This window comes from Microvirga terrestris (assembly GCF_015694425.1).
GTDB lineage: Bacteria > Pseudomonadota > Alphaproteobacteria > Rhizobiales > Beijerinckiaceae > Microvirga > Microvirga terrestris.
Map to the genome: position 1 here is coordinate 56,722 of NZ_JADQDN010000010.1, position 48,295 is coordinate 105,016.

Consider the following 48,295-nt stretch of genomic DNA (forward strand, 5'->3'; position numbering starts at 1 on the left):
TCTCGACGCGGGTGACTTTGGCGCCCCAGGGTGAGGCGGCGGCATCCATGACCCGCAGCAGGCGCTCGTTGATCTCGTCACGATGGGAGAGCAACTGGTCGAGGTCCATGGAGCCGACGACCGTGCGGATGTTGGTCATCGTCAGAACCAGCAGGGCCTGGTTCATGTCCGACACTTCGTAGGAGGCGCGGGCGGGGTCGAGGATCTGATAGAAGGCGGCGGCATCGATGGTGACGCCTGCATTGTCCCGGGTGAAGGCCTCCTGGCTCGGAATGTCGAGCACCTGCTCCATGACATTCACCTTTTTGCCGATCTGGTCGATATACGGCACGATCAACCCGAGACCTGGGGTGAGCGTGCGCGAATAGCGTCCGAACCGCTCCACCGTATAGGCATAGCCCTGCGGGACCGTCCGGATGCCCATGGCGATCGTCACGATGACGACCAGCACCAGAACGATGACGAAGATGTCGAAACCACCCACCAGCATGAGTCCCCCGGGCAACGTCGTTGCAGAGGGCTCACGCTAGCGCAAAGAGGCTTGGAGTCCTAGAGCCAGCCTTGAAGCTCGCGCTCCACGATGTGGTTGATGACCCTCATGCCGTCGTCGCTGTCGTTCAGGCAGGGCAGATAGGCGAATTGCTCGCCGCCGTTATGCATGAAGATCTCGCGGTTCTCGACGTCGAGCTCCTCCAGGGTCTCCAGGCAGTCCGCCGAGAAACCGGGCGCCACAATGGCCATGCGCTTCACGCCGCTTTTCGCGAGCGCCTCCACGGTCTTGTCGGTGTAGGGCTGCAGCCATTCGTCCGGACCGAACCGGGACTGGAAGCTCATGCGGAACTTGTCCGGCGCCCAGCCGAAAGTCTCACGCATCAGGCGCCAGGTCTTCACGCATTGGCAGTGATAGGGATCGCCTTTGAGTAGGTATTCCTTCGGCACGCCGTGGAAGGAGACGAGGATCACCTCCGGCTCGAAGGGGAGTTTCGCCAATTCCTTCTTCATCGAGGAGACCAGGGAGTCGATATAGACCGGATCGTCATGGTAGGGCGGCGAGACGCGCACACTCGGCTGCCAGCGCATGTCCATCAGAGCGCGGAAAGCCTGATCGCAGGCTGTGGCCGATGTGGCGGCGGCATATTGCGGGTAGAGCGGAACGAGAAGGATGCGGTCGCAGCCCTGATCGAGCAGCGCCTGGATGCGTTCGCGGACCTCGGGCTTGCCGTATCGCATGGCCCATTCGACGGTGATCCTGTCGCCCGCGATGCTCTTCAGATGCTGCGTGACCTTCTCCGCCTGATTGCGCGTGATGGTCTTGAGCGGGCCCTCGTCACGCTCGTTGTTCCAGATGGACGCGTAATCGCGGCCCTTGGGCCCGGGGCGTTTGGTCAGGATGATCAGGTTGAGGATCGGCCACCACAGGAGGCGCGGGGTCTCGATCACGCGCCGATCGGAGAGGAACTCCTTCAGGTAGCGGCGCATGGGCCAGTAGCTCGTGCCTTCGGGGGTGCCTAGGTTCATCAGAAGCACGCCGATCCGACCGGTCCTCGCGGGCGGATGGTCCACCGGGCGGACGCCCTGGCGCAGATCTTTCAGATTGACGGTCTCGTTCATAAGAAAAGCCCCTTGGCGGCGGGTTTCGTCCCGAACTCCACTCCCGATGCCGCCTAGATAAGAGGTTCAGGCCAATCCGCCAACCGAAACCGCCATCACATTGGCGCGCTCGGCCGCAAGCCGCGTTTGCAGGAAACGGGCGCCCCTCAGAGGGACGGACCCTTGTTGGGTTCTTGCCTGAGAACGGTATCGAGAGCCACCTTGAGGCCTTCTGGTCGGAAATCCATGTCTACCTTGGCATTCAGTTGCGTCGCCAGCACCCGGTGCAGCAGGCGCGAACCGAAGCCCTGCCTGGTCGGTGCCGAAACCTCGGGTCCTCCGCTTTCCTCCCAGACCAGCTTGAGCCTCGTGCCCTCGTCAGCTGCTTCCGCCTCCCAGGAAACGGACACCTTGCCGCGGGACGCCGACAAGGCACCGTACTTGGCGGCATTGGTGGTCAGCTCGTGGATCGCCATGCCGATCGGCACCGCAGCATCCGAGGGCAACTCGACCGCAGGCCCGTTCAGGGTGATCCGCTGACCTCTCATATCGTTATAGGGGCGCAGCTCCTTCTCCATGATGTCGCGCAGGGACGCGGTTTGCCAGACGGCCTCGGTCAGCAGGGAATGGGTGTTGGCGAGCGAGATAATGCGCCCCACGAAGGCCTGGTAGAAATCGTCGATGTTCAGGGCTGAGCGCGCAGTCGCGCCCACCACGGCCTGAACGGTGGCCAGGGTGTTCTTGACCCGATGATGAAGTTCGCGGATCAGCAGGGATTGCTGGGTCTGGGCCTGCTTGCGCTCATCGATCTCGTTCTGGGCATTGCGGTACAGGCGGCTGTTCTCGAGAGCGATGGCGGCCTGGGACGTCAGGCCTGCGAGGAGGCGCTCGGACCGCGCATTGAACATTCCTGACCGTTCATGGCCAAAAACCAGAACGCCGTGGGTCCCACCGTTGCGCAGCTGGATGGGAACCGCCATGAGGCTGCGGATCACCGGGCGGTCCGGCGTGGCATCCGCCGTGAACGGCGTGCCGTCATAACCCTGCTCGACGGGGATGTTGTTCAGACGGACCGTATTGCCTTCCGTGAACGCTGGCGCACAGATGGCCCAGACGTCGAGGGCTGCGAAGGCCTCATCGAACCCCTGGGAGGAGAACTTGCCATAATGCGCCTTCCCGCCCTGAGCGGTCCCGTAGAAGAAGGCTCCTGCCTGCGCCTCGGTCAACTCGACGCCGGCATCGACGACACTTTCGATGATGCTGTCCAAGTCGAGTTCCGCCGCAAGGACGCTGCCCGTCCGGTTGAGAACCTCCAAGGCTGCGGTCTCGGTGCGCAGCTCACTGGTGCGAAGGGAAACCTGCCTTTCCAGGAGAGCGGCATTTGCCGCCTGCTCATGGAACTGCTGCGAGGCAAGAGTGGTGAGAGCCAGAAGGGCCAAAAGAGCCACAAGGGCGAAGGCGCCATAGAGCCGGGTCTGGACGAACCAGGGCCTCCAATAGGCATCCTGCGGCATGCTGACATTGATGTAGAGCGGCATCGCACCAACCTGCCGGTAGGCTCCCACACGCTCGCGGCCCATGCTGATGAAGGAATAGAGGCCGGCCTGGGAGGTGGTCCGCAAAGCCGCGTCGAAAGCGGACTTGTCGATGGGCGCGAACGACAGCCCGTCGGACGGGGGTGGATATTGGGCGATGACCTCCGCGTCCGAGCCGCGCATGAGCACCACCCGGCTGCCCCGGGGCAACCGCAGCTTGGACCAGTAATCGTAGAAGTAAGAGAGGTTTACGGTAACCGATGCAATGCCCCCGAATGCGCCATCGCTGCCTTGCAGGCGGCGGCTGATCATGAAGGTCGGAGCCTTCGTGACACGCCCGAGGATCGGCTCGCCCACGAATAGGCCCTGATCCCTGTTTACTTGCGCGGTGAAGGCATCGCGCCCCGAGACGTTCGATTCCGGGGCCGGAAACTGAGCGGATGTCAGGCGCAGACGACCGCTGGGATCGTTGAGCCAGACATCGTCGATATAAGGCAGCGCTTCCTCGACCGCTTGGATCTGTTGCCAGAGGGGCTGCGATGCTTCGACCTGATCCCAGCTCTGCCCCTGCATCAACGCCCTGGCCTGCTTCAAGGTCAGATCCGTGACCTCCAGGAGCCTTTCGGTGTGATCGGCCAGGAAAAAGGCCGCGTTCCGGAGATCGTCCTCATTGCGCTGGATGAGGCGGTTGCGCTGCTCCCAGGCGATATAGCCGAATGTCAGAAGAATGAAGGCAACGCCGAACAGGCCCATGCCGAGGGTCAGCCGGCCGCGCGCAAGGGAACGCCGGCGGCGCTTCTGCGACAGGTTGGCCGATTCTGAGGGCGAGTGAAACTGCAAGAGAAAGCCGCTTTGATACCTGAGATTCAGCGTTGCGTGCGCAGGATGGCACACCAACCATCATTGATGGAGAGGGAATTTACGTCCCGACATCCCGTTGACCAGGGGAGTGCGACGTATCTTGCCTTAGGCAGAAGCGGGATGCGCCCGGACGTCGCGCCGGCTTCGCCCGCACATGAAAAACGCCGGGATCCATGCAGATCCCGGCGCCCAGATGAAAAAGTCCTTCTGGATCAGCGCAGGACGACGCGGCCCTCGACCTTCGGGGCCACCTTGCCGGCCTTCGCCACGTAGTCGATCACCTGGCTCGCCATCAGCTGGCTGGCAGAAACGTCGATGAGCGACTTGGCGCCGATGAACGAGCGATAGCCGTCGCCGCCACGGCCCACGAAATCGTTGGTGGCAAGCTTGTAGGTCCTGGCGGGATCGAGCGGCTGGCCGTTGATCTTGACCGACTTCACGCGGCTGCCAACCGGTTCCTTCACGTCGACCTCGGCCACGATGCCGGAGACCTGCGGGAAGCGGCCGCCGAGTTCGCGCACCTGGCTGACGCCGTTCTCAAGCGCATCCTTGATCTGCGCGCCGGTGACTTCGAGCAGCACGGTGGTGTTGCCGAAAGGCATTTCCGAGAGGATGTCGCGGCGGGTCAGCTTCTGGCCGGCCTGGTATTGCTTGTCGGCCCGGATGCCGCCCCCATTGGTAAGCGCCGCATCGGCGCCCACGGCAGCCTTGAGCGCATCGGCGATCAGGTTGCCCATGGCGGCCTCGCCGCCGCGCACGGTGGCGCGGCGGCTGTCGAGAGCCGTCTCCGTCACGCCGATCTCCACATCGAGCTCCTTGGAGAGCTTGTCCTCATAGCCCTTCACTACGGCCTCGATATCGGGATCGGGCTTGACGGCCGCGCTGTCGACAATGCGGAAGTTCGGTGTCCAGGTGACGGTGGTCTTGCCGTCCTTTGTGGCTTTCGTGACCGCCAGTTCCGTGACCACGACGTAGTTTGCCTGAGACTCCGACTCCGTCAGGGTGACCTTGCCATCGTAGAAGGCGAGCAGGTGCTCGTCGTGACCGCCAATGATCACGTCAACGCCAGCGGAGCGGGCGATGATCATGTCCACCTCCAAGGGCGTGTGCGCAATCGCAACCACGATGTCGGCACCCTTCTCGCGCAGCTCCTTGGACTTCGCGCGGGCGGTGTCGATGGTGGAGGAGAACTTGATGGTGCCCGGGCTCGACGCAATCGGCGTGTCCTCGGTGGTAAGGCCGAAGAAGCCGATCTTCACACCCTGCACCTCGACCGTCTTGTCGGGCTTGGTGTTGGCCGGCAGGCCGTTGCCGTCGACGATGTTGGTGGCCAGCACGTCGAACTTGGCCTCGGCCATGCGGGCGCGGAAGGCTGCGTCGCCGAGATCGAACTCGTGGTTGCCCGGCGCCATCGCATCGACGCCCATGCGGTTCAGGATATCGATGACGTGGGCGCCCTTGTCGAAGCCTGACAGGAGCGAGGGGGAGATCGTGTCACCCGCATGGATGAAAAAGGCATTGCCCTTGGCCTTCTCCTCCTTGATCACCGTCGCCAGACGGGCGAAACCGCCGCGGCCCTTCTCGGCGCTCATGCGATCGATATCGTTGGTCTGGACGAAGCGGATCGTCACGGCCTCCTGCGCCAGGGCCGTGCCCGACAGCAGCAGGGATAGTCCAAGAAAGCCGGCGCGCAGGGCGGCGGAGGGGCGGCTCTGAAGCATCATGCAAGGTCCTCGTAGCAGGTTGGATCCAACGGTTGAGGCGTGGAACCTAGACCGGCAACGTGTCACATTAGTAACATCCTGTCGACATTCTCACCGCTCCAATCGGCGGCATTCCTGATGTCTTTTTCATCGGCTTCCACCGAATCCCTTAGCCGGCGCACGAACAAGGCTTGCGCCATGCCGAAAGGTTGCCTCATGACCGGCCCCATCAGCCAAGCTCTCGCCGCGTTCCGTGCCAAACCCAGGACCGGCGGGTGGCTCAGGCTGCCTTTCTTCCAGGATGGGAGCGCCGAGGCCGTGGCGGCCAAGGTCGATGCGGTGATCGCCTCGGGAGCCCTGGTGCTGCCCCCGCCGGAGGCCGTGTTCACCAGCATCAGCCTGACGCCCCTGGAGAAGGTCAAGGTTGTCATCCTCGGCCAGGACCCCTACCCGAGCCCGGGCGATTCCCACGGGCTTGCCTTCTCCTATCGTGGGTCGCGGCGGTTGCCCGCCTCCCTACGCACGATCCTGCGCGAGATGGCCGAGGATCTGGACGCGCCGATGCCGACTACAGGCGACCTCTCGAAATGGGCCAGGCAGGGCGTGCTGCTCATCAACACGGCCCTGACGGTCGAGGCCGGCAAATCGGGAGCCCACATGAAATTCGGCTGGTCGGCCCTCGTCGACCAGGCCATTACCGCCATCTCGCAGCAGCAGCCTGCCGTCGTGTTCCAGCTCTGGGGCGGCCCTGCCCGCAAGCGCGCGGCGCTCGTGGACCGGACGAAGCACCTCGTGATCGAGGCTGGGCACCCTTCACCACTCAACCGACTCAACGACTTCCGTGGGACGAAGCCTTTCAGCCGTGCCAATGCTTGGCTCGTAGAGAAAGGGCTCGAGCCGATTGATTGGCGACTAGATACCTGAGAACCGACGAAGCACCTTGCCGAGGGGCCTTCTCAGAGGCTAGGTCTCGCGGCACCGACGATGCGTCGCAGGCAGGCTGCCGCGACAGGCTTGGAGATCAGCATGACGGAATCCCTGTTCGGACAGGTCGAAGCCTTCGCGGGCGACCCGATCCTTTCGCTCAACGACAGTTTCAAGACCGATCCGCGCCCCGAGAAGGTGAATCTCAGCATCGGCGTCTACACCGACGAGCAAGGACGCCTTCCGGTGCTGGACTCGGTTCGGGCCGCCTATGAGCGCAACGGCTTCGCGGAGCGGCCTTATCTCCCGATGGAGGGCCATCCGGCCTACCGCGAGGGCGTGCAGAAGCTGATCTTCGGCGCGGCTCATCCGGCTCTCACTGAGAAGCGGATTGCAACGATCCAGACCATCGGCGGCACGGGCGCGGTGGGTATCGCGGCCGATTTCCTTGCCAAGCACTGCCCCGGCCGGACGGTTCTGGTCAGCGACCCGACCTGGGACAACCATCACGGCCTGTTCCAGCGTGCCGGCTTCAAGACGACGACCTATTCCTATTGGAACCGAGCCAATCGGTCAGTCGACTTCGACGGCATGGTGAAGGCGCTGGAAGCCGCGGAGCCCGGCTCCATCGTGGTGATCCAGCCCGTCTGCCACAACCCCACCGGCGTCGACCTCGACGAGCGGCAGCAGGCGAGTGTGACCGACGTGCTGGTTGCCAAGGGCCATATCGTGGTGTTCGACATGGCCTATCAGGGCTTCGGCACCGGCCTCGATGAGGACGCCGCCTTCGTGCGCCGCTATGCGGAGCGCGCCAGTTGCCTCGTCGCTAACTCCTTCTCCAAAAACTTCTCGCTCTATGGCGAGCGCTGCGGGGGCCTGAGCATCGTCTGCCGCGACAGCGACGAGTCCGAGCGCGTGCTCGGGCAGCTCAAGCTCGCCGTGCGCCGCAGCTATTCGAGCCCGCCGATGACCGCCGGGCTGCTTGTCGCCACGGTGCTTGGCAATGACGATCTACGCGCCCAATGGACCCGGGAGGTCGAGACCATGCGCACCCGCATGGTTTCCATGCGCAAGCTTCTCGCGGAGCAGATCCGTTCGCTGTCGAACGAGATCGATGTCGGCTTCCTCACGAACCAGCGCGGCATGTTCAGCTACACTGGGCTGAACGAGCAGCAGGTCACCACCCTCCGCGAGCGGGACGGGGTCTATCTCGTGGGCTCTGGCCGAATGTGCGTAGCCGGCCTCAACGAGGCGAACGTGCCCAAGGTCGCGAAGAGCTTCGTGGAAGTCAGTCAGGCGCGGGCTTGAGACCCACATTCATAGCATCGTCATCCCGGGGCTGCGCAGCAGAACCCGGGATCGTTGGACGAGAATGCCTCCCCTTCACCGCTCCCCGAGGGATAGGGAGTATAATGCCACATCCTGCATTCGATCCTGGATCGCCTGCGGCATCCGGGATGACGCTTTAGATTACTCCGCCGCAATCGGCATCGGCTGCGGGTCCGCGCGGAACTTGGCCAGGAGATCGGCTTCTTCCGCCTTGGCGGCTTTCAAGTTCCGTTCCTTGATGTGGCCGAAGCCGCGGATTTTCTGCGGGATGCCAGCAAGCCCGATGGCTGTTGCATGGTTCCCGGCATTCAGCTTCGCCACGATCTCCTCGATCCGCTCCTCGAATTCGCGGACAAGTTGGCGCTCGGTGCGGCGCTCGTGAGTGTAGCCGAACACGTCGAGCGGGGTGCCGCGCAAGACCTTGAACTTCGCCAGAACGCCCATGGCTTTCAGCATCCACGGCCCGAAGCTCATCTTGCGCGGCAGGCCGGTGACCGGATCCTTCCTGGCAAGCACAGGCGGCGCCATGTGGAACTCGTAACGCAGGTTCTCGCCCTCAAAAGCTGATGCCACCTGTTTCTCGAAATGACCGTTCGTGTAGAGACGGGCCACCTCGTACTCGTCCTTGTAGGCCATCAGCTTGAACAGCGAGCGCGCCACCGCGTCGGTGAGCGCGGTCGAGCCCGAAACAGCCTTGTCCTCCGCTGCGCGCACGCGCTCGACCAAGGTGCTGTAACGCCGAGCATAACGCCGGCTCTGATAGCCGGACAGGAAACCGACGCGACGCTCGATCACCTCGTCGAGGGTCTCAGAGAGCTTGCGCGATTCCGTCGGAGCCTTCATCTCGCTGATGACCGAAGCGATAAGCTCCGGCTCGGCCGCCGCACGGCGGCCCCAGGCGAAGGCGGAAAGGTTCATCTTCACCGCTTCGCCGTTGAGTTCGATGGCCTTCTCGATGGCAGCGCCCGAGAGCGGAACGCGGCCGGTCTGGTAGGCGTAGCCCAGCATGAACATGTTGGCCGCAATGGCATTGCCGAGAAGCGCCGTGGCAATTACCGTCGCATCCACAAAGGATACGCCCTCGGCACCCGCCGCCGCCTTGATCGCACGCTTCAGGCGCTCTGTCGGCAGGGAGAAATCGGCGTTGCGGGTGAACTCGCCCGGCATCACCTCGGCGGTGTTGACCACGAGCGCGGTCTGACCCTCCTTCACGGCGGCCAGCACCTTCTTGGTGCCGGTCACCACGAGATCGCAGCCGAGCACGAGATGCGCGGATTCCGCGCTCACGCGGATGGCGTGAATGTCGTCCTGATTGTTGGCGAGGCGCACATGGCTGTAGACCGCGCCGCCCTTCTGGGCGAGGCCGGCCATGTCTATCATGCCGAGGCCCTTGCCTTCCAGATGCGCCGCCATGCCGAGGATCGCCCCGATGGTCACGACGCCGGTGCCGCCGACACCTGTCACGATGACGTTGAAGGTGCGGTCGATGGCGGGGATCACCGGATCGGATAGCGACTTGAAGGCCATTCCCTCCGTCGAGACGGTCTCCGGCACCGCCTTCTTCACCTTGGCGCCATGCACCGTCACGAAGGACGGGCAGAAGCCGTTGACGCAGGAGAAGTCCTTGTTGCAGTTCGACTGATCGATCTGGCGCTTGCGGCCGAACTCGGTCTCCACCGGCTGCACGGCCACGCAGTTGGACTGCACCGAGCAGTCGCCACAAGCCTCGCAGACGAGATCGTTGATGATGACGCGCTTGTTCGGATCCGGAAACTCGCCACGCTTGCGGCGGCGGCGCTTCTCCGACGCGCAGGTCTGGTCGTAGATCATCACCGACACGCCAGGCACTTCCGCGAGCTGGCGCTGCACGGCCTCCAACTCGCTGCGATGGTGGATCGTCATGCCGGCCGGCCAGCGGATCTCCTTCAGATACTTGTGCGGCTCGTCAGTCACAAGCGCGATGCGCTCGACGCCTTCCTCGCGCACCTGGCGGGCGATCATGTCGACGGTAAGTCCGCCCTCATGCTTCTGCCCGCCCGTCATGGCGACTGCGTCGTTGAAGAGGATCTTGTAGGTGACGTTGGTCTTCGTGTGGATCGACCAGCGCAGCGCCAGCACGCCCGAATGGTTGTAGGTGCCGTCGCCAAGGTTCTGGAACACGTGGCCGCGCTTGGAGAACGGCGACTCGCCGATCCAGTTCGCGCCCTCGCCGCCCATCTGGGTGAAGCCCTCGGTGGAGCGGTCCATCCACTGCACCATGTAGTGGCAGCCGATGCCCGCATAGGCGCGCACGCCCTCGGGCACCTTCGTGGACGAGTTGTGCGGACAGCCGGCGCAGAAATGCGGCGTGCGGGTTGCCACGTCGCCCGTGGTCGCCAGCACGTCCTGCGCATGGCGAAGCCGCGCCACACGGCCGCGCAGGTCGTCGTTGTTGTGGTAGGCGAGCAGGCGCTCGCCGATGGCAATGGCGATGTCGTTGGGATCGAGCGCGCCCTTCACAGGGAAGAGCCAGCGACCCTCTTCGTCCTTCTTGCCGATGCAGACGGGCTGGTTGGCCGTGCCGTAGAGCTCCTCGCGCAGCTGCACCTCGATCAGCGAGCGCTTCTCCTCGACCACGATCACCTTGTCGAGACCGCGCGCGAAGTCCACCAGCTCGCGCTGTGACAACGGCCATGGGCAGGCAACCTTGTAGAGACGCAGGCCCATGTCGTTGGCCTTCACTTCGTCGAGGCCGAGCTCGTCGAGCGCCTGGCGCACGTCGAGATAGGACTTACCGACGGTGATGATGCCGATCTTGGGGTTGCGTCCGCCGGAGAGGACGATGCGGTTGAGGTTGTTGGCGCGCACGAACGCCAGCATGGCGTCGCGTTTGAAGTCCTGAAGCCGCGCCTCCTGATCGAGCACGCCGTCGCGGTTGCGGATGTTGAGGCCGCCTGGGGGCATCGTGAAATCGTCAGGGATGATGATCTTCACGCGGTCAAGCGATGCATCGACGGAGGATGTCGATTCGATGTTGTCCTTGACGCATTTGAAGGCGACCCAAGTGCCGGAAAAGCGGCTCATGGCATAGCCGTAAAGGCCGTAATCGAGAATCTCCTGAACGCCCGCCGGATTCAGGATTGGCATCATCACGTCGACGAAGTGGAACTCGGACTGGTGCGCGACGGTGGAGGATTCGGCCGTGTGGTCGTCGCCCATAAGAGCGAGAACGCCGCCATGCGTCGAGGAGCCAGCCATATTGGCGTGACGAAACACGTCGCCGGAGCGGTCGACGCCCGGACCCTTGCCGTACCAGAGGCCGAACACGCCGTCATACTTGCCTTCGCCGCGAACCTCTGCCTGCTGCGCCCCCCAGATGGCGGTGGCGGCGAGTTCCTCATTGAGGCCGGGCTGGAAGACGATGTTCGACTGGTCCAGCCACTTGCGGGCCCGCCACAGGTTCTGGTCGAGGCCACCGATCGGGGAGCCGCGATAGCCGGATACGAGGCCGGCCGTGTTCAGGCCCGCCAGACGGTCGCGCTCGCGCTGCATCAGCAGCATGCGGATGACGGCCTGCGTCCCGGTGATGAAGACGTTATCCTTGGACAGATCGAACTTGTCGTCGAGCGTCACCTGACGAAGCGCACCAGAACCTTCGGCCATGATCCGTTTTCCCTCCTGGGGCTTGGCCCCGCTGCCGGTGATCCGGTCTTGTTGTATGGAATATGTCAGTAATGCTGACATATATGCCGGAGCCCGTCAATCAAGCGCCTTTGTTTCGCCTCTGTTAACCATACAACGATCATATCGCCTCTCATGACCGGCTCTTGCCGGAAGCGTCGCTGTTCCAGGGTCACCATTATGACACGCCATCTCGGCCTGATATCCGCCTTGGCTGCCTTAAATTTCGGCTTGTCCTCGCCTGCCCTCGCGCACCCCCATGTATGGGTCACGGCCAAGGCCGAGATCGTCTTCGCGGCTGACGGGCGGGTGACAGGCGTTCGGCATCACTGGACCTTCGATGAAGCCTACACGGCTTATGTCACGCAAGGCCTCGACAAGAACGGCGACGGCAAGCTGACGCCGGAGGAGTTGCAGGAACTGGCCAGCGAGAACGCCGCCTCCCTCAACGAGTTCGATTACTTCACGGTGCTCAAAGCCCGGGGGAAGCCCCAGACCTTCGACGTGCCCCGGGAGGCCCGGATGGCCATGGAGAAGAGTCAGGTTTCCATGTCGTTCCTTCTTCCCCTCAAGGCCCCGGTGGCGCCTTCGGGCGCTGTGTCCGTAGAGATCGAGGACCCGACCTTCTTCGTCTATTTCAGCCTGACGGAAGGCCAGGCCGCCATTTCGCTGGCTAATGCGCCCCAGGGCTGCGTGACCAGCATCGCCAAGGCCAAGCCGCTGGATTCCACCATGCAGCAGATCCTCCAGGACGAGGGCGCCATCCAGCGGCAGGATATCGGCATCGAATATGCCAACAGGGCCATCATCGCATGTCCCTAACGGCCGACGCTCCCGCCCTTCCAAGCGATGGCCGGGCGCCACTGTGGCGGCGGCTCGGCATCATGCTCATCGCCATCGCCGTCGTGGCCGCCGTGATGGGGCTGATCGGCCTATGGCTTGGGCCTGTCGGCAAGCCTCCGCCGCGCAATCCATTCGGTATGGGCCTGCGCGAAGCAACGCCGTCTGGGAGTATCGGCGCCTGGATTCTGTCCGTTCAATCCGACTTCTACGCGAGCCTGAGAGGCAGCGTGCGTGAGCTGAAGGAAAGCGGCGCGGCCTTCTTCCCGCTTCTCCTCGTCGGTTTTGCCTATGGCATCTTTCATGCCGCCGGTCCGGGACACGGCAAAGGCGTGATCTCGGCCTATCTGGTGGCCGATGAAAAGGCGCTCCGCAAGGGCTTTCTCTTGAGCCTGGCAGCAGCCCTCGTGCAGGCGCTGGTCGCCATCGCCATCGTGTCCCTCGTCAGCCTCGTGCTGCGCGCCACCGCATCCACCATGAACAAGCTTGCCATGAACGTTGAAGTGGCGAGCTTCATCGCGGTCGCCCTCCTCGGCGGCGTCATCACGTGGCGCAAGGCCGGCAAGGTTCTGGGCATCATGGCGCTGGCCCGCAACCCATATGCCCCCGTTCAGGAGGATTGCGACCACGTTCATATGCCGCCGCCTGACGAGCTCAGCCGCCTCACGCGCTGGCGCGACATGGCGGGCGTGGCGATTGCTGCCGGTATCCGCCCCTGCGCGGGCGCCCTCATCGTCCTGGTATTCGCCCTGTCACAGGGCCTGTTTGCAGCCGGTGTCGCAGCCACCTTCGCCATGGCGCTCGGCACCGCGCTCACCACCAGCGCCATCGCGGCGCTCGCGGTCTTCTTCAAGGCCATGGCCCTCAAGCTTGCGGGCGGGCGCGGCGCATCCGGCGCCATTGCCATTGCAGGTCTCGAGCTTCTCGCCGCCGCCTTCGTACTGGTCCTGGGCGCGAGCCTCCTCTACGGCCTTTGGGCAGCCGGCTAAAGCCCGAGCGATCCGCCATCCGAGCGCGGATCGTGCACCGCCTCGACCCGTCCGTTGCGCGGGTGCTTCACCAGCATGCCGGCATGGCCAAAACGTCCGGAATAGGCCTCGTCCATCTCCTCGATTCGATGGCCGAGCCGTGACAGGCCGCGGATCAGGCCGGGATCGAAATGGCTCTCCACCTTCAGCACGGCCTCACGCTCGCGGGGTTTCGCATCGAGCAGCCAGCGAGGTGCCTCCACCGCATCCGCCAGCCCCATGCCGGCCTCTGCGTAGCGTGAAAAGATCTGGCTGAGGAATTGCGGTTGGGTTTCGCCGCCCATCGCCCCGAAGGACAAAACGCGCCCGTCGTCGAACACCGCCATGGCCGGATTAAGGGAATGGAGCGGCCGATGGCCGGGCTCGAGCCGGTTGCGGCTCGCAGGATCGAGCGAGAAGGCCGTGCCGCGATTGTGCCAGAGGACGCCCGTCGCCGGCAGCAGGCAACCGGAGCCATAGGCCCAGAACACGGACTGGATGTAGGACACGGCAAGCCCGTTTCGGTCGATGGCCCCCATCCAGATCGTGTCCCCGTCGATGGAACGCGGCAGGGGATAGGGGGCAGCCCGCTTCATGTCGATGAGGGCAGCCTCCTTGTCCAGCGCCTGGGGCGTCAGGAAGGAGGCCGGGTCGTGGACGAGGTTGCGCGGGTCCGCGACCACCCGGTCGCGGATGGAAAAGGCGCGCTTCGTGGCCTCGATGAGCGCGTGATGATGTTCCGGCGTCTCAGCCCGGAGCCCCTTGAGACGCTCGACCATGCCGAGGATCAGCAGGGTGGCCAGTCCCTGGCTCGGCGGCGGCAGGTTGTAGATTGTGGAACCCCTCAGCCGCAGGCTGAGGGGTTCCACGACACGGGCGCGATAGGTCTCGAGATCCTTGCGGGTGATCGGGCTGCCGATCCTTTCCAGGTCGAGGGCGATCTCCCGCCCCACATCGCCCCGATAGAAATCGGCCAAGCCCGCATGGGCGAGTCGCTCCAGGGTGTCGGCAAGGCGCGGTGTGCGCCTCTGCGTGCCCTCCGGTGCTCTCTTGCCCTCAACCAGGAAAGCCTCGGCAAAACCTGGAACCTCATAGAGGGCGGCTTCCTCGCCGGTCACGAACCGCTCCTCGGAGCGCGAAACCGGATATCCGTCGCGGGCATGGCGGATGGCGTCCCCCAGCAGCAGATCGAGCGGCAGCTGCCCGCCGAGTGACCGGGACAGTTCGAGCGCAAGGCCCCAACCGCTGACGGCACCGGCCACGGTCAATGCCGCATCCGGCCCGCGCGGCGGGATGGCGTCGTAGCCATTCTCCCGGTAGCGCTTGATCGTCGCGAGCGAGCCGGCGGGCCCGGAGGCGTCAAGGGCGTGGATGCGCCCCTTCGGCTCGCGCACGAGCCAGAACCCGTCACCGCCGATGCCGTTCATGTGCGGATAGACCACCGCGACAGTGGCGGCCATGGCCACCATGGCCTCCACGGCATTGCCGCCGGCAGCCAGGATGGTCTGGCCTGTTTCGGCCGCAAGGGTGTGGGGAGCCGCCACGGCGGCTGTCGAGAAGACGGGGGTTTCGGGCATGGGCTCTTGAATGTGGGGCGCGACAGAATGAGATTCGGGCAGAGCTTGCACCGGAGGGGCGGTTTAGGGTAGTCCCATCGGCAAGAAACGGAGTTAAACGAAGTGGCTCAGGCGAAAAGCACCAACTGGCGCAACGTGATCACCGTGGTCAGCATCATGATCCTGGTGGGTGCGGAAGTCTTCGGCGTGGCGATCGCCGCCGGCTGGGCCATCGCGGGCCTGTTCGAGCTCGGCGACTATGTGGGCTATGCCCTCATGGGCGTGTTCAGCGTGTTTGCCCTCTACATCCTCGTGAACCTCTGGCGCCGCTGCGTGGCGGTAGAGCCCCTGGCCAGCCGCGCATAAGGCTAGTCGCAGACCTTCATCACGATGGGATCGGCTTCGGCCGGCACATAGGCGTCCATCGGCCAGCATTGACCCGAGACGCAAATACGCCAATCCGCCGTGGCTCCCGAGCGACGCATGACCACCTGAGCTTGAGGCGGCAAATTCGGCTTCCAGGACCAGGCGCCATGGGCGAGCTTGGCTTCCGGCGGCGGTTCCATGCCGGCGCCTGAGCCGCGCACCCGCGCCTCGACGAGTTCGAGGCCTGCCGGGGTGCTGCGCCAGTCCTCCTCCCAGACGATTTTTTCGACCGAGTGCGTCCAGGCCAGGGTAATCGCGCCCGCGAGGAGCGGCGTGACCTTAGAGCCGGCGAGCAGGCAGATCATCAACCGATGACCGGCGTGGGGACCTTGCGGGATTGCCAGATGTGGAAGCCGATGAAAAGCGCCGACAGGACGAAGCCGATCTCATCGGTCAGCGGGATCGCCGCTACGAGGAAGCCGGCCGCTAAGGCGGTCCAGATCCGCTCCCACCACGCCAGAGGCTTCAGGAAGTAGCCAACGGAAGCAACGCCCCAGAGCACCATGGCGAGCGAGGCCTTTACCACGATGTAGACCACAGCAAGCCAATAGCCCACTCCCTCCAGACCCGGCACCGGCTGCAGCATCAGGGTGGGGTCATAGACGGCCATGTAGGGGATGACAAAGCCTGGTAGCGCGATCTTCATCGCCTGAATGCCAATCTTGAGGCCAGATTCCTTCGCCATCGGCGCCGCCGCGAAAGCTGCCAGCGCAACCGGCGGCGTCAGGTCCGCCATAATGCCGAAATAGAACACGAACATGTGCGAAACGATGAGCGGCACATCGAGCTGCAGCAGGATGGGGGCGGCGAGCGATGAGGTGATGATGTAGTTCGGGATCGTTGGAATGCCCATGCCGAGGATCAGGCTGAAGATCATCGTGAGCACGAGCGCCGCAAAGATGTTCTCCTTGCCGATGGAGATCATCCAGGTACCTACGATGGTGCCGAGGCCTGTCAGCGTCATGGTGCCGATCACGATGCCGACGATCGCACAGGCGAGGCCGACGGGCAGCGCCTGGCGCGCGCCGTCCGCCATGGCGTCGACGCAGGCCTGCAAGGTCGTGCGCCCGCGGCCTGTGAACGCATTCCACAGGGAGAGCGCCGCCACCACCAGCACAACGAGCGTCACGGTCGAGGCGAGCGAATAGGCGGCCACCAGCGCCAAGCCGATCCAGAACGCGATGCGCAGGGCCGGCGTGCCGAAGCCCGCCACGATAGCGGTGCCGAGGATCAGCGCCACCGTAAGGGACAGGCCGACCGCACCCGCGAAGAGCGGGGTGTAACCGGCAAAGAGCAGGTAGACCAGGACACCGAGCGGCGCGAGAAGAAACCACTTCTTCTTCATCTCGGTCCAGGCATTCGGCAGCTCGGATTTCGGCAGGCCCCTCAGGTTGTTCTTGCCGGCCTCCAGATGCACTGCGAGGTAGCAGGCCGCGAAATAGAGGATGGCCGGAATGATCGCCGCTTCGACGATCTTCGAATACGGCACGTCGATGGTCTCGGCCATGATGAAGGCGACGGCACCCATGACCGGCGGCATGATCTGGCCGCCCATGGACGAGGTCGCCTCAACGCCGCCGGCGAAGGCGGCCTTGAAGCCGAAACGCTTCATGAGCGGGATCGTAAACTGGCCCGAGGCCACGACATTGGCGACGCCCGAGCCCGAGACAGTGCCCATGAGCGCCGACGACGCCACGCAGACCTTGCCGGGGCCGCCCTGCTTGTCGCCGAACACCGCCATCGAGATGTCGTTGAAGAAGTCGATGACGCCGGCCTTTTCCATGAAGGCGCCGAACAGGATAAACAGGAAGATGTAGGTGGCCGACACCAGCGTCGGCGTGCCGTAGATGCCTTCGGTTCCGAACGACATGTGCTCGATCACCTGCTCGAGCGAATAGCCGCGATGATCGAGAGGAGCCGGCAGGTAGTTGCCGAGCAGGCAGTAGGACAGGAACAGACCCGCCACGATGGGAAGGGCGGGACCCATCACGCGCCAGACGAGATAGATCAGGATGGCGAGCGCCGCGATACCGACGACGAGGTCGGCCGTGGTGGGATCGCCGGCGCGAACCACCAGCTCCTCATAATTCGCCCAATGATAGAGCCCCACCAGGAAGCTGGCTAAGCCGATGATCCATCCGACGGCGCACAGGGACGATGAGCCGGCGCGGTGATTGGCGATCATCGCTCCAGCCACAAGGCACAGGAAGCCCACATGAAGGGTGCGCACCACCTGGCTCGGCATGCTGCCGCCGAACCAGAGCACCAGCCCGAACGCCACGGCAATGGCAACCCAGGCCATGGCGCCGTCAACGATGCTGCGTCGGCGCACCGCGAGCCCGATCAGCCATGCGGCCCAGGCCACCATCGTGACGGCGAAAAGATGCGTGAGGCTCAAGCCTGCGATGAACGGTTGATCGAGGGGAATGCCGAAGGAGGTGATGATCTGGAACGTGGAGAAGGAGACGGCGATCCAGAGGAGAAGCCTGCCAAGGAAGCCTTCCCCAAAGCTCTCCGGCAGGCCGTGCTCTGGGTTCACGGCCTCGGACGGCGCTTCCATCTGGGCGAGTTCGGAAGTGTTGACGCCCTGGCTCATCTGCGGCTCCTCACGGATCGTTCTTCTTGTCACGAAAAAGCCGGAGCAGTTCACCTGCCCCGGCTTGATTGTCAATGAAAGCGCAGGTTACGAGCCCTGCTTCTTCACGCCCTTCTCGTCGAAGTAGCGCTGCGCGCCCGGATGCATAGGGACCGGCATGCCCGAAAGTGCACTCTCCAGCTTGATGTCCTTGGCGGCAGCGTGAGCGGCTGCCAGATCCGGCAGGCTCTCGTAGATCGCCTTGGTCATCTGGTACACCGTCTCGTCCTTCACGCCGGAATGGGTGACGAGGTAGTTCACGACCGCAGCCGTCTGCACGGGAGCCGTCTGGCCGCCATAGGTGTTCGCCGGGATCGTGGCCTTGATGTAGGGCGTGCCGACCTTGTCGACGACGCTTGCGGGAATTTCCACCACGACGATCGGCACTGAGGTCGCGAGATCGCGGATAGAGGAGACGCCGAGGCCGGCCGATTGCAGGGTCGCATCGAGCTGGCGGTTCTTCATGAGTTCGACGGACTCGCCGAACGGCAGATACTCGACCTTGCCGAGATCCTTGTAGGAGAGGCCTGCGCCCTGAAGGATCGCCCGGGCGTTGAGCTCGGTGCCGGACTTCGGCGCGCCGACGGAGAGTCGCTTTCCTTTAAGATCCGCGAGCGACTTGATGCCGGATTCCTGCGTGGCGACGATCTGGATGTAGTTGGGATAGATCGCCGTCATGCCGCGCAGCTTGTCGAGCTTGCCCTTGAAGCCAGCCTCCTCGTCGCCGGCCCAGCCCATGGCGAGGCTGTCGCCAAGGGTGAAGCCGATCTCGCCCTTGCCCTGCTGCAGGAGGGTCAGGTTCTCGACGGACGCCTTGGTGGCCTGGACCGACGGGCGGGAGCCCTGCACCTTGTCGGTGAAGACCTTGGAGAGCGCAACGCCCAGCGGGTAGTATACGCCGGAGGTGCCGCCGGTCAGGACGTTGATGAAGTCCTGGGCCTGGGCCGGGATGCTGGCTCCGGCCAGCGCAATGGCGGCCGCAGCGCCGATGAGGCGGCGCATGATTGTTCGATGCATAGCGTACTCCCTAATTTACAGCACGGTCGTCGCCGTGCCTGTGTGTGGGGCTACTTTGACCGCTGACGAAGAATTCTCAAGAGGCTAAGAGGGACTTAATCCTGCCACCTTGGTCGGTAGGGGTGCGTCCCTTCACAAAAATCCATGCGCTCATCCATGATCAATCGCCGCCAGTTCCTCCAGACCGCAACCGCCACGGCCGCCCTGGCCGCTCAGGGCTTTTCCGCCCCCGCCCTGGCGCAGCAGGGCCTGAAGATGGGAGCTCCTTCCCCCTTCTCGTTCGAGGAGTTGAAGAAGCGGGCCCAGGACATGGCGCGCTCGCCCTACGTGGCGCCGCCCAGCCCCTCGCCGGAGGTGCTTTACCAGATTGACTACGATGCCCACGGCAAGATCCGGTTCAAGACCGATTTGGCGCTCTGGGCCAACGGCCCCAGCGAGTTCCCGGTCACCTTCTTCCATATGGGCCGATTCTTCCAGAAGCCGGTGCGCATGCATGTGATCGAGGGCGGTCAGGCCCGCGAGATCATCTACGACAGCGACTATTTCGACATGCCGGCGGACTCGCCCGGCCGTAAGTTACCCGACAATTCCGGCTTCGCCGGCTTCCGCTTCCAGGAGGCCCGCACGGGCAAGCTCGACTGGAGGAAGAACGATTGGGTGGCCTTCCTCGGCGCCTCCTATTTCCGGGCCATCGGCGAACTCTATCAGTACGGCCTCTCGGCCCGCGGCGTGGCGGTGGACGTGGCGGTGTTCGGGAAAAACGAGGAGTTCCCCGATTTCACCCATGTCTATTTCGAGACGCCGCAGCCGGGCGCGAACACGGTCACTGTCTATGCGCTCCTCGACGGCCCGAGCGTGGCCGGCGCCTACCGCTTTGTCATGCAGCGAGCCGCGGCCGTGATCATGGACATCGACAGCGCGGTCTACATGCGTCAGGACGTGAGCCGCTTAGGGCTAGCCCCCCTCACCTCGATGTACTGGTACTCGGAGAAGGCCAAGACCACCGCGGTCGACTGGCGCCCGGAGATCCACGACTCGGATGGGCTTGCCCTGTGGACCGGCACCGGCGAGCGCATCTGGCGCCCCCTCAACAACCCGCCCCGCATCATCACCTCGGCCTTTGCCGACGAGAACCCGAAAGGCTTCGGCCTGCTCCAGCGCGACCGGAACTTCGACCATTACCTCGACGGCGTCTATTACGATCGCCGCCCCTCCCTCTGGATCGAGCCACAGGGCACCTGGGGCCGGGGCTCCATCCAGCTCGTCGAGATCCCGACCGACGACGAGATCCACGACAACATCGTGGCCATGTGGGTGCCGGCGGAGCCAGTTCGGGCCGGTCAGGCCCTCGAGCTGCGCTATCGCATGCACTGGTCGGCGGAGGAGCCCTACCCGACGCCGCTCGCCCGGGTGATCGCCACCCGCTTCGGCAATGGTGGGCAGGCCGGCACCAACCGTCCCAAGGGCGTGCGCAAATTCATGGTGGAGTTCATCGGCCAGCCCCTGACCCGGCTGCCAAGCGGCGTGATCCCCAGGCCCGTGCTCTCCGCCTCCCGCGGCGAGTTCACGAACATCCTGACCGAGGCGGTGCCCAACAACGTGCCGGGCCATTGGCGCACCCAGTTCGACCTGACCGTGACGGGAATGGAGCCTGTGGAGATGCGCTGCTACCTGCGCAACGAGAACGAGGTCCTGAGCGAAACCTGGCTCTACCAGTACCACCCGGCATTCTGACATTAACCCTTCAAAACCATGTTGTTGAAGGGGGCGTACAGAATACTATACGCCCCTGGAAATCGGATGCGGATGGGTTTATGTAGGTGGCCATGTCACATGGTCATCACCATCACGCCCACATGCATGCCCACGAGCATCGGGCGGTTGCCGCCGCCCCGACCTTCTCGCTCCTGCGCCTCTCGGTCGGACAGCGTCTGGCCGGAACCGCCGTGATCCTGGCGGGCTTGTGGCTGATGATTCTCAGCGTGATGGGGTAACGCATGTCCTCAACGTCCACCGCCATCCGGTTTGATGAAGTGACCCTGGGCTATGGCCGCAGGCCCGCCGTGCATCACCTCGACGGCGATATTCCGGCCGGCAGCCTCATGGCCGTGGTCGGGCCTAACGGAGCCGGCAAGTCCACCCTGCTCAAGGGCATCGTCGGAACGCTCAAACCCCTTGATGGCCAAATCCGCCTCAAAGGCTCCGCCTCGGGCATCGCCTACCTGCCGCAGGCGGCTGAGATCGACCGCTCCTTCCCGCTCTCGGTCTACGATCTCGTGGCCATGGGCCTCTGGACTCAGTCGGGCCTCTTCGGCGGCATCGCGCGCCGCGACCGCACCAGGATCGAAGAGGCACTGGCGGCGGTGGGCCTCATCGGCTTCGAGCGCCGTCCCATCTCCACCCTGTCGGGCGGCCAGATGCAGCGTGCCCTCTTCGCACGCCTCCTGCTCCAGGATGCTCCGGTTATCCTGCTGGACGAGCCTTTCACGGCCATCGACGCCAAGACCACCGCCGATCTGCTCGACCTCGTGCGCCGCTGGCATGACGAGGCCCGCACGGTGGTGGCCGTGCTGCACGATCTCGACATGGTACGGCGCATCTTTCCGCAGACCCTGCTCATCGCCCGCGAGCCGGTGGCCTGGGGCGAGACCGGCGAGGTCCTGAGCCCGGAGAACCTGCTGAAAGCCCGGCGCATGGTCGAGGCCTACGATCCGCACGCCGACGTGTGCCACCGCAGCGCCGCCTAAGGCCGTCCGTTCCCATGCTCGACCTGTTCTACACGCCCTTTGCCGAATTCGAATTCATGCAGCGCGCCCTCGTGGGCGTGATCGCCATTGCATTGGGCGGTGGTCCGGTCGGCGTGTTCCTGATGCTGCGGCGCATGAGCCTCACGGGCGACGCCATGGCTCACGCAATCCTGCCAGGCGCTGCCGTCGGCTATCTTCTGGCCGGCCTTTCCCTGCCGGCCATGACGATCGGCGGCCTGTTCGCGGGCGTGATCGTGGCGGTGGCGGCGGGCCTCGTCTCGCGCTTCACAGCCCTGAAGGAAGACGCGTCGCTCGCTGCCTTCTACCTCCTGTCCCTGGCGCTCGGCGTCACTATCGTGTCCCTGCGCGGCTCGAATGTGGACCTGCTCCACGTTCTCTTCGGCACGGTCCTGGCGCTTGATGACAGCACGCTCCTGCTGCTCGCCTCCATCTCGACCATGACTGTGCTGGCACTGGCGGTGCTCTATCGCCCGCTTGTGCTCGAATGCGTGGACCCGATCTTCCTGCGCTCGGTCAGCCGGGCTGGAACGCCGACGCACCTGATCTTTCTCGGCCTCGTGGTCATGAACCTCGTCGGCGGCTTCCATGCCCTCGGGACCCTGCTGGCGGTGGGCATGATGATGCTGCCGGCGGCCGCCTCCCGCTTCTGGAGCAGCGACATAACCATGATGATGATCGTCTCCATCGCGGTCGGCATCGTGTCAGGGTTCAGCGGCCTGCTGCTCTCCTTCCATGCGGAACTGCCTGCAGGCCCGGCGATCATCCTCTCGGCCGGTGCCATCTATGTGATGTCCCTCCTGCTCGGCCGCGAGGGCGGCCTGCTGTGGCTGGCTTGGCCCGGCCGTCATCTGGAAGCCTGACCCCCAAAAGGATCGACCCATGCTGACAAGAAGATCTGCCATATCCCTGCTGGCAGGATGCCTCACCCTTGCCGGATCCGCGTTGCCGGCGGCCGCTCAGACGGCCGAGAAGCTGAAGGTCGTGGCCACCTTCTCGATTCTCGGCGACATGGTGCGCAATGTCGGGGGTGAGCGGATTGAAGTGGCCACTCTCGTCGGGCCCAACGGTGATGCGCACGTGTACTCGCCGACACCGGCGGACGGGCGGCGCCTGACGGAGGCGAAGGTCGTTTTTGCCAATGGTCTCAAGTTTGAGGGCTGGATCGACCGTCTCGTCAAATCCTCCGGGACAAAGGCCGTCAGGATCGAGGCCGCCAAGGGCGTAAAGCCGTTGAAGGGCGAGGAAGACGGCCACGGGCATGACCAACACCACGATCACGGCACCTCCGATCCTCACGCTTGGCAGAGCATCGGCAATGCCAAGACCTATGTGGCCAACATCCGCGATGCGCTGATCGCAGCTGATGCAGCGGGCAAGGAAACTTACGAGGCCAATGCTAGCGCCTATCTCAAGCAGCTGGACGCGTTAGAGACGGAGGTGAAAAGCCTGGTGGCCAGCATTCCCGCCGAGCGCCGCCGGATCATCACCTCGCACGATGCCTTCCGCTACTTCGAGGCGGCCTACGGCATCGACTTCGTGGCGCCCCAGGGGGTCTCCACCGAGTCGGAAGCCTCCGCCAAGGACGTGGCCCGGATCATCCAGCAGATCAAACGCGAGAAGATTGCCGCGATCTTCGTGGAGAACGTCTCCGACGCTCGCCTGATGGAGCGGATCGCCAAGGAAACCGGCGCCAAGATCGGCGACAGGGTCTATTCCGACGCCCTGTCCGAGGCTGGCGGCCCCGCCGGCACTTACATTGACATGATGCGACACAATATAAGGGCTTTCAGCGCGGCTTTGTCGAGCTGAAGACTACTCTTCCCTTGAGGGGAAGGGTTGGAGCGCATAAGCGCTCTGGGGTGGGGTGGCAGCGCGACCTCACCCAGTTTGGTGTTTCCACCCCACCTCGGCCTGTTCGGCCGATCCTCCCCCTCAAGGGGAGGATGAACGTTGCGGACCACATCCGATGACCGACAAGATCCCCGTCACCGTCCTCACAGGCTATCTCGGCGCCGGCAAGACCACTCTTCTCAACCGCATCCTCACCGAGCAGCACGGCAAGAAATACGCCGTGATCGTCAACGAGTTCGGCGAGATCGGCATCGACAACGAGCTCGTCGTCGGCGCCGACGAGGAAGTGTTCGAGATGAACAATGGCTGCATCTGCTGCACCGTGCGCGGCGACCTGATCCGCATCCTCGACGGCCTTATCAAGCGCAAGGGCAAGTTCGACGCCATCATCGTCGAGACCACGGGCCTCGCCGATCCGGCGCCTGTCGCCCAGACATTCTTCATGGACCAGGACGTGTCCGACACCGCCCGCCTCGACGCGGTGGTGACGGTCGCCGATGCCAAGTGGCTGTCGGATCGCCTGAAGGACGCGCCCGAGGCCAAGAACCAGATCGCATTTGCGGACGTGATCGTCCTCAACAAGATCGATCTCGTGTCCGAGCCGGAGCTTGCCGAGGTCGAGGCGCGCATCCGCGCCATCAACCCCTATGCCAAGGTCCACCGGACCCAGAACTGCGCCATCCCGATCTCGGAAGTGCTCGACCGCAAGGCCTTCGATCTCGACCGCATTATCGAGATCGAACCGGACTTCCTGGAGGAAGGCCATCACCATCATCACGACGAGGAGATGCAGTCCGTCGCCGTGCACCACGATGGCGAGGTCGATCCGGAAAAGTTCATGCCTTGGATCTCGAACCTGACTCAGGTCGAGGGGCCGAACATTCTACGCTGCAAGGGCATTGTCGCCTTCCCTGACGAGCCGAAGCGCTTCGTGTTCCAGGGCGTCCATATGATCCTCGACGGCGACGTGCAGGGCGAATGGAAGCCGGGCGAGAAGCACACCTCCAAGGTCGTGTTCATCGGCCGTGACCTGAACGAGAAGGCGATCCGCGAAGGCTTCCTCGCCTGCGCGGCCTAAGAGAAACGGGAAGGTTCGAATCAGGCTTGCGGCTCAACTGGCGGCCGCACTCGCTTTCGCCAGGCAGTCCCTGACATAGGTTTTGCGGGCAGCCATCATCTGCTCGCGAACCTCAGGAAGTGTCCTGACGCCGGTCCTGTAGGTCAGACGAGCGTCCCTCTCGCAGGCGGCCTTCAGAACGTCCCTCGCAGATGTGTCGTCGTGCTGCTCCTGGGCGGCAAGGCCCATGGGCATGGCGATCGCGATAGTGAGGGTGATCAGAGGGAGGATTCGCATGATGTCGTTCATGATTCGAGAACGCGCATCATGGGTCTGGCGTCCCGCCGGGTCTAAGGCGCAAAGGTCTTAGTCCGTACGGACATTCGCCTGGCCTGATCCCAGCGCCATGCGATCTTGCTCCTATTCTGCCGATTTGTGCTATGGGCAGCCATCTGAAGGAATTGCTCAATGACCGCAGGAACCGCTCCATCCCTGACCCAAAGCGTGATGCCCGTGAATGCGGGCGCCCATGTGACGGCCATCGGCTGGCTGAAAGGCACGGTGGCTCTCGGCGTGGGCGATGGCGGCGTGGTGCTGGCGAAAGACGGCGAGATCCATCGTGTCGAGGCACATCCGGATGCTGGAGTGTTGACTGGGGCCTGTGATGGCGAGCGCTTCGTGACCGGCGGCGACGACGGCCGCGTCGCGGTCACAGGCGCTGACGGCTCCACCAAGACCCTGGCCGAGTCGAAGGGCGCCTGGATCGATGCGCTTGCCGTCAACGCGGGTGGCGCCTTCGCCTATGCGGCGGGCAAGAAGGTCATGGCCCGCGATGACAAGGGGCGCGAGAAGATCCTCGAGGTTCCCTCCACGGCCCGCGGCCTTGCATTTGCGCCCAAGGGTTACCGGCTGGCGATCTCCCACTATAACGGCGCGACGCTATGGTTCCCCAATGTAGAGGCGAAGCCCGAGGCCCTGGAATGGAAGGGCTCTCATATTGATGTCATCTGGTCGCCGGATGCTCGCTTCGTGGTGACCTCCATGCAGGAGAACGCGCTTCACGGCTGGCGGCTCATCCCCGACAAGGGGCACATGCGCATGAGCGGCTATCCGTCGAAGACACGCTCCTTCTCCTGGTCCGGCGACGGCAAGTGGCTTGCCACCTCCGGGGCGGAAGCCGCCATCATTTGGCCCTTCGAGTCCAAGGAAGGCCCCATGGGCAAGGCGCCTCGGGAATGCGGCGTGCGTCCCGCCAAGGTCAGCCGGGTGGCCTTCCATCCCAACACCTATGTGCTGGCCGTGGGCTACGAGGACGGTTGCATCCTGCTCATTCGCCTCAACGATGCCTCGGAGCTTCTCGTGCGCCCCGCCGTCAAGGAGAGCGGCATCACGGCCATGGCCTGGGACAAGGCCGGCAAACGCCTCGCCTTCGGCTGCGAGGACGGGCAAGCCGGTATCCTGTCCCTGCCCACATGAGGTCGCCGGTGGCTCTCTTCGGCGCCTTCATGCGGGGGACTTTCGGTCTGCCCAAGCCCGACAGGCAGGCGGTCGACCGGGTGAAGGAACTCGCCCGCTCGGCTCTTCAAGCTTCCCAGGACACGGCTTTCGCCGTCAACGAGATCGCCTGCAACGACCCCGGGTGCCCTGGGATCGAGACGGTCATCCTGGTCATGGAGCCAGGCCAGAAAACCAGGGCTTTGAAGGTCGCCAAGCCTCTCGACGAGGTAGTGGAACAAGATATCCTGGCCGCTCTTGAGGTTTGAGGAGGCAAGGCTTGTCCCGGATCGTTCGCATCATCGCTTTCGGGCTGGGCCTGCTTGGAGGCGCCACCGCCTCGCAGGGGCCGGAATTCGCACAGCAATACCGTCAGCGTCTCGGTGGAGCGGTCGACGAGCTGCGGCAGGTGATCGCCCGCTTCGATACGGATGCGCAAGTCAGCGGCGAGACGCGGGAGAGCGCCATCGCGCGCCTGCACTCCAACACGGACGCTTTCGTCAGCCGCCAGGGTGCGGCCATGGAGGCCAATGTGGAGCGCCTGGGCCGCCTTGAGACGCACCGGACAGCCATGATGGAGGCCGGTTCCTTTTCCCGCATCGCCCTGCTGGTCCGCGACGGCGACACGGACATTCTGGAAGCCGTATCCCGTGACTTCGAGCCGGCCCTACCGGTCACCGAAGAGGGTGTCGTCTCGGCAGCCGCAGGCTTCATTGCCGTCTGGGGCAGCCTGCTCCTACTCTCAGGCTTCCTACGCAGCCTCTTCCGGCGCCCGCGCCGCTCGGCTAAAGCGGTTCAGGCCTGAAGTCCCTCAGGCCTCGCGCTCCGGCTTGCCGGAAAGCACTACATAAAAGCCGAGACCATCCTGCGCGGGAAGAGTCTGCAGCCGGTCGATCCAACCGCGCTTCTTGGCCTCGAGCAGCGCCTTGCCGACGGGCTGGAACAGCGTCTCGCCCCCGCCCTCCGGCGGCGGATCGAGGCGGATGGCGACCGTTTTGGCCTGGGCGAAGCGGCTGCGCTCCAGCATGTCCTGGATCGAGGCAGCGGCTTTCTCCTGCGAGGCTCCGCGCAGATCGAGCACGCTGTCCGCGTCGGTGACACCGAGGCCGCCGAGGAGCTTGTTAGCGTAGAATTCGTCAAAATGGGGCATGCGCGACCTGTTCCGTGTCGATCCTGGCCGACCGGTGGAGCTGGCCAGAATCTCTGTCTTTAACGCACCAGAACGTTTCGGAACTGCCACGGATCGGACGAATCGATGTCCTCCGGGAAGAAGCCGGGACGGTCCGTCAGCGGGGTCCAATCCGTATAATAGCCGTTCACCGGGCCAAGATAGGGCATCTGCACTTCGAGGCAGCGGCGGAAATCCATCTCGTCCGCCTCGACAATGCCGGCATTCGGGTTCTCCAACGCCCAGACCATGCCAGCGAGCACGGCGGAGGTCACTTGGAGACCAGTGGCGTTCTGGTAGGGCGCCACGCGGCGCGTCTCCTCGATGGAAAGCTGGGAGCCGTACCAATAGGCGTTCTTGCCGTGGCCGTAGAGCAGCACGCCGAGCTCGTCGACGCCGTCCACGATCTCGTTCTCGTCGAGGATATGCTGCTTCTCCTGGAACTTGCCGGCGCTGCCGAACATCTCGTGCAGCGAGAGCACCGCCTCGTTGCAGGGATGGTAGGCGTAGTGGCAGGTCGGACGGTACACAGCCTTTCCGTTCTCGCGCACGGTGTAATAGTCCGAGATCGAGATCGACTCGTTGTGCGTGACGAGGAACCCGTATTGCGAACCGGGGGTCGGGCACCAGGTGCGCACGCGGGTATTGGCCCCGGGCTGGAGCAGGTAGATCGCCTGCGCGTCCGGCCCGAGCGTGCCAGCATTCTCCGGCATCCATTGTTCATGCGTGCCCCAGCCGAGCTCGGCCGGCTGCAGGCCTTCCGACACGAAGCCGTCCACCGACCAGGTGTTCACGAAGACACCCATGGGCTTCTCGGACTTGGCGCGCTGCGTATCGCGCTCGGCGATGTGGATGCCCTTCACGCCGACTTGGCGAGCCAGGTGCGCCCAGTCCTCACGACTCTCGGGCTCGTCATAGGTGATCCCGAGATCGCCCGCGACGTTGACGAGCGCCTGCTTGACGAACCAGGACACCATGCCCGGATTGGCCCCACAGCAGGACACCGCCGTGGTGCCGCCCGGATTGCGCTTGCGTGCCGCCATGGTGATCTCGCGAAGTGCGAAGTTCGTGCGCGCTTCCGGCCCCTTGCTCTTGTCGAAATAGAAGCCGGGCCACGGCTCGTTGACCGTGTCGATGTAGAAGCAGTTGAGGGAGCGGCACAGCTCCATGATGTCCACGGAGCCCGTATCCACCGAGAGGTTGACGCAGAACCCCTGCCCGCCGCCGGCGGTGAGCAGCGGCGTGAGCATCTCGCGGTAATTGTCCTTCGTCACGGCCTGCTGGATGAACCGGATGCCGCGCTCGTCCAGAAGTTCCTTGTGCTTCTCCTGCGGATCGATGACCACGAAGCGGCTCTTGTCATAATCGAAGTGGCGTTCGATGAGTGGCAGGGTTCCCTGGCCGATCGAGCCGAAGCCGATCATGACGATGGGGCCGCTGATGCGACCGTGAACGGGCCAAGTGGTCATCAGGTCTGTCTCCTCGCGAAAGCAGAGATGGAAAAAGGGTAACGCCGGATGGCGAATTTGGCCGCATCTAGGATTGAGGAGCCCCCGGGGTCAATGCCTGAGGACCACGAAGGGAGCATGACAGACATCATCCCTGCCATGCGGACTTGCCCCTCGACATCGGGCAACAAGGCTTCATGATGGCCAGCCTTGGCATCTTCAGGCTGACCGCGACCGATGAAATTTCACGACCTCCTCATGCGCCATGGGCGCGTGATCGGCCTGGGCTTCGCCCTGACATTCCTGTCCTCTTTCGGACAGACCTTCTTCATCTCCCTGTCGGGGCCTGATATCCGCAATGCCTTCGGGCTGACCCATGGCGCCTTCGGCTCCATCTACTCCCTGGCGACCCTGTCCTCAGGCCTGCTGATGATCTGGGCTGGCAGCGTCATCGACCGCGTCGATATCAGGCTTTACGCTACCACAGCCATGTTGGGCTTGGCGGTGGCGGCTCTCAGTCTGTCGCTCGCACCCAACGTGATCGTGCTGGGTTTGAGCCTGTTCGCCCTGCGCCTCTTCGGCCAGGGGATGCTGAGCCATGCAGGCGTGATGAGCACCGCACGCCTCGACGAGGGCGTGCGCGGGAGAGCGCTCGGCGTAGCCGCCCTGGGCTTTCCGGCTGGCGAAGCCCTCTTTCCGGCCACGGCCATCACGCTGATTGCGGCGATCGGTTGGACAAGCACATGGCGCGTCGCTGCCTTTGCCATCATTGTGGCTCTTGGGCTCGGCTGGCTCGCCGGGTTGCTCATCGGACGCAAGGACCCGGACCTCGCCGCGGCCGCGCGCAAAACAATGGCCCATGGAACAGGGCCGCGCTGGAGCGACACTCTCCGCGATTGGCGCTTTCTCGCGCTGATCCCCACCATGATCGGCTACCCAGCCATCATGACGGCCTATTTCTTCCACCAGCGCTTCATCGCCGAGGTGAAGGGCTGGTCGCTGGAGCTTCTCGCGAGCAGCATCACGCTCTTCGCCCTGGTCTCCGTGGTCGTCGCCATGTCGGCCGGCAGCTTCGTCGATCGATTCGGGGCCGTGCGGCTCAGCCATTTCTATCTGGCCGGCATGACGGCGGCTTCCCTCACGCTGGCCCTGTTCGACGCACCGTTTCTGCCGCTCGTCTTCTTCGCGCTGATCGGCCTGACATCAGGCTGCACCAATGTGGTGATCGCAGCGGTTCTCGCTGAGTTGTTCGGCACCACGCATCTCGGCAAGATCCGCGCACTGGCGGGCGCGATCATGGTGGTGGCGTCTGCCGCAACGCCCGGCGCCATCGGGGTGCTGTTCGACGCGGGAGTGAGCCTGAAGGCGATCTGCCTCGGCTTCGTCGCCTACATGCTGGCCGCAGCAGCGATCACCTTCGCGCTGCCCAATCCGAGAGCCGCACGGTTGCGGCCCTCGGAAGGGTAGAGGTTAGTGAGCCGAGTGCATGCCTGCCAACGCGCCCTGCGCGGCAGCGGCGACGAGAGCGCCGAGACCCGGCTTCTGCTCGAAAGCGCCGGTCGCGGAAACGAGACCGCGTGCGCCATCGAGCGCACCCGCCTCTAGCTCCAGCGCGAGGAAGCGGTCGCGCTCGTAAGGACCCGGCAGCCACAGGGAGCCGGTCTTTTCTGTCGAGAAGCCGAAGCGCTCGTAATAGGGCGCATCGCCCACCAGCAGCACCGCTTCGTGTCCGAGCTGACCGGCACGCTTGAGCGCCTCGCGCATGAGCTTTCCGCCGAGCCCGAGGCTCTGCACGGACGGATCAATGGCGATGGGCCCAAGCATCAGCGCCGGACGATTCGGACCGGCGGAGACATGCCACAGGCGCACCGTACCGATGACCTTGCCATCGCGGTCGATGACGAGCGACAGACCGTCGGCCGGCATCCTGCCCTCGCGTAGGCGTTCGCAGGTCTTCTGGAACCGGGCGGGTCCGAAGCAGGCATCGAGCAGCGCCTCGCGCGCATCGACATCGTGGAAGGTTTCTTCGCGAATCGTGATCATGGCCGTGGCCTCCCAATACGTGGGGTGAGCGACAGCCCTCGCACCTGTTCGATACTGAACAGGCCGTCCGGGACAACGTGTTGAGGTTGATGCCTGCCTCAAACCCTTGAGGCAGGCGGGACGTGAGTTAGATCACGTAGGACTTCAGCGGCGGGAAGCCGTTGAATGCGACCGCCGAGTAGGTGGTCGTGTAGGCGCCCGTGCCTTCGATCAGCACCTTGTCGCCGATCTCCAGCGAGATGGGGAGCGGATAAGGCTCCTTCTCGTAGAGAACGTCGGCCGAGTCGCAGGTCGGACCGGCAAGCACGCACGGCACCTTGCGGTCGTGATCATGCTCCGTGCGGATTGGGTAGCGGATCGACTCGTCCATCGTCTCGGCGAGACCGCCGAACTTGCCGATGTCGAGATAGACCCAGCGCACCTCATCCTCGTCCTGGCTCTTCTTCGACACGAGAACGACCTCGGCCTCGATGATGCCAGCATTGCCGACCATGCCACGGCCCGGCTCGATGATCGTCTCCGGGATGCGGTTGCCGAAGTGCTTCGACAGCGCCCGGAAGATCGACTCGCCATAGGCTTCGACCATCGGGACCGTCTTCAGGTACTTCGTCGGAAAGCCGCCGCCGAGATTGACCATCGACAGGTGGATGCCGCGATGCGCACATTCACGGAAGATCGCGGACGCCGAACCCAGAGCCTGATCCCAGGCCTCCGTGTTGCGCTGCTGCGAGCCTACGTGGAACGACACGCCGTAAGCCTCCAGGCCCTGACGATAGGCATGCTCCAGCACGTCCACGGCCATCTCGGGCACGCAGCCGAACTTGCGGGAGAGCGGCCACTCCGCGCCGGCGCCGTCGCACAGGATGCGGCAGAACACCTTCACGTCGGAAGCCTCGATGCCAACTGTCTCAGCCGCGCGGGCGATCTTCTCGACCTCGACCTCGCAGTCAACCGCATAGAGGCGCACGCCAAGCTCAAGGGCGCGCACGATATCGCGCTCCTTCTTGATCGTATTGCCGAAGGAGATGCGGTCAGGCGTGGCGCCGGCATCCAGCGCGAGCTGAATTTCGACCACGGACGCCGTGTCGAAGCACGAGCCGAGCTCGGCCAGAAGCTTGAGCACCTGCGGTTCCGGATTCGCCTTCACGGCGTAGAACACACGCGTGTCGGGGAGCGCACGGGCAAACTTCGAGTAGTTGTCGCGCACGACGTCCAGGTCGACGACCACGCACGGGCCGTCCTCACGTCGGTTGCGTAGAAATTCACGGATGCGCTGAGTCATGGCGCTCTCCCCACCAAAGGTTCAATGGAGGTCTTGTGGAGCCTCCGGATTGAAATTCAGACGATCAGGAATTCCTGCCGTCCGGCGTCAGCGAGGGAAGATGACATCCCGCTTCGTGCGATGGAGACACGAGGAGCGCGATGGGCTCTTCACCCGGAGATGCTGCCTTGGATTGGATGGGGATACTCCATCCGCACGCCTGGCAATGATAAACAAGCCTCTTCGGTGTTGACCTTTGGAGGGCCAACGAGACCAAAAAAGCCCGTTCGTCGTTGCTTTAAGTCGCGTCCCCCGTTGAGAACGAGGTGCGCCGGTTTTCGCCTCCGGCTGCCGGTTAGGGGTATCGAGAGCTAGAGCGCTCTCGGGCGGCTGTCCGGCCTCTTGTCCGGATGCCCACCAACCGACACACGACCACAGGCACGTGCGAAATTGGGCAAGCGGGAGATAAGCATATTCGCCCCGGACCACAAGAGTTTTTGCACCCTTCCCGAGGATTTTTTTAACCCTGCCGGGACCTGTGTCTTGCCTGCATCACCATTCAGCTTCCATTAAGCGGGCGAGCTACACGGATGGGGGCTCGGGCCCCATATTCCAGGCTCCAGAGCCCGGCCATTTCCTTTAAGTCGAGAACCGCTTCAGCGCCATGATGAACCTGTCCCGCCGCACCCTCCTGCAAAGCCTGCTCGCAGCCACCGCGCTGTCCGCTTCAAGCCAGGCTTCAGCGCAGCAGAACGGGGTGCCGCAGCCCAATCCATTCCGCTACGAGGATGTGGTGCGCCGGGCCCGCGAGTTGTCGACGGTTCCCTTCGAGGCTCCGCCTTCCCAGCTGCCGGAGCCGCTGAACCAGCTCAGCTTCGACGATTACCGCGACATTCGCTTCCGGCCGGACAGGGCCCTGCTCGCTTCAGGCAATGGACCGTTCCGGATGCAGCTCTTCCATCGCGGCTTCCTCTATCCGCGTCCGGTGACGGTGAACATCATCCGCGACGGCGTGCCGACTCCGGTGCCCTACCAGCGGGAGCTGTTCGACTACGGCCGCAACAAGATCGAGCGGCCCCTCCCGATCAATCTCGGCTTTGCCGGCTTCCGGCTCCATTATCCCTTGAACGACCCGAAGGTGATGGACGAGCTCATCGCCTTCCTGGGCGCGAGCTATTTCCGCTTCCTCGGAGCCGGCCAGAAATACGGCCTCTCGGCCCGGGGGCTTGCGATCAACGTGGAAAGCGGCGAGGCGGAAGAGTTCCCGCATTTCCGCGAGTTCTGGATCGAGATGCCGAAGCCCAACGACGACCGCGCGGTGATCTTTGCCCTGCTCGACAGCCCGTCCGTCGCCGGCGCCTACCGGTTCGATATTTACCCGTCGAAGGAAACCACCATCGATGTCACAGCCACGCTGTTCCCGCGCCAGGCCCTGAACAACATAGGCCTCGCGCCGCTCACCTCCATGTATTTCGAAGGCGAGAACGACCGGAAGCCCACCGACGACTTCCGGCTGGAGCTGCACGATTCGGACGGCCTGCTCATGCAGTCGGGCGCCGGCGAGTGGATCTGGCGCCCCATCCGCAACCCTAACAAGAAGACGATCTCGTCCTTCAGCGACAACAATCCGCGCGGTTTCGGCCTGATGCAGCGCGACCGGGTGTTCGAGCACTACCAGGACCTCGAGGCGCATTACCACCAGCGGCCCGGCTACTGGGTCGAGCCCATAGGCCAATGGGGCGAGGGCTGGGTCGAGCTGGTCGAGATTCCGACAGCGGACGAGACCCAGGACAACATCGTCGCTTATTGGCAGCCGAACCGGCCTTACGAACCGGGGCAGGAGGTTGTCATCTCTTATCGTCTGCGGGCCGCAGCCGCGATCGGCGCCATGCATCCGGGCGGCAAGGCGGTGAACACCTTCCAGATCCCACCCCGCGCCAGCGGCTCGAATTCACCGAGCGATCCCCGGCATCGCCGCTTCATCGTCGATTTCGCAGGAGGCAACCTGCCCTACTACCTCAGCGCTCCGGATCAGGTGCAGCTGGTTCCGTCCACCTCCACGGGCCAGATCACCAACACCTTCCTCATGCCCAATCCCCATATCGAGGGGTTCCGAGCCGCCATCGACGTGCGGCTGGAGCCGGGCCAGTCCACGGATCTGCGCGCCTTCCTGCGCGCCGGCAACCGGGCCCTGACGGAGACCTGGACTTATCCCTGGTTCGTGGAGTGATCCATTAGTGTCATTCCCGGCCGGAGATGGCGGAGCCGTCGGAGGGGAAGGGAATCCATAGCGCCGCGCGCGTGAGTGGATCCCCTTCCCGGCCTGCGGCCGCCGGGGATGACAACCACCCTTGCCAAGCTCCACCGAACCGCGCAGAAGCTGTGCCTCGTACGGCAGGCCATTGGCCCTGCGTAGCGGAAGGTGAGTGCCGATGAAGCTGGACGCCTGGATCATGGGAGCGCTTGCGGCCTGCTTGGGCGGGAACGCCCTGGCGCAGGCGCTGACAGAGGTAACCTTCGGCACCAACTGGCTCGCGCAAGGCGAGCACGGCGGCTACTATCAGGCGCTCGCTGACGGCACCTATGAGAAATACGGCCTGAAGGTCACCATCGTGCCGGGCGGCCCGCGCGCCAGCAACCGCATGCTCATGACCGTCGGCAAGCTCGACTTCTACATGGGCGGCAGCATGATCCAGGCCTTCTCGGCGGTGGAGAAGGACATCCCGACCGTCGTGGTGGCGGCCCACTTCCAGAAGGAGCCGCAGATTCTCATGAGCCATCCTGGCCAGGGGCTCGATACCTTCGCGGATCTGAAGGCATCCAGCGACATCCTGCTCTCCAAGGATGCGGTTGCCACCTTCTTCCAGTGGATGAAGGCCGAGCACGGTTTCCGCGACGAGCAGGTGAAACCTTTCGGCTTCAATCCTGCCCCCTTCATCACCAACAAGCGCGCTGTGCAGCAGGGCTACGTCACTTCCGAACCGCTCACTATCGAGAAGGCTGCGGGCTTCAGGCCCAATGTGTTCCTGCTCGCGGACTACGGCTTCAGCACCTATTCCACCACGGTCGAAACGCGCCGCGAGGTGGTGGAGAAAAACCCCGATCTCGTGCAGCGCTTCGTCGATGCCTCGACCATCGGCTGGTACAACTATCTCTATGGCGACAACGCCAAGGCCAAGGACCTCATCAAGCGCGACAACCCGGAGATGAGCGACGAGCTGCTGGCCTATTCCCATGCCAAGATAAAGGAATACGGCATCGTCGATTCAGGCGATGCGCAGACGCTCGGCATCGGCGCCATGACGGATGCGCGCATGAAGGACTTCTTCGACAAGATGGTGAAGGCCGGCCTCTTCAAGCCGGATCTCGACTACCGCAAAGCCTATACGCTCCAGTTCGTGAACAAGGGCGTGGGCTTGAACTTGAGAAAGTGAAGGAATGCAGAGTCGGCACATCCGGCGCTGCCGCATCCCATGAACGCGCCCGCACCCACGCTCGTTTCCCTGCATGGCGTCAGCAAGGTCTTCACGAACGGCGTTACGGCGCTGTCCGGCTTCAATCTCGATGTTCGTGCGGGCGAGTTCGTATCGCTCCTCGGCCCCTCCGGCTGCGGAAAATCCACGGTGCTGCGCCTCATCGCTGGACTGGCCGAGCCGACCGCAGGACAGGTGACGTGGCCAGGCTCACCCCATGAGGACCACCGCAGCGAGATCGGCTTCGTGTTTCAGGAGCCGACGCTGATGCCCTGGGCCAATGTGGCGGATAATGTCTGGCTGCCGCTGCGCCTGCGCGGGCTGTCGCGGCGGGACGCGCAGGAGCGCATCCTCGGGAGCCTCTCATTGGTCGGCTTGCAGGATTTCGCGAAAGCCTATCCGCGCGAGCTGTCGGGCGGCATGAAGATGCGCGTGTCGATTGCGCGGGCGCTCTCCCTGAAGCCGCGCCTGCTGCTCATGGACGAACCTTTTGCGGCACTCGACGAGATCACGCGTTTCAAACTGAACGACGATCTCCTCAAGCTGCAGAATGATCTGCATTGCACGATCGTGTTCGTGACGCACTCCGTCTATGAGAGCGCCTATCTGTCGAGCCGCATCGCCATCATGTCCCCGCGCCCCGGCCGCATCATCGCGGAGGTTGCCGGCGAAGCGCCTGGGCCACGCGCGAAAGATTTCCGCACCAGCTCCCGCTATGCGGCCCTGTGCGGAGAGATCTCGCAGATCCTGCTGGAGCAGAATGCGGAGGAGCGCACATGACGCCAGCATCCTCCAATCCCTTGAAGCTTGTCCTGCCGCTTCTGGTCATCGCGGCGGTGATCGGATCCTGGGAAACCATCGTGCGCCTGCAAACCATCCCGCCCTACATCCTGCCGGCTCCGAGCCTGATCGGCACGACCATGGTGGCCGACTGGCCGCTCCTGCAGGCATCACTCCTGACGACTCTGAAGACGACACTCCTCGGTCTTGTCCTAGCCGTGCTCGGCGGCGTCATTCTGGCCGTTACTTTAAGCCTGTCGCGGATCGTGGAATATTCGCTCTATCCGTTCGCAGTCGTGCTGCAGGTCACGCCGGTCATCGCCATCGCACCCCTGCTCTTGATCTACATGCCGCAGGATGTGGCGGTTCTGACCTGCGCTTGGCTGGTAGCGTTCTTTCCGGTTCTGTCGAACACGATGCTCGGCCTCCAATCGGTCGACCGAAACCTGATGGAGCTGTTCGCGCTCTACGGCGCCCCCGCATCCCGCAAGCCTCTTGCGCGTCTCCGGGCCCGGCTCAAGGCCCTGTGGTACCTGCGCCGTCCGGCCGCCCTGCCGGCCTTCCTGGCAGGGTTGCGGATCGCCGGCGGGCTCTCGCTCATCGGCGCCGTGGTGGCCGAGATGGCGGCCGGATCGGCCGGCGCAGGCTCGGGATTGGCCTATCGGATCATCGAGAGTCAGTACCGCCTCAACATCCCGCGCCTCTTCGCGGCCCTTGTGCTCCTGGCCCTGACCGGCATCGCCCTCTATCTCCTGCTGGCCGGCATCAGCCATTGGCTGCTCCGGCATTGGCATGAAAGCGCTCTCACGCAGGAGAGATGAGGGCGCCGTTCCTTAGCCTGTTAATATTGTGCCGGCTTGTCATCGTACCGTCATGAGTCAGGCTCATGGTACTCAAGGCAACGCTTTGAGCAGCGAGGGACCATGGATACCGACAACAAGCATCCGAGCATCAAAAGCGTCGGATGGGCTCTGGTTCAAGCCTCCCGCCTGCATCGCAGCCGCACGGGCGACAAGCTCTCCGAACTCGGCCTCTTCGCTGGCCAGGAGCAGGTGCTCCAGGCCCTGGGCACGTCCGGCCCCATGACCATGGGCGAATTGGCGACAATCCTGCGGGTGCGCCCGCCGACCGCCTCCAAGACCGTGTCGCGCCTGTCCGCCCTCAAGCTCGTGGAGCGCCACACGGAGCCCGGCGATGCCCGGGTCGTGCGCGTGAAGCTCACCAAGGAAGGCAAGCGCAAGGCCGCCGCCATCGATGCCCTCTGGGAGGAGGTCGAGGGCGAGCTGCTCCAGGGCTTCGACAACAAGGACCGCAAACGCCTGCGCAAGCTCCTTCGCAAAGCCGCCAAGAACCTCGCCGGCCTCACGGGAGCCGATCAATCCGGCTTCGAGGCCGACGAAGAGGTCGATGGGCTGGAAGCCAGCGAGCCGGAACTCGCCGCGACGGCCTGACAGTAGACGTACCCCTGTCTGCGGCGCACGAGGGGCGTGCGCTGCGGGTATTCGCGTCGGGAGAACGCTGCGGCTAGCATTGGCCGATGGCCGATACCGTTTCCACGTCCCTTTCCACGCCAGTCTCGCAGCGCCGCAACCGCATGATCGGCATCGCCCTCATGTGCGCGGCTTTGTTCTGCTTCTCCTGTCTCGATGCCACGGCCAAATGGGTGAACCAATCCGTCGATCCCATGGTGACGGTCTGGGCCCGCTACATGTCGGCGGCCCTGCTCACGTTCCTGGTCATCAATCCGCGCACCCACCCGGGCGCGCTCAGGACCCGCCGGCTGCCCCTTCAGTGCCTGCGCTCCTTCCTGCTCCTCGCCTCGACCCTCTGCAATTTCTTTGCACTGAAATATCTGCAGTTGGTCGAGACCCAGTCCATCATCTTCGCAACGCCCCTGCTGGTGGCGCTGCTGGCCAATCCCATCCTGGGGGAACGAATCGGCTGGCATCGCCTCGCCGCCATCGCGGTCGGGTTCATCGGCATATTGGTCATCACGCGGCCGGGCCTCGGCACCATGCATCCCGCGGCTCTGCTGTCGCTGGCGGGCTCCGTGGCCTATGCCTTCTACAACATCGTGACCCGGATGCTCGCCTCGGGCGATTCGATTGCGACCACGACCCTCTATTCGAGCCTCGCCGGCATCGTGCTCGTCACGCCGATCCTGCCTTGGGTCTGGACCACCCCCTCCTCCCCCCTGACTTGGCTTCTGCTCATCACCACGGGTTTCTACGGCGCCTTCGGGCACTGGCTGCTCGTCCTTGCCCACGCTCGGGCTCCGGCGGCGATCCTGGCTCCCTTCATCTACAGCCAGATCATCTGGATGCTCGCGTTGGGCTACATCCTCTTCGGCGACTGGCCCGATTCTTGGACCTTCGTCGGGGCTGGCATCGTGATCGCATCGGGGCTCTACTTGCTGTCCCGCGAGCGGGCGAAACACACCCAACCGGAGAGGTCCTCATGAGCGATGCCCCCGTCGACGCCCTGCCGGGAATCGGCCCTGTCACTCAGGGCTGGCTGAAGGAGGTTGGCATCCGTACGGAGAGCGAGCTTCGCTCCATCGGCGCTGTCGAAGCCTATCGCCGCCTCAGATTCATGGTGCCGCGCCAGGTCAACCTCAATGCTCTTTATGCCTTGGAGGCGGCCTTGCGCGGTTGCCATTGGCTCGACCTGCCCCAGGATGTGAAGACCGCGCTCCAGCAGCAGGCCAAGACCATCGACGAGACCCTGCGCCGGGGCGCCGCCGCACGCTGCGCCATTCCCTGATCACAGACGACAACAGGAAACCCCATGAGCCGCACCGACATCCTGATGACCGCGCCGATGATGCCGATCGTCATCGACACGCTGGAGAAGGCCTGCACGCTGCATCGCCTGTGGGAGCAGACGGATCAGGAGGCGTTTCTGAAGGAGGTTGGGCCGCGCATCCGCGGCGTTGCCACGAGCACCCTCTACGGCCGCCTTGAGGCCTCGCTCCTCGACCGGCTGCCGAACGTTGAGATCATCTCCAGCTTCGGTGTGGGCTACGACAACGTGGATGCAGCGGAAGCAGCCCGGCGCGGCATCGTCGTCACCAACACGCCCGGCGTGCTCGACGACGAGGTGGCCGACCTCACCCTCGGCCTTCTGCTGGCGACCCTGCGCAAGATCCCGCAGGCCGACCGCTACCTGCGCGAGGGACAATGGCTGAAAGCGCCCTTCCCGCTCTCGACGACCTTACGCGAGCGGAAGGTCGGCATCGTCGGCCTCGGGCGCATCGGCAAGGCGATTGCACGGCGTCTCGCGGGCTTCGATGTGAGCATCGCCTATCATGGGCGCAGCCAGCAGGATGATGTTGCCTACGCCTATTACCCAACCGTTGTGGGGCTTGCGGAGGCCTGCGACGTGCTGATCGTCATCACGCCGGGCGGCGCCGCGACGCGCCATCTGATCAATGCGGATGTGCTGAAGGCATTGGGCCCCAACGGCGTGCTGATCAACGTGGCGCGCGGCACTGTCGTGGACGAGCAGGCGCTGATCGAGGCTCTCAGGTCCGGGACGATTCTCAGTGCAGGCCTCGACGTCTATGAGGACGAGCCGCGCGTGCCGCAGGAACTGATCGACATGGAACACGTGGTTCTCCTGCCCCACATCGCGTCGGCATCGGTCCATACCCGCAACGCCATGGGCAAGCTCGTGGCCGACAACATCGTCTCGTGGGTCGAGGGCAAGGGACCGCTGACGCCGGTGCCGGAGACGCCTTATAAGGGGCGATAGGTTTAAGCCATTCTCACGTCATCACCGGCCTTGTGCCGGTGATCTCGATTCATTGAGACGTCGCGCTTTTCTTTTCGGGATGGCCGGGACAGGCCCGGCCATGACTTGGTGGGTGTCATCCCCGGCCGGAGCGTCAGCGGAGGGGAAGGGAATCCACTCGCACGCGCTGCGCCATGGATCCCCTTCCCGGCCTGCGGCCGCCGGGGATGACACTCGTGTCAGCTTGTGAAGAGCGAATCTACAGCGCGAACCCACCATCGACCAAATGAATATGCCCGGTCGTGTAGCTCGCCTCATCCGACGCGAGATAGACGGCAAGCGCCGCCACCTCTTCCGCCGTGCCGAGTCGGCCCATGGGCTGCCGGTCGACGAAGGCCTGTCGCACCGCGTCCAAGCTCTGGCCGGAACTCTCGGCTTGGGCGGCGATCCGCTCGTCGAGCGACGGCGACTGTATCGTGCCGGGGCAGATCGCATTCGCCCGGACGCCGCGCTTGATGAAGTCGGCCGCGACCGCCTTGGTGAGGCCGATCACCGCCGCCTTGGTCGTGCCGTAGACATAGCGGTTGGGAATGCCGCGCACGGAGGAAGCCCCGGACGCGATGTTGACGATCGAGCCGCGACCCTTCTCCAGCATGCCCGGCAGCACCGCCTTGATCGTGCGGTGCATGGACCGCACGTTCAGATCGAACGAGAAGTCCCAGTCCTTGTCGGAGCATTCGAGGATCGTGCCGTGATGCACGAAGCCCGCCGCATTGATGAGGATGTCAAAGAATCCGGCCTCCCTGACGAGTTGTTCGACACCCTCGTTCGAGAGCACGTCGAGCCTGCGCTTCTGCGCACCCTCCAACCCCTCCAGCTTCGCCACATCCAGGTCCGTCGCCCAGACCGTCGCACCCTCGCGGAGGAAAGCCTCCGCAATGGCGCGTCCAATCCCCTGCCCCGCCGCCGTGACGAGGGCGGTCTTTCCTTGAAGCCTGTTCATGACTGCCCTCGTTGCTAGCTAGTGATTGTCGCGCGGCACGCCGAAGGTCTGCGCGACCTTCTGGTACTTCACGGCAGGCTTCAGGGTCATGCCCTCCGAGAGCTGGTCGACCATGGAGCGCTGGATCTCCTGCCAGGGGGTCTGGCTCGCCGGATAGGCATAGCCGCCTCTGGATTCGAGATCGGAGCGGCGCTTCTCCAGTTCTTCAGGCGACAGGAGAATGTCGGCCGTGCGCTTGTTGAGGTCGATACGAACGCGATCACCCGATTGCAGCAGCGCCAATCCGCCGCCGGCGGCAGCCTCCGGCGATGCATTGAGGATCGACGGCGTGCCGGACGTGCCGGACTGACGGCCGTCGCCGATGCATGGCAGCGAGAGAACGCCGCGTTTGATCAGTGCGCCCGGTGGCTGCATGTTCACCACTTCGGCTGCTCCGGGATATCCGATGGGACCCGCACCGCGCATGATCAGGATCGTGTGCTCGTCGATGTTGAGCGACGGATCGTCGATGCGGTGGTGGTAATCCTCCGGCCCGTCGAAGACCACGACGCGGCCCTCGAAGGCGTTCGGATCCTTCGGATTGTTGAGGTAGCGCTCCTGGAACTCAGGGCTGATCACGCTCGTCTTCATAATGGCGGAATCGAAGAGCGTACCCTTGAGATTGAGGAAGCCCGCCTTCTCCTTCAACGGATTGTCGTAGGAGCGGATCACGTCGTGATCCCAGGTGTGCTTGCCGCGGCAGTTCTCGCCGATGGTGGTGCCGGTGCAGGTGATCGCGTCCTCGTGGATCTTTCCGGCACCGATCAGCTCGGCCATCACAGCCGGCAGGCCACCGGCGCGGTAATACTCTTCGCCGAGATATTCGCCCGCGGGCTGCACGTTGACGAGCAGCGGGATTTCGAAACCGATGCGCTCCCAGTCGCTGTTGTCGAGCGGCACGCCGATATGCTTGGCGATCGCGTTGATGTGGACCGGCGCATTGGTGGAGCCGCCGATCGCCGCATTGGCCACGATGGCGTTCTCGAACGCCTCGCGGGTCATGATGTCGGAGGGCTTCAGGTCCTCCCACACCATGTCGACGATGCGCTTGCCCGTCTCATAGGCCATCTGACCGCGTTCACGGTAAGGCGCCGGCACGGCCGCCGAACCCGGCAGGGACATGCCGAGCGCCTCGGCCAGTGCATTCATCGTCGAGGCCGTGCCCATAGTGTTGCAGTGACCGACGGATGGGGCCGACGAGCCGACGATGTCGATGAACTGCTGGTAGTCGATGTCACCCGCGGCATGACGCTCGCGCGCCTTCCACACGATGGTACCGGAGCCCGTGCGCTCGCCCTGGTGCCAGCCGTTCAGCATCGGGCCGACATTGAGCGAGATCGCCGGGATATTCACGGTAGCGGCCGCCATCAAGCAGGCCGGCATGGTCTTGTCGCAGCCGGTGAGCAGCACGACGCCGTCGAGCGGATAACCGTAGAGAACCTCGACGAGGGAGAGATAGGCGAGGTTGCGGTCGAGGCAGGCGGTCGGGCGCTTACCGGTCTCCTGGATCGGATGGCACGGGAACTCGAAGGCGACGCCGCCGGCGGCCGTGATGCCGTCGCGCACGCGCTTGGCGAGATCCAAGTGATGCCGGTTGCAGGGCGACAGGTCGGATCCCGTCTGCGCGATGCCGATGATCGGCTTCTTGCCCTGCAATTCCTTGCCCGTGAGGCCGAAGTTCAGGTAGCGCTCAAGGTAAAGGGCGGTCATGCCCGGATTGTCCGGGTTGTCGAACCAGAGCCGTGAGCGAAGCTGATCGGGAGTGCGACGGTGAGGCCTCTCAGCCATTCTTCATTTCCTTTTTGGACATCGGTGACCGGATTGGCAGGTATTTGATCTGGAGCGGGGGCTGAGATCAACCATGCCTTTGACGAAAGTCGTCATCATTCGACGAGAAAACTGCCCGTGAAGGTTCCTCACGAGGATCCGCTCCCTTCCCGGCAGACGATAATTCGTTATGCTATTGCATGATATAACGGCTTCGTGCGTTTGGAGCCCCACCACCTCTGCGTGAAAAAACCATGCTTCGACCTGCCCTTCTCCTGATCATCTCGGCAAAGCTTGTTGTTCCGGCCTATGCCGATGACTGTCCCAACGCTCAGACGGCGAAGCTCGGCTTTGTGCTGGAACGCCAAGGCACGAAAGCCGAAGTCCGGCCCTCCTCGGACAACTTCGTTCACGTGGTGAACTCGTATCCCGGTGGGAAGACGCAGGATGTGATCTACTACCGGGGCTTCTTCCCCATCAGCCGCTTCGACGATACGGCTCGCAGCATCAACATTCCTGTGTCCGACCTGCGGACGGTCTTTCCGCTGGAACTGAAAGCGCGCCGCGCCCTCACTTATGCTCCGGCGCGACCCGACAAGGTGGGAGACCTGATTTCCCTCGAGCTGACGGTGACAGGCCAAGAGCAGATGCAGCTCGGCACTTGCTCTTATAATGTCCTGATCGTGAAGAACCGCTTCCTGAACGCGGCCGGCAAGGCCACGTCCGAGCACACGGATCTCTACTCGCGCGAGCTCGGCTTCATTCTGGCCAAGCGCTACGAGGAAAGAGGCGGGGCACAGACCACCATGAAGTACCAGAGCATCCGGCCTTTGGGGAAAACCTCGCCTCTCTAAGCCTTCTCAGGTCATCGTGCCTGCCGTATCGTCGATCTGGGCCCTGACGGCCGGGTCGAGATCGAGTGCCTCGGCCAGCTGGTTCAGGAACTCGCGCTCCTGGATCGTGTCGGGATCGATGGCGATGCGGGCGGCCGAATACACCTGAGCGGCTTTTTCCGGATCGTTCACGTTCGCGGCGAGCTCCTCCACATCGGCGGGCGAAGCCATTTCGGTATCGAGCCAGCGGGTGGCATCCGGGTCGATGCCTGCTTCGGTCAGCCCCTTGGTGATTCGCGACCGCTCCGTGTCGTCGATCTGTCCATCGGCGGCCGCCGCCGCCACCATGGTGCGCAGGAAGAGAAGCGCGTCATCCTCCGTCTGGGACACCGGGTGGAAGCGCGAAGTTTCCGGCACGCTGAGCGCCGATTGCGCAACCCCGTCCCCTGATTGCGATGCATGATTTCCGGCCGCAGTTGCCTGGGGCTCGTCTATCGTCGGGATGGCCGTCGCGCCTGCCCCGCCTTTGGCCGATAGCTGGTTCTGATAGGCCTTGTAGGCCAGGCCACCGATCACGGCGAGGCCGCCCAGCTTGACGAGACCACCGGTCAGCTTGCTCTTCTTGCGCCCTTTGAACAGGAGCCCGGCCAAGCCGACGAGAGCCGTTTGCGTCAGGCCCGGATGCTGCGTGGCGAAATCCTTGGCCTTCTGCAGGAGCTGGTCGGATGACTGGCCGGTGACCTGGGTTACGCTCCGCTCGACCTGCTGCCGCACGCCTCCTTGAGCCGGTTGGCCCGGATTCTGCTGATCGGGACGCCCGATGGTTCCGATGAATGCATCCAACAGCTTCCGGTAATCGACCATGCGGCCCTCCTGCGATCTTTGAACCAAGCCAAGAACAACGGGAGCGCCGCCGAATGGTTCAGGTTCTCGGAAGACGAGGGCCGCAGCAATCCTCCTTGCCGTCAGGCGGGCTTCGGCACCATGGCGGTTCGAGCCTTGAGAACCTGGGACACGACGACCGGAGCCGCCAGGGCAAGGCCGATCAGGGTTGTTTCCGGATCGGGGGCGATGATCGGCAGGGCCGCCAAGCCGATGAGCCAACGCTCCCAGGCCCGCATCGCGGTGAGACCATAGCCCGCAAAGGCCGCCGACAGGAACATGATGCCGACGATGGCGCCGCCCGTGACGAACAGGAAGCTGGCCCACGTGAACTCGGGCGTGACGATGAGCATGGCCGGCCCATAGACGAAGACGAACGGCACCAGCACCTTGCCGAGCCCGAGGCGGAAGGCCGTGTTGCCGGTCTTGAACGGGTCGGCGCCTGCCATGCTGGCGCCCGCATAGGCCGCCAGCGCCACGGGCGGCGTGATGTCGGCGAGCACCCCGTAATAGAACACGAAGAAATGCGCCACGAGCGGCTGGACACCGAGCAGGCCGAGCGCCGGCGCCGCGACCGTCACCATGATGATGTAGTTCGCCGTGGTCGGCACGCCGCAGCCCAACAGGATGCAGACGATTGCCGTCATCAGCAGGGTGAAGAACAAGGTTATGGCGTTCAAGTTGGCAAGACCGACCGGTACGAGATCCACGAAGGCTTGCGCCAGTTGGGCTGCAAAAGACGTGACGATGAAGGAAATCTTGAAACCCACGCCCGTGAGCGTAACGATGCCCACGATGATGCCGACGGTCGCTGCCGCCGCGCCGACGCCGATGGCGTATTTCGCCCCAACCACGAACGCGTCGATCAGGTCGAACACAACCGCCTTGCCGGCCTCGCTCTTGAGATAAGTATAGACGAGGAGCGCCAGAACGAAGGCGAGCGCCGGCCCCACGAAGACGATCTGCGTGAGCATGCCCGTGGCGATGCCGGCAATGACCGCGGCAAGGAAGCCGAGAGTGATGGCGGGCACCCTGGAGGCGCCGACGACGAGGCAGGCGGTGATGCCCCAGAAGGCTGCCAGATAGGGTGTGAAGCCGGAGAACAGCACGATCAGCAGAACTGCGAGCGGCATGATCGTCTGCCATCCTTCCCGGATGACTTTCGCTGCCTTTGGCAGCTCTTCCGCCGGCAGTCCCTTCAGGCCGGCGCGCTTAGCCTCGAGATGGACCTGCATGAAAACGCCGAAGAAGTGCATGCATGCCGGCACGATCGCCGCCAGGATGATCGTCTGGTAGGATAAATTCAGGAACTCGACCATCAGGAAGGCGGCGGCGCCCATGATCGGCGGCGTGATCTGCCCGCCGGTCGAAGCCGCCGATTCGACGGCGGCCGCGAAATGGCGCTGGTAGCCGACCCGGATCATGGCTGGGATCGTGAGCGACCCGACCGTCACCGTATTGGCAATAGACGAACCGGAGATCATCCCGAACAGGGCAGAGCCGAAGATCGAGACCTTCGCCGGCCCGCCCGCGTAGCGGCCTGCCACAACGGTGGCGAGATCGATGAACAGCTTGCCGAGGCCAACCCGCGTCGCGAGCACGCCGAACAGCACGTAGTGGAAGACGTAAGTGGCAACGACGCCCAGGGCGATGCCATAGATGCCCTGGCTCGTGAGATAGAGGTGGTTGACGATGTTGGACCAGGAAGCGCCGGGATGCTGGAGAATGCCCGGCATGGACGGCCCGAAATAGGCGTAGAGCATCACGAAAATCGAGATGACCGGCAGCGGCCAGCCCACCGAGCGCCGGGTCGCCTCCAGCAGCACGACGATCAGGATCGTGCCCATGACCACGTCGGTCGCTGAGGGATTGCCGACCCGGAAAGCCAGCTCGTTGAAGATCCACGGAACGTAAAGGCTGGCGACGGCCGCGGCGATGGCCAGAGCCCAATCGACCAGTGAGATGCTGCCCGGGCGCCACCAACTCGACGGGGCAACCCGTTCATAATCCTTCTTGGAGGCCGAGAAGACGAGGAAGATCAGGCCGAGCACGAAGGCCATGTGGATGCCGCGGTGCGTCGCTTCCCGCAACAACCCGAAGCCCGCCGTGTAGTAATGGAAGAACGAAAGGGTGAGAAGAATTCCCGCCACCAGCCATGCGGTCCCTGCCGGCAATGGCCGGAAACGCATCTCGGGATCGAATTTCTCCTCGAGGCTGCGGCTCTCGATGATCATATCGGCGGGGGTGGCGGTCATGGCGTGGTCTCAGCTCGAAGAAAAAGCGCCTCCCGCGGCGATTGTCGCGGGAGGCCGGTGCAGTCGGTTGCGCGGCGATCAGCTCTTAAGGAGACCAGCCTCCTTGTAGAAGCGCTCAGCACCCGGGTGGACCGGGATGCCGGCACCGGCGAGCGCGCTTTCCTTGCGGATCAGCTTGCCTTTGGCATGGCCGGCATCCAGCGCCCCACGTGTCTTGTCGCTCCAAAGGCCTTTCACGACATTATAGACCACTGCCTCCGGCACCTTCGCCGAAGTAATCCACTGGGCACCAACGGCCAGCGTCTTGACCGCGCCGACATCCTTATAGGTGCCGGCCGGAATCTCGTCGGCGGCAAAGAAACTGTATTGCTTGCGGATCGCGTCAGCCTCGGCTCCCGACAGAGGCACGATCTCAACACCTCCGCCCGTAGCGGCGAGTTCCGTGATGGCGCTTGTGGGATAGCCGCCGACGAAGAAGAAGGCATCGAGCCCACCGTCGCGCATACGCTCCGCTGCCTGGTTGGGCTTCAGGAAGTCGGCCTTCACGTCCGTCTCCTTCAATCCCCAGCCGGAGAGGATGATCCGGGAGTCGACCAGCGTTCCGGATCCCGGTTCGTCGAGGGAAACGCGCTTGCCCTTGAGATCGGCCACAGACTTGATGTTGGCGGCCTTCGCAGCAACAAGATGGATGCTCTCAGGATAGAGATTGGCGAGAAGCCGCAGATCCTCGATCTTGCCCTTTCCTTCGAAAAGGCCCGTGCCCGTATAGGCCCAATAAGCCACATCAGCTTGGCTGAAGCCGGATTCGAGAGCGCCTGACGCAATGGAGTTCACATTGGCCACCGAGCCATTGGACGCCTGGGCCGTCAGCACAAGTTGCGGCGGGTTCGACACGGCGTTCGCGATCAGTCCGCCGATCGGATAATAGGTGCCGGCGGTACCGCCTGTTCCGATCCGGAAGAAGGCGGGGCCTTGCGCGAACGCGTTGCGGCCGAGAGCCGCTGCGGCGCCTAATCCGAGGCCGATCTTGGCCAAGTCGCGGCGTGTCATCGTCATGAACATGTACTCCCCTCGTGAAGGACTGACCGCTTCTGATACGGTTCTGCTCCACTCTAACGGGAATTCTGTCTTCGTCTATGGCTGGTGCGAACGATGCATTGACGTGAGCCGATGCCACAAGCGCCATTGCCCCGTGCGATCGCTGCGTACGATTCCAGACCTCGTCAATTTTTGTTCTGTTGTGGCACTTTGGTCCCTGCCGAAAACAATCAAAGTGGACCAGCCAAGCAAAAACCCTCGAAGGCTGGGCCATTCGAGGGTTTTGGGTTGATGAGGTTTGGTTGCGGGGACAGGATTTG

43 protein-coding genes (1 of these 43 cut by a window edge) are annotated in these 48,295 nt (G+C 63.9%); 24 read left to right on the forward strand and 19 right to left on the reverse strand.

The window, feature by feature from the left end:
* The 4 genes from I2H36_RS16750 to I2H36_RS16765 all read right to left on the reverse strand — a co-directional run.
* Window positions 1-490: the 5' portion of an SPFH domain-containing protein gene (locus tag I2H36_RS16750; RefSeq protein ID WP_196265042.1), read on the reverse strand. 497 nt of this gene lie to the left of the window's left edge; only the first 490 of its 987 coding nucleotides appear in the window; the start codon lies at window positions 488-490; its stop codon lies off the left edge, out of view.
* Between the two features lie 59 nt (window positions 491-549).
* Complete coding sequence (hemH, locus tag I2H36_RS16755) at window positions 550-1,611, reverse strand: ferrochelatase (protein ID WP_196265043.1); 1,062 nt, start codon at window positions 1,609-1,611, stop codon at window positions 550-552.
* Between the two features lie 146 nt (window positions 1,612-1,757).
* On the reverse strand, window positions 1,758-3,965 hold the full coding sequence (locus tag I2H36_RS20195) for a sensor histidine kinase (RefSeq protein ID WP_246718870.1): 2,208 nt from the start codon (window positions 3,963-3,965) through the stop codon (window positions 1,758-1,760).
* A 233-nt stretch (window positions 3,966-4,198) separates the two neighbouring features.
* Entirely contained in the window at window positions 4,199-5,710 is a 1,512-nt protein-coding gene (locus I2H36_RS16765) for a bifunctional metallophosphatase/5'-nucleotidase (RefSeq protein ID WP_246718871.1), read from the reverse strand.
* A 195-nt stretch (window positions 5,711-5,905) separates the two neighbouring features.
* On the opposite strand from I2H36_RS16765, the gene ung reads away from it, so the two are divergent.
* Together ung and I2H36_RS16775 are read left to right on the forward strand one after the other, a co-directional pair.
* Complete coding sequence (ung, locus tag I2H36_RS16770; RefSeq protein ID WP_196265044.1) at window positions 5,906-6,613, forward strand: uracil-DNA glycosylase; 708 nt, start codon at window positions 5,906-5,908, stop codon at window positions 6,611-6,613.
* Window positions 6,614-6,715: 102 nt separating this feature from the next.
* Complete coding sequence (locus I2H36_RS16775; RefSeq protein WP_246718872.1) at window positions 6,716-7,921, forward strand: amino acid aminotransferase; 1,206 nt, start codon at window positions 6,716-6,718, stop codon at window positions 7,919-7,921.
* A gap of 162 nt (window positions 7,922-8,083) precedes the next feature.
* On the opposite strand, the gene I2H36_RS16780 is transcribed toward I2H36_RS16775, so the two are convergent.
* Window positions 8,084-11,584, reverse strand: coding sequence for an indolepyruvate ferredoxin oxidoreductase family protein (locus I2H36_RS16780; RefSeq protein ID WP_196265045.1), 3,501 nt, complete (start codon window positions 11,582-11,584; stop codon window positions 8,084-8,086).
* Between the two features lie 198 nt (window positions 11,585-11,782).
* On the opposite strand from I2H36_RS16780, the gene I2H36_RS16785 reads away from it, so the two are divergent.
* Both I2H36_RS16785 and I2H36_RS16790 read left to right on the forward strand, forming a co-directional pair.
* Window positions 11,783-12,424, forward strand: coding sequence for a DUF1007 family protein (locus I2H36_RS16785; RefSeq protein ID WP_196265046.1), 642 nt, complete (start codon window positions 11,783-11,785; stop codon window positions 12,422-12,424).
* Window positions 12,415-13,431 (forward strand): nickel/cobalt transporter, encoded by a 1,017-nt coding sequence (locus I2H36_RS16790; protein WP_196265047.1) that lies wholly within the window; start codon window positions 12,415-12,417, stop codon window positions 13,429-13,431. The genes I2H36_RS16785 and I2H36_RS16790 overlap by 10 nt, the downstream gene beginning before the upstream one ends.
* On the opposite strand, the gene I2H36_RS16795 is transcribed toward I2H36_RS16790, so the two are convergent.
* Window positions 13,428-15,026, reverse strand: a complete 1,599-nt coding sequence (locus I2H36_RS16795) for a gamma-glutamyltransferase family protein (protein WP_196265048.1) — start codon at window positions 15,024-15,026, stop codon at window positions 13,428-13,430. The two genes, I2H36_RS16790 and I2H36_RS16795, sit on opposite strands and share 4 nt — an antisense overlap.
* A 156-nt stretch (window positions 15,027-15,182) precedes the next feature.
* Between I2H36_RS16795 and I2H36_RS16800 the strand changes: the two genes are divergently transcribed.
* A complete protein-coding gene (locus I2H36_RS16800) occupies window positions 15,183-15,371 on the forward strand; it encodes a hypothetical protein (protein ID WP_196265085.1) in 189 nt (62 codons plus the stop codon).
* Window positions 15,372-15,373: 2 nt separating this feature from the next.
* Here the strand turns inward: I2H36_RS16800 and I2H36_RS16805 are convergent, their stop codons facing one another.
* The 3 genes from I2H36_RS16805 to I2H36_RS16815 all read right to left on the reverse strand — a co-directional run bounded on the left by I2H36_RS16805 (window position 15,374) and on the right by I2H36_RS16815 (window position 19,083).
* Window positions 15,374-15,736 carry a DUF1850 domain-containing protein gene (locus I2H36_RS16805; RefSeq protein ID WP_196265049.1) on the reverse strand — a complete coding sequence of 121 codons (363 nt, stop codon included), beginning with the start codon at window positions 15,734-15,736 and terminating at the stop codon, window positions 15,374-15,376.
* Window positions 15,736-18,027, reverse strand: a complete 2,292-nt coding sequence (locus I2H36_RS16810; protein WP_196265050.1) for a TRAP transporter permease — start codon at window positions 18,025-18,027, stop codon at window positions 15,736-15,738. Before I2H36_RS16810 ends, I2H36_RS16805 begins: the two co-directional genes overlap by 1 nt.
* 87 nt (window positions 18,028-18,114) lie before the next feature.
* On the reverse strand, window positions 18,115-19,083 hold the full coding sequence (locus I2H36_RS16815) for a TAXI family TRAP transporter solute-binding subunit (RefSeq protein WP_425523317.1): 969 nt from the start codon (window positions 19,081-19,083) through the stop codon (window positions 18,115-18,117).
* A gap of 156 nt (window positions 19,084-19,239) precedes the next feature.
* Here I2H36_RS16815 and I2H36_RS16820 point away from each other — a divergent pair, with 156 nt between their 5' ends.
* The 6 genes from I2H36_RS16820 (at window position 19,240) to I2H36_RS16845 (ending at window position 24,780) form a co-directional block, all read left to right on the forward strand.
* Window positions 19,240-20,817, forward strand: coding sequence for an OpgD/OpgG family glucan biosynthesis protein (locus I2H36_RS16820; protein WP_196265087.1), 1,578 nt, complete (start codon window positions 19,240-19,242; stop codon window positions 20,815-20,817).
* 92 nt (window positions 20,818-20,909) lie between these two features.
* Complete coding sequence (locus I2H36_RS16825; RefSeq protein ID WP_196265051.1) at window positions 20,910-21,077, forward strand: hypothetical protein; 168 nt, start codon at window positions 20,910-20,912, stop codon at window positions 21,075-21,077.
* Between the two features lie 3 nt (window positions 21,078-21,080).
* Complete coding sequence (gene aztA / locus I2H36_RS16830; RefSeq protein ID WP_196265052.1) at window positions 21,081-21,830, forward strand: zinc ABC transporter ATP-binding protein AztA; 750 nt, start codon at window positions 21,081-21,083, stop codon at window positions 21,828-21,830.
* Window positions 21,831-21,844: 14 nt separating this feature from the next.
* Window positions 21,845-22,711, forward strand: coding sequence for a metal ABC transporter permease (locus tag I2H36_RS16835; protein ID WP_196265053.1), 867 nt, complete (start codon window positions 21,845-21,847; stop codon window positions 22,709-22,711).
* A gap of 19 nt (window positions 22,712-22,730) precedes the next feature.
* Complete coding sequence (locus tag I2H36_RS16840) at window positions 22,731-23,660, forward strand: metal ABC transporter substrate-binding protein (RefSeq protein ID WP_196265054.1); 930 nt, start codon at window positions 22,731-22,733, stop codon at window positions 23,658-23,660.
* A gap of 157 nt (window positions 23,661-23,817) precedes the next feature.
* Entirely contained in the window at window positions 23,818-24,780 is a 963-nt protein-coding gene (locus tag I2H36_RS16845) for a CobW family GTP-binding protein (RefSeq protein ID WP_196265055.1), read from the forward strand.
* 33 nt (window positions 24,781-24,813) lie between these two features.
* Here I2H36_RS16845 and I2H36_RS16850 read toward each other — a convergent pair whose 3' ends face one another.
* On the reverse strand, window positions 24,814-25,056 hold the full coding sequence (locus tag I2H36_RS16850; protein WP_196265056.1) for a hypothetical protein: 243 nt from the start codon (window positions 25,054-25,056) through the stop codon (window positions 24,814-24,816).
* A gap of 171 nt (window positions 25,057-25,227) precedes the next feature.
* On the opposite strand from I2H36_RS16850, the gene I2H36_RS16855 reads away from it, so the two are divergent.
* Genes I2H36_RS16855 through I2H36_RS16865 form a run of 3 tightly spaced genes read left to right on the forward strand, consistent with a single transcriptional unit; the run spans window position 25,228 to window position 27,058 of the window.
* Complete coding sequence (locus tag I2H36_RS16855; protein WP_196265057.1) at window positions 25,228-26,235, forward strand: WD40 repeat domain-containing protein; 1,008 nt, start codon at window positions 25,228-25,230, stop codon at window positions 26,233-26,235.
* 8 nt (window positions 26,236-26,243) lie between these two features.
* Window positions 26,244-26,522, forward strand: a complete 279-nt coding sequence (locus I2H36_RS16860; protein ID WP_343234468.1) for a hypothetical protein — start codon at window positions 26,244-26,246, stop codon at window positions 26,520-26,522.
* Window positions 26,523-26,533: 11 nt separating this feature from the next.
* A complete protein-coding gene (locus tag I2H36_RS16865) occupies window positions 26,534-27,058 on the forward strand; it encodes a DUF2937 family protein (RefSeq protein ID WP_196265058.1) in 525 nt (174 codons plus the stop codon).
* Window positions 27,059-27,064: 6 nt separating this feature from the next.
* Here the strand turns inward: I2H36_RS16865 and I2H36_RS16870 are convergent, their stop codons facing one another.
* Both I2H36_RS16870 and I2H36_RS16875 read right to left on the reverse strand, forming a co-directional pair.
* Window positions 27,065-27,403 (reverse strand): hypothetical protein, encoded by a 339-nt coding sequence (locus tag I2H36_RS16870; protein ID WP_196265059.1) that lies wholly within the window; start codon window positions 27,401-27,403, stop codon window positions 27,065-27,067.
* A gap of 59 nt (window positions 27,404-27,462) precedes the next feature.
* Window positions 27,463-28,890, reverse strand: coding sequence for a homospermidine synthase (locus tag I2H36_RS16875; RefSeq protein ID WP_196265060.1), 1,428 nt, complete (start codon window positions 28,888-28,890; stop codon window positions 27,463-27,465).
* A gap of 216 nt (window positions 28,891-29,106) precedes the next feature.
* Between I2H36_RS16875 and I2H36_RS16880 the strand changes: the two genes are divergently transcribed.
* Window positions 29,107-30,336, forward strand: coding sequence for an MFS transporter (locus tag I2H36_RS16880; RefSeq protein ID WP_196265061.1), 1,230 nt, complete (start codon window positions 29,107-29,109; stop codon window positions 30,334-30,336).
* Window positions 30,337-30,339: 3 nt separating this feature from the next.
* Here I2H36_RS16880 and I2H36_RS16885 read toward each other — a convergent pair whose 3' ends face one another.
* Both I2H36_RS16885 and I2H36_RS16890 read right to left on the reverse strand, forming a co-directional pair.
* Window positions 30,340-30,912: a GNAT family N-acetyltransferase gene (locus tag I2H36_RS16885; RefSeq protein ID WP_196265062.1), complete on the reverse strand. Its 573-nt coding sequence runs from the start codon at window positions 30,910-30,912 to the stop codon at window positions 30,340-30,342.
* Between the two features lie 127 nt (window positions 30,913-31,039).
* On the reverse strand, window positions 31,040-32,194 hold the full coding sequence (locus tag I2H36_RS16890; RefSeq protein ID WP_196265063.1) for a type III PLP-dependent enzyme: 1,155 nt from the start codon (window positions 32,192-32,194) through the stop codon (window positions 31,040-31,042).
* Window positions 32,195-32,837: 643 nt separating this feature from the next.
* On the opposite strand from I2H36_RS16890, the gene I2H36_RS16895 reads away from it, so the two are divergent.
* The 8 genes from I2H36_RS16895 (at window position 32,838) to I2H36_RS16930 (ending at window position 40,179) form a co-directional block, all read left to right on the forward strand.
* Window positions 32,838-34,403, forward strand: coding sequence for an OpgD/OpgG family glucan biosynthesis protein (locus I2H36_RS16895; RefSeq protein WP_196265064.1), 1,566 nt, complete (start codon window positions 32,838-32,840; stop codon window positions 34,401-34,403).
* A 202-nt stretch (window positions 34,404-34,605) separates the two neighbouring features.
* The gene (locus I2H36_RS16900) at window positions 34,606-35,607 is read left to right on the forward strand and encodes an ABC transporter substrate-binding protein (RefSeq protein ID WP_196265065.1); all 1,002 of its coding nucleotides are present in this window, start codon (window positions 34,606-34,608) and stop codon (window positions 35,605-35,607) included.
* A gap of 39 nt (window positions 35,608-35,646) precedes the next feature.
* Window positions 35,647-36,426 carry an ABC transporter ATP-binding protein gene (locus tag I2H36_RS16905; protein ID WP_196265066.1) on the forward strand — a complete coding sequence of 260 codons (780 nt, stop codon included), beginning with the start codon at window positions 35,647-35,649 and terminating at the stop codon, window positions 36,424-36,426.
* The gene (locus I2H36_RS16910; RefSeq protein ID WP_196265067.1) at window positions 36,423-37,247 is read left to right on the forward strand and encodes an ABC transporter permease; all 825 of its coding nucleotides are present in this window, start codon (window positions 36,423-36,425) and stop codon (window positions 37,245-37,247) included. Before I2H36_RS16905 ends, I2H36_RS16910 begins: the two co-directional genes overlap by 4 nt.
* A gap of 102 nt (window positions 37,248-37,349) precedes the next feature.
* Complete coding sequence (locus I2H36_RS16915) at window positions 37,350-37,877, forward strand: MarR family winged helix-turn-helix transcriptional regulator (RefSeq protein WP_196265068.1); 528 nt, start codon at window positions 37,350-37,352, stop codon at window positions 37,875-37,877.
* Between the two features lie 86 nt (window positions 37,878-37,963).
* Window positions 37,964-38,887: a DMT family transporter gene (locus tag I2H36_RS16920; RefSeq protein ID WP_196265069.1), complete on the forward strand. Its 924-nt coding sequence runs from the start codon at window positions 37,964-37,966 to the stop codon at window positions 38,885-38,887.
* On the forward strand, window positions 38,884-39,189 hold the full coding sequence (locus tag I2H36_RS16925; RefSeq protein ID WP_196265070.1) for a TfoX/Sxy family protein: 306 nt from the start codon (window positions 38,884-38,886) through the stop codon (window positions 39,187-39,189). The genes I2H36_RS16920 and I2H36_RS16925 overlap by 4 nt, the downstream gene beginning before the upstream one ends.
* Before the next feature lie 24 nt (window positions 39,190-39,213).
* The gene (locus I2H36_RS16930) at window positions 39,214-40,179 is read left to right on the forward strand and encodes a 2-hydroxyacid dehydrogenase (RefSeq protein WP_196265071.1); all 966 of its coding nucleotides are present in this window, start codon (window positions 39,214-39,216) and stop codon (window positions 40,177-40,179) included.
* Window positions 40,180-40,417: 238 nt separating this feature from the next.
* Here I2H36_RS16930 and I2H36_RS16935 read toward each other — a convergent pair whose 3' ends face one another.
* Both I2H36_RS16935 and I2H36_RS16940 read right to left on the reverse strand, forming a co-directional pair.
* Window positions 40,418-41,161 (reverse strand): SDR family oxidoreductase, encoded by a 744-nt coding sequence (locus I2H36_RS16935; protein ID WP_196265072.1) that lies wholly within the window; start codon window positions 41,159-41,161, stop codon window positions 40,418-40,420.
* 18 nt (window positions 41,162-41,179) lie between these two features.
* Window positions 41,180-42,988 carry an IlvD/Edd family dehydratase gene (locus I2H36_RS16940; RefSeq protein WP_196265073.1) on the reverse strand — a complete coding sequence of 603 codons (1,809 nt, stop codon included), beginning with the start codon at window positions 42,986-42,988 and terminating at the stop codon, window positions 41,180-41,182.
* Between the two features lie 233 nt (window positions 42,989-43,221).
* On the opposite strand from I2H36_RS16940, the gene I2H36_RS16945 reads away from it, so the two are divergent.
* A complete protein-coding gene (locus I2H36_RS16945) occupies window positions 43,222-43,821 on the forward strand; it encodes a hypothetical protein (RefSeq protein ID WP_196265074.1) in 600 nt (199 codons plus the stop codon).
* 6 nt (window positions 43,822-43,827) lie between these two features.
* Here I2H36_RS16945 and I2H36_RS16950 read toward each other — a convergent pair whose 3' ends face one another.
* The 3 genes from I2H36_RS16950 to I2H36_RS16960 all read right to left on the reverse strand — a co-directional run bounded on the left by I2H36_RS16950 (window position 43,828) and on the right by I2H36_RS16960 (window position 47,993).
* Window positions 43,828-44,664 carry a tellurite resistance TerB family protein gene (locus I2H36_RS16950; protein ID WP_196265075.1) on the reverse strand — a complete coding sequence of 279 codons (837 nt, stop codon included), beginning with the start codon at window positions 44,662-44,664 and terminating at the stop codon, window positions 43,828-43,830.
* Window positions 44,665-44,765: 101 nt separating this feature from the next.
* On the reverse strand, window positions 44,766-46,937 hold the full coding sequence (locus tag I2H36_RS16955) for a TRAP transporter permease (protein WP_196265076.1): 2,172 nt from the start codon (window positions 46,935-46,937) through the stop codon (window positions 44,766-44,768).
* A 78-nt stretch (window positions 46,938-47,015) separates the two neighbouring features.
* Window positions 47,016-47,993: a TAXI family TRAP transporter solute-binding subunit gene (locus I2H36_RS16960; RefSeq protein ID WP_196265077.1), complete on the reverse strand. Its 978-nt coding sequence runs from the start codon at window positions 47,991-47,993 to the stop codon at window positions 47,016-47,018.
* Between the last annotated feature and the right edge of the window lie 302 nt (window positions 47,994-48,295).

Coding starts and splice junctions, on each gene's coding strand:
- hemH (WP_196265043.1), bottom strand. CDS start 1,611: ATGAACGAGACCGTCAATCTGAAAGATCTGCGCCAGGGCGTCCGCCCG.
- I2H36_RS16765 (WP_246718871.1), bottom strand. CDS start 5,710: ATGATGCTTCAGAGCCGCCCCTCCGCCGCCCTGCGCGCCGGCTTTCTT.
- ung (WP_196265044.1), top strand. CDS start 5,906: ATGACCGGCCCCATCAGCCAAGCTCTCGCCGCGTTCCGTGCCAAACCC.
- I2H36_RS16775 (WP_246718872.1), top strand. CDS start 6,716: ATGACGGAATCCCTGTTCGGACAGGTCGAAGCCTTCGCGGGCGACCCG.
- I2H36_RS16780 (WP_196265045.1), bottom strand. CDS start 11,584: ATGGCCGAAGGTTCTGGTGCGCTTCGTCAGGTGACGCTCGACGACAAG.
- I2H36_RS16785 (WP_196265046.1), top strand. CDS start 11,783: ATGACACGCCATCTCGGCCTGATATCCGCCTTGGCTGCCTTAAATTTC.
- I2H36_RS16790 (WP_196265047.1), top strand. CDS start 12,415: ATGTCCCTAACGGCCGACGCTCCCGCCCTTCCAAGCGATGGCCGGGCG.
- I2H36_RS16795 (WP_196265048.1), bottom strand. CDS start 15,026: ATGCCCGAAACCCCCGTCTTCTCGACAGCCGCCGTGGCGGCTCCCCAC.
- I2H36_RS16800 (WP_196265085.1), top strand. CDS start 15,183: ATGATCCTGGTGGGTGCGGAAGTCTTCGGCGTGGCGATCGCCGCCGGC.
- I2H36_RS16805 (WP_196265049.1), bottom strand. CDS start 15,736: ATGATCTGCCTGCTCGCCGGCTCTAAGGTCACGCCGCTCCTCGCGGGC.
- I2H36_RS16810 (WP_196265050.1), bottom strand. CDS start 18,027: ATGAGCCAGGGCGTCAACACTTCCGAACTCGCCCAGATGGAAGCGCCG.
- I2H36_RS16815 (WP_425523317.1), bottom strand. CDS start 19,083: ATGCATCGAACAATCATGCGCCGCCTCATCGGCGCTGCGGCCGCCATT.
- I2H36_RS16820 (WP_196265087.1), top strand. CDS start 19,240: ATGATCAATCGCCGCCAGTTCCTCCAGACCGCAACCGCCACGGCCGCC.
- I2H36_RS16825 (WP_196265051.1), top strand. CDS start 20,910: ATGTCACATGGTCATCACCATCACGCCCACATGCATGCCCACGAGCAT.
- aztA (WP_196265052.1), top strand. CDS start 21,081: ATGTCCTCAACGTCCACCGCCATCCGGTTTGATGAAGTGACCCTGGGC.
- I2H36_RS16835 (WP_196265053.1), top strand. CDS start 21,845: ATGCTCGACCTGTTCTACACGCCCTTTGCCGAATTCGAATTCATGCAG.
- I2H36_RS16840 (WP_196265054.1), top strand. CDS start 22,731: ATGCTGACAAGAAGATCTGCCATATCCCTGCTGGCAGGATGCCTCACC.
- I2H36_RS16845 (WP_196265055.1), top strand. CDS start 23,818: ATGACCGACAAGATCCCCGTCACCGTCCTCACAGGCTATCTCGGCGCC.
- I2H36_RS16850 (WP_196265056.1), bottom strand. CDS start 25,056: ATGCGAATCCTCCCTCTGATCACCCTCACTATCGCGATCGCCATGCCC.
- I2H36_RS16855 (WP_196265057.1), top strand. CDS start 25,228: ATGACCGCAGGAACCGCTCCATCCCTGACCCAAAGCGTGATGCCCGTG.
- I2H36_RS16870 (WP_196265059.1), bottom strand. CDS start 27,403: ATGCCCCATTTTGACGAATTCTACGCTAACAAGCTCCTCGGCGGCCTC.
- I2H36_RS16875 (WP_196265060.1), bottom strand. CDS start 28,890: ATGACCACTTGGCCCGTTCACGGTCGCATCAGCGGCCCCATCGTCATG.
- I2H36_RS16880 (WP_196265061.1), top strand. CDS start 29,107: ATGAAATTTCACGACCTCCTCATGCGCCATGGGCGCGTGATCGGCCTG.
- I2H36_RS16885 (WP_196265062.1), bottom strand. CDS start 30,912: ATGATCACGATTCGCGAAGAAACCTTCCACGATGTCGATGCGCGCGAG.
- I2H36_RS16890 (WP_196265063.1), bottom strand. CDS start 32,194: ATGACTCAGCGCATCCGTGAATTTCTACGCAACCGACGTGAGGACGGC.
- I2H36_RS16895 (WP_196265064.1), top strand. CDS start 32,838: ATGATGAACCTGTCCCGCCGCACCCTCCTGCAAAGCCTGCTCGCAGCC.
- I2H36_RS16900 (WP_196265065.1), top strand. CDS start 34,606: ATGAAGCTGGACGCCTGGATCATGGGAGCGCTTGCGGCCTGCTTGGGC.
- I2H36_RS16905 (WP_196265066.1), top strand. CDS start 35,647: ATGAACGCGCCCGCACCCACGCTCGTTTCCCTGCATGGCGTCAGCAAG.
- I2H36_RS16910 (WP_196265067.1), top strand. CDS start 36,423: ATGACGCCAGCATCCTCCAATCCCTTGAAGCTTGTCCTGCCGCTTCTG.
- I2H36_RS16915 (WP_196265068.1), top strand. CDS start 37,350: ATGGATACCGACAACAAGCATCCGAGCATCAAAAGCGTCGGATGGGCT.
- I2H36_RS16920 (WP_196265069.1), top strand. CDS start 37,964: ATGGCCGATACCGTTTCCACGTCCCTTTCCACGCCAGTCTCGCAGCGC.
- I2H36_RS16925 (WP_196265070.1), top strand. CDS start 38,884: ATGAGCGATGCCCCCGTCGACGCCCTGCCGGGAATCGGCCCTGTCACT.
- I2H36_RS16930 (WP_196265071.1), top strand. CDS start 39,214: ATGAGCCGCACCGACATCCTGATGACCGCGCCGATGATGCCGATCGTC.
- I2H36_RS16935 (WP_196265072.1), bottom strand. CDS start 41,161: ATGAACAGGCTTCAAGGAAAGACCGCCCTCGTCACGGCGGCGGGGCAG.
- I2H36_RS16940 (WP_196265073.1), bottom strand. CDS start 42,988: ATGGCTGAGAGGCCTCACCGTCGCACTCCCGATCAGCTTCGCTCACGG.
- I2H36_RS16945 (WP_196265074.1), top strand. CDS start 43,222: ATGCTTCGACCTGCCCTTCTCCTGATCATCTCGGCAAAGCTTGTTGTT.
- I2H36_RS16950 (WP_196265075.1), bottom strand. CDS start 44,664: ATGGTCGATTACCGGAAGCTGTTGGATGCATTCATCGGAACCATCGGG.
- I2H36_RS16955 (WP_196265076.1), bottom strand. CDS start 46,937: ATGACCGCCACCCCCGCCGATATGATCATCGAGAGCCGCAGCCTCGAG.
- I2H36_RS16960 (WP_196265077.1), bottom strand. CDS start 47,993: ATGACGATGACACGCCGCGACTTGGCCAAGATCGGCCTCGGATTAGGC.